This window comes from Vibrio olivae (assembly GCF_042428525.1).
GTDB lineage: Bacteria > Pseudomonadota > Gammaproteobacteria > Enterobacterales > Vibrionaceae > Vibrio > Vibrio olivae.
In genome coordinates this window covers 1-57671 of the sequence record NZ_JBHMEP010000013.1, presented here as the reverse complement: position 1 = coordinate 57671, position 57671 = coordinate 1, and the positions used below count along the sequence as shown (strand labels likewise).

The window sequence follows — 57671 nt, the reverse complement described above, 5'->3', positions numbered from 1 at the left end:
CCAGAATATGGTCCGTATTTTGCCATTGCTGTCGGTTCTCACCGTCAAATATAAAGGCTAATTTCTCAGGCTCAGCAAAACTTACCATTTTTTTTCTCTCTATTCGTGTGTACATACCCAAGCAAATTCAAAGAGTGAAACTCAGGTCTTGAAGTCACTTGGGTCTTTATAATCAATACGGAATTACCCCGGCGTCCCAAGGCTCGGCTGGAAAATCGAATGTACTAAAAACCTCCGGTCCCGAATGTTTCAGCATGTATGTGTTCCTCTTTTACGCCAAGTCCGCGCAGTTCTTCAAAATACCGCTTCATAAACCCTCGAGGGCCACAGATGTAATAATCCATTCGAGTTGGATCCTCAGGCAATAAGTCGTCTAACTTAAACGGCCCTGGTTGTATATCACTTTGAAAATTAGCACTTTCATCGTAAAAATAATTCACTTTCATGCCTCGGCTTGCAAAGTCATCCGTCACATCTTTAAATGCGTGTACGCGTGAATTTTTTGCACTATGTATAAAGTGCGCCTGAGATAGGGCGTTGATTCGATCAAGATGTTCGCTCATCGACATCATCGGGGTGATCCCCACTCCGCCACTGATCATTACAATGGGACGAGGTAACTGCTCTGCCAAGAAAAAGTCCCCAAATGGTGCAGAGACATCAATGACATCGCCAACTTCAACCTGTGTATGCATCAGGTTAGAAATCACACCTTGAGGCTTATCAGCAGTGTCGGATTCTCTTTTTATCGAGATTCGTAGCGTCTGTTTCCCTGGCGCCTGAGATAAACTGTATTGGCGAGGTTGATATATGCCCTTATCCTCTACATATAATCGCACGGAGACATATTGACCAGGCTTAAAATGAGGAAGGGAACCTTGATCATTGGGCTCCAGATAGAAGGAAGAAATTTCGCTACTTTCTTGTGTTTTTTTCGTTACTTTAAAAGGTCGCCAGCCTGACCAGCCAGCATTATTCGCTACGGAGTTTTGGTAGAGACCTGACTCTACGCTGATAAAAATATCGGCTAATTGTTGATATGCGGCAGCCCATGCATCAATGAGTTCATCGCTGGCAGCATCGCCTAACACTTCCTTGATCGAACCTAACAGGTGTTTACCAACAATACTATATTGTTCAGCACGGATACCAAGACTCGTGTGTTTATGTGCGATACGTTCAACTACGGGGAGCAACACAGAAGGGTTGTTAATATTGTCAGCGTATGCAAGTACAGCCATCGCTAATGCTTGTTGCTGCGCTCCCTGCGCCTGATTTGCTTGATTGAAAATGTGTTTTAGTTCGGGATTATGTGTGAGCATGCGATGGTAAAAATGCGAAGTTAAGGCAACCCCACTTTCACGTAAAACGGGAACCGTATTCGAAACTAGTGCCTTTTGCAGGTCGTTCATAATATCTCTCTTTTGATAATTGAAATTACGATCAAAAAGTAATTTCTGACTGACTAAGTCCAGTTCATTATCTGTACCCTTTTCGGATAACAGATAATTTCTATGATTATTAGAGCCGTTCATCCGCGCCTAGTAGCTTGTATGACGACGGATACTACATAGCATTAGTTATGCCATGGGATTAACTTATTGATTTATAAACAATTAGTCATCAATAAGAATTTCTAATTATCAAAAAGAGCATATTTCAAATACTCATTATGACAATATTATTGTCATAATGAGTATTTGAAAAAAGGGCTGACAACTTTTGGAGAATCCAATTCTCTTGTTGCTATTTCAGGTTCAGGCGTTTCATCAATCGATGTAAGTTGGGAGAATTAACTTTTAACTGCTTGGCTGCGGCACTAAGATTTTTATCGTTTTCCAGATAGGCTCTTTGTACAAATTGGGTCTGAAAACGCTCGACAGCCTCTTTTAGTCCCAATTCTCGGTATTCGGTCATACCACTTTCTGTCTGTGTGTCTGGTTCATAGTCAATTGGCTGTGGAGACGTTGCTTCCCCAGATAAGTAAAAATACTGTGGCAGTAATAATATTTGCTCTGACTGACTGTCAGACTTTGCTATTACAGAAGCCCTGTTTATCGCATGTTCCAGTTCACGTACATTACCAGGCCAGGTGTAAGTCTGGAGAAGACTCAATGTTGCTCCACTCAGGCTGACATTTGTGACACCGAACTTATGTGCGCATCTCTCGGCAAAAAAACCAGCGAGCAGAGTGATATCTTTATCTCGTTCTCTTAATGGCGGAACAAATATGGGGAAGACACTCAAACGGTGATACAGGTCGGCTCTGAAGTTCCCTTTTTTTACTTCTTCGTGCATTACTCGGTTGGTCGCAGCAATAATGCGCACGTTTACCTTAATATTTTTATCATCACCTACTCGTTGTATATCGCCATACTGGAGAGCCCTCAGCAATTTAGCTTGCAACGGCAGTGACAGTTCACCAATTTCATCCAGAAAAAGCGTTCCCTTATCTGCCAGCTCAAACTTACCTTTACGATGACTAATGGCTCCGGTAAAGGCCCCTTTGACATGTCCGAATAATTCACTTTCAGCAACAGACTCCGGAAGCGCAGCACAATTCAGATAAACGAGTGTATTCTCAGAACGTTTGGATTGAGCATGAAGTGCGTTGGCCACAAGTTCTTTTCCCACACCTGTTTCTCCCATAATAAGTACGGAAAGATCGGTATCGGCAACGGCATCAATTTGTGATTTTAAATCCAGCATGGCCGGAGACTGGCCAATGATTTCTCCAAGCTGAATAAATTTTCCCGACGGCCTCGTCTGATTAACATTCACACCTGAAGTTCTTTCCAATTGCTCCATCAACAGTGCGGTATTCAGGCTACTGGCGGCCAATGCACTGATAATACGCAGATCATCATCTTCAAAATTATCAAATTGAGTCGAATCAAATGCATCGATGGTCACTGCGCCGAGTAGGCGATCATCAAATAAAAGCGGCAGACCTATACAGGAGTGCACTTTGAGTTCTTCTGCATGATTAGGAATAAGGCCATCATAAGGGTCAGGCAAATCGCTATCCGAAGGAAAACGAACTATATCACCAGCCCGTGCTATGGCTTCAAGTCTTGGGTGTTGCTCGATGTTAAAGCGACGCCCAAGTACATCAACACTCAATCCGTTTATCGCCAAAGGTACAAACTGTTGATCGCGAAAGAGCAGCAAAGCAGAAGCGTCGCATCTCAATGTATTCCTAATCGTAGAAAGCAACCGATCAAATCTGTCCTGATGAGAAATACCGGAAGTAATATCCAGAGCTACCTGAACCCACTCTTTTCCTACCTGGTCCATAACCATCACTCATTGCACCCCATAACAACTATCTAAGTAAAACTCCAATTTACCATAATGATAATTTATTTGTCAGAATGACAAAAACAAAAGCAGTATCAAAATGATAACCATAGGTAGAAAAAAGTCCTATCTAACTGTTATTTAAGGAATAAATAATGTTGGCACGCCTCATGCTCTTTGAAGACAAACATCACATTTAATTTGAGGTAAGAAAGAATGACGATACATGTAAAAAATAACATTCATTGGGTTGGTCAACGTGATTGGGAAGTTCAGGACTTTCACGGTACCGAATACAAAATAACAAAAGGCACCAGTTACAATAGTTACCTTATCCGCGAAGAGAAAACCGTATTGATCGATACTGTGGATCATCGGTTCAGTCAGCAATTTATTCAAAACCTAGAAATGGAAATCGACCTTAAGTCGATAGATTTCATTGTGATTAACCACGCAGAAGAAGACCATTCTGGGGCGTTGTCAGCGTTAATGGCGAAAATCCCAAATACCCCAATCTATTGTACCGAAGCGGCAATCGATTCGATTGTTGGTCACCACCATCATCCGGAATGGAATTTCAACACGGTAAAAACAGGTGACAAGATTGATATTGGTAACGGCAAGCAACTGGTCTTTGTGGAAGCGCCAATGCTTCACTGGCCAGACAGTATGATGACTTATCTGACAGGTGATGCCGTGTTATTTAGTAATGACGCATTTGGTCAGCATTACTGCGATGAACGTTTATTTAACGATGAAGTGGACCAAAACGAGTTAATGGAACAATGCTTACGTTACTACTCAAACATCCTGACACCATTCAGTAGCCTAGTGACTGCGAAAATTAAAGAGGTTCTGAGCTTCAATCTTCCTGTCGATATGATTGCGACGTCTCACGGCATTGTTTGGCGTGATAACCCGGTGCAAATCATTGATCAGTACCTGGAGTGGGCGGGTGACTATCAAGAAGATCGTATCACCATTTTCTACGATTCTATGTCGAATAATACGCGTATGATGGCGGATGCGATTGCACAGGGTATTCATGATGTGGACCCGGGTGTTGCAGTGAAAGTCTTTAATGTTTCTAAACATGATAAGAATGAAATACTGGCCAATGTATTCCGCTCAAAAGGTATTTTGGTTGGTTCTTCGACTATGAATAATGTGATGATGCCAAAAATTGCAGGCATGCTGGAAGAAATCACCGGTCTTCGCTTCAAAGCTAAGAAAGCCGCTGCTTTTGGCAGCTACGGTTGGAACGGTGGTGCAGTAGACCGTATTCATGCGCGTTTAACTGATGCAGGATTTGAAACCGCTGTGAGTCTGAAAGCCAAATGGCGACCAGATGGTAAGGCTATGCGCGAATGCCGTGAGCATGGTCAGAATATAGCTAAGTTATGGGCAAAGAAAACACTGTTAAATTCGGTTGTTGCGCCTGTCGTTGAACAGCCTCAAGTATTTCAACCGGTTGAACAAGTAGTACCAGACGCGGTAGTCAACGATCAGCCCGGCACTCAAAGCGCACAAGCACACTCTGCTGATTGCCAATGCATGGTATGTACTGTGTGTAACTGGGTATATGATCCTGCGAAAGGTGAGCCAAATCAAGACATTGAGCCAGGAACTGTTTGGAGTGACGTTCCGGACTATTTCCTGTGCCCGGAATGTCACTTGGGTAAAGACGTATTTGTTGAATACAAGGGTTAAGGAGACTGCGATGCAAGCACCAATCGTCATTATTGGTAGTGGTTTTGCTGCTTACCAGTTAGTTAAAACTGTGCGTCGAATGGACGCACATATCCCGATTCAAGTATTTACTGCCGATGACGGAGCGGAATACAACAAACCAGACTTGAGTCATGTGTTCAGTAAAAAACAAACAGCTCTTGATTTAGTCGTGAAATACGGTGAAGAGTTCGCCCAAGAGCAGAATATTGAGCTGTTTGCCAACACTTTAATCGAAAATGTGGATACACGGGCGCAGCAAGTGATGGCAAATGGTCGTTCTTATGAGTATTCAAAATTAGTGTTTGCGACAGGAGCAAAAGCGTTTGTACCCCCTATGTCGGGTAATGCAAGTAATGAAGTTATTACGCTGAATTCATTACAAGAGTATCAATTAGCACAAGTAAAACTTAGCAGCGCGAAACGCGTATTAGTTGTAGGAGGTGGTTTGATCGGTGTTGAGATTGCCATGGATCTGGCAAGTGCGGGTAAAGCAGTGACGGTTGTTGAACCAAACCCGCACCTGTTAGCTAATCTCATCCCCGAATTCATTGCGTTACCACTAGAAAATCAGCTTAAACAGCAAGGCATTCAACTGGCGCTGGGTAATAGTGTCGCCGAGTTGAACTGTTCAGAGAACTCGTACGTTGCTACATTGACTAGTGGTCAAGTGATTGAATCAGACGTAGTGATATCTGCTGCCGGCTTACGTACAAATACCCAGTTAGCTATAGAGTCGGGAATTGAAGTAAACAAGGGCATCGCTGTTGATGCTCATCTACAGACTTCAGTTGCCAATATTTACGCACTGGGCGATTGCGCTGAAATTCAGGGACGCCTGATGCCTTATCTTCAGCCGATCGTGTTAAGCGCCAATGTTCTGGGCAAGCAGCTATTAGGGCAAGATGCACAATTAGCACTTCCGCCTACGATGATAAAAGTGAAAACACCAAGTTATCCCATTCAGCTTGCGGGCAACTTTGACAATATTGTACTGTGGAATGTGCAGTTTTCTCAGTCTGGCATTGTGGCAAAAGCGGAAAATGAACGTAATCAAATGGCGGGTTTTATCGTAGCTGGCGAACAAATCACTCAAGCATTTTCACTGCTTCGTGAGTTGTCTCAAACGAAATAAAGCCCAGATGCTATAAGTATTAAACTGAATACGATTTAAATCAGAGAGGATATAACTATGTCACATCTACGTATTCCAAAAAATTGGACGATTCAACGCTCAACCCCTTTTTTCACTAAAGAGAATGTCCCTCAGGCACTACTTAATCATCACAATACAGCTAAAGGTGTATTTGGTCAGTTATGTGTGATGGAAGGTCAGGTGACTTACTACGGCTTTGCTGATGAAAACACCACTGAACCAGAAGCGGTCGTGGTTATTAACGCAGGACAATTTGCGACCAGCCCACCACAATATTGGCATCGAATTGAACTCAGTGATGATGCGCAGTTCAACATCAATTTCTGGTCAGAATCGAGTCAAAAACATCAACCCATGTATCACTCAAAATCTTAGTGATTATTGCCGGTTGAGCCTGACAACTAACATAACCCTATCTGTGTTTTGAAAATTACGACAACATGTTGATTACGCAATGTTGTGCTTGGAATCAGTCTCGCTCTGACAAAAACAGAGTGATTTATTTCTACTTTAGGAACAGAGCAATTTTGATCATTTAATTAATCGAATGTGTATAAGGAAAATGGCTAAAAGCATATTTATTCATTTTGAAAAATATGCTTTATCCTGTTCTAAAAGTTTGACACTGGTTGGCTGAATGATTTTTGGGAAAAAACTTGCTAAGAGAGCGGTTAGTCTCATGACCGCTCTCGCTTCCTCATCGCATCCACCTTCAGATATATGTTATCTAGAAAAACGCAAATAACGGGATAATAGCGGTTTATTAGATTGAGCCTACAAATCGCATTATTACATCAATCGAATTCCCTTCTAGCAGCATCAACTGCTAGCGAGTCCGCTATCTCATTCCCTCTGACACCAGAATGCGCTCTAACCTTTTTGACTTCGACATCCTTGTCTGCGCGAAGCGCATCGACTGTCTGCCACAGGCGACTATTCTTAATCTGCTTTTTATCTGCTCTACGCCAGCCTTTCTTTTTCCAGCTATCACACTGTTTAAAGGCTGTGAAGCCATCACAGAAAAGTAATACCACCATTCTTTTTTTTGTATCAATACACCAGTTTGAAGGTATATGTTATCTGTTAAAAAGCGACTTAACTCTTAAAGCAAGGCAAGCCCTGCGACAAGCGCCATTCTTTGACGATTCTAACGATATTCTCTGGCGTTCCATCTTCAGGATTCTCTGGGTAATAAATCAGATCAGAGCCGTCTGGATGTCCTGTCATTTCTTCGAAATGTAAAACTGCATCGATATGTTCTTGTTCAGTAGCGTAATCTTCAACACAAATTCTATTAACCAATTGAAAAAACTCTGATTGACTGTAATCTGAGATATCATCTTATGAGTACCTCTATTGTTTAAAAATAGATGTAAGAGTTAAATGCTAAGTCATAGTTAACTTGTTCCAAGTTGATAGTCGCATTGGGCGCTATAAAAACTCTCACCAATTATTGTCTCAATTGCCTTAACTTGATCAATCGAGATATCAAATCCACCGGCACCAGCTAAAAGAAACCGGAGATCATCGTCACTTAAATCTAGTACTTTTGAGACCTGATCAACATATGTACTTTGCACTTCGATTTCCGATACCAAAAGCTCACTTTTTTTGTCAAACGCTTCAACTACAACTTTCATTACTTTTCTACCTTTCGTGAAGGATCTGCATCCTTTGTCTGTTCCCCTGTAATATGGTCAAACTCACCTAAGTGTTTTCCATTTTTTGTATATACCTCGACTTTTCCATGCTGAGAGTCCCATTCGTATATACGCCCCTTCCTGTCTTTCCATCGCTCTCTTAGCTTGCCACCACCTTGCACTGCTGTTTTTTTCTTTGCTTTTATAGCATCTGGAAATGCAGGTAGTGGTGGATTGCCTCTAGGCGCAGGAATGTATTTAATATCACCACTAGGCTTATTAAATACTAAGTACAAGGGGGACACGCCAGAATCCGCGGGGAAAGTCACAATATACTCAGCAAGCTCTTCCTCGGGATAGAGCGCTGTACCTATCTCTTGTTCATGATCTTCAATCGGGCGCACCCAAATGTTGTGTACATCGAGCTCATCATTTTCGGGCAATACAGTATCAGGTGTTAGTACATCCGTTGAACCATCCGGTGTCCATGTAATGGTAATCCCATTCTCTAGCTCAGCAACAAAGTGCTGTCCTTGCTGCACAGCTTCACGCTTCGCAACTCGCTCACCATAGGCGCTACCGTCTCCCGTTTTGATGCCGACTACTTGCTGTTTACCATTCTCGTCCGTGTACATTTTGAAACGTACACGCATCGTCGTAGTGTCACCAGTCGCAAAATCTGGATTTCCGTCTAAGGTACCATCTGCAAGCTGAGACGGCCATAAAGCGGCCACTAGAAAGCCCCCCATTCGCGCAAAGCCTGCTAACGCTTCTCCTGAAATCGACCATGTGCCTATCGTATTTGTCGTACTGGAGCTAAGAATGCCAAGGTTCGTTGCTGCGCCATTTGCGGGGATCGCAAGGAGTGCCGTTTTACCATAATCGGTGGCTTTAGAAGCCGTGGTGATGGTGGTTAAGTTCGTGACGGGCAATTCTTTCTCAAACAGACTATCGCTGTTTATCGCCTTAAACTGGGTTCCTGAGATAAGCGAGTCAGAGTGATCATAATACGTGTTCGCCAAGCAGCTATAGGTGCAAGGGGAAAGCGGAGGTAAATCGGTCGCTTTTTCTGGCGTGCTCTGGTTTTCTTCGACGGCCTTAACGGTCAGCGTATCCCCGACTTTCAATGACATCGGGTCAGCGTTGTACTACGGATTCAAATCCAGTAATTGTTTCGCCGACAAGCCATATTGCTCTGCAATGGCTCCCCATGATTCTCGTTGGTTGGTTTTAGAATCCGTCCCAACAGTATGCGTTTCTGGTTTACTCTCTGCTTTCTCTGTGTCTGAGGGTTGAGTAGTTTGTCTTTCCGTGACAGGTTGGTTGGGCGCAGCAAGCAATTCGTTGATATCGAGCTTAATACCATGTTGAGCCAACCAGTCATCATTGAGGTTGTCGAGCTCTTCTCGGGCAATTTGCTGTTCAAGATAAATCAGATGTTGGTTTTCAACGTCTTTACCTTCGAGCTTCCAGTAGACCAGAATGGCACTTTGATAGATGTTGTAGCCTTGCTCATCATTGAGCTGCTCGTGAGTGGAACGTGTCGCATAGAAGGCCCACTTGCCATTGCCATTGCCAAGCAGCTTGTACTCTTGAACTAAACGGCCATTGTAAAAATGGTAGTAGTAGCCTACTGTTGGTAGCCCCAAACGCTCACCAATCTGCACTGAAGGGACAACTGGGATAAATGCCTCTCGCACTACACCAGAGCCTATTGGCTTCACCTGCACATTGTCGGGAACGCTAATACCCAAAGCATTGGAAGCCACTTTAGCGACTAATTTTTTCGGTTCATCAAAGGCGGTATGAGCCGTATATTTTGTACCGTGCTCGGTTGCCTCCGTCTGCCAGCGGCCAATCAGGGCTTCTTGTTGGGTTTTCGCCAGTTCAAACGCATACCCCACGCTTTTTCTAAACGTCTCATCCGAGCACGCCACTTCAAAGCAATATTCGTATTGCAGTTTTGGGGGTGCATCTGAGGTATCAGGTTTTACGGGCTCAGGAACATAGGTCTCTTCAATGTTAGGCGCATAGCCCGCGGCGCTTTGAGTGGGCGTAGCACTGCCAGCCGCACCGCCTGACATTCTCGTTCTGGACAGGTAGGCATTCTTCGCTTCTGGCGATAACGCCTCTTGCCCTTCCGCCGACAAGCTCCATGATTTGCTCATGCCATCTCGGAGCATCACAGGCTTAGAAGGGGAGTCCGTCAATAATGCTAACTCACCACTTTTCAACTTCTCCATAAAACTCGAATAGCTCATCCCCTGAGGGAGTGCTGAGCCTAACGCTCTTTCGTCCAGCCGACCAATGTCACCTTCAACCTGACCAAACTCATATGCCATCAGTTCGGTTAACCGTACCACTCGATAACCCACAGTTAAATCCATCCGCTACTTTCAATGGGTGTATTCTACCTAAGCTGCGGGAGTTGCAGGATTGATAACCATAAGTTCGGTCTACCAATTGCAGACATTGTGATTTTCACCCACTGGAACCAAACCTATTGATAATGACTTCATCATTAACCAACTTAGCCCAAACAAAAAATAGGGCATAGCTTGAGAGGAGTTACCCTCCCAAACTATGAATTCTTGTATTAGTCGGCTTCCGCCGCTTCAACCGCCAACAGGTCAGCTCTTTCATTCCCTTCAATGCCCGAATGTGCTTTGACCTTAAATACCTCGACATACTTCCTAGAACTCAATTCGTCCACTTGTTGCCAAAGCTGGCGGTTTTTAACCGGTTTCTTATCCGCTCGACGCCAGCCTCGGTCTTTCCAATCATCCATATGTTGAAACCTTTCACACAATAATCGCTGTCCGAATAGATAACGTCCCCATCTTCTGCGTATTCCAATGCTTCAATTAAGGCCAGTAGTTCCAGCTCAGCATTGTCGGTTTTTCGATTGATGCTAAAACTCTCTTCATGAACAATCTCATTGTCTTCATCCATAACCACCAGCCCGATACCACCTCGTGTACATCCGTGTTGGTTGTTTGGTGCAGCGCCGTCTACGTAAATTGAATAGCTCATTTTTTATCTCTCTCTAATTGTAAAAAGGGCGCATGACTTTGCTTAGCCAGCGCCCCGTTGCTGATGTGATTTGATGTTTGTGTTACTGAAAGGATTCTTGGTTGTCTCGCATGCTCAGACGCGATTCCATCCATTCCTCTATTTCGCTTTCGACCCAAGCTACCGCTCGTCCGCCGAGTGGGACACTCTTAGGGAAGTCGGTTTCATCTGCCATGAACTTGTAGATAGTTGAACGGCCTAGTCCTGTTAGTGACATAACTTCTTTAAGTCGTAGAAATCTCATGGGAATTGTCTCCTCTTGTATATACCCATGGGATAAGCCGCAACTGTAAAAAAATGCAGTCGGTCTATTCCAAGCTAGAGCCAAAGAAGTAACGCTCTTCTTTCCATGCTTCAGCAAGGTTGCTCATCCGTTTAAAGACACTGTTCTTTATGTTAGTGTCAGTGCTCTTACAGCGTGTACCCAGGCTATAGTTCCCTCGGTCATTCAGTTGGACCATGGAGCGCTCATTACCTTGGTAGTGCTTTTTAATCGCTTCTCCCCAAGCTGTTTTCAGATGCCCCACAATTTCATTACTTTTCTCCATGTAAATGGCATCACCAAAATTCTGCTTATAATCAGTAAACAAAACCACTCGATATTGGTGCGAACGGTTATCCTCTCGCTTACGCCACACGTAGTGCAACGAATCGGCGTTCAGCTTCTCTTTCAGGATTTCAAAGTAATCGTTCAGGATGCAAAACTTTGCATCTTGATGATCTTTAGGCAGATATAAGTCAAAACGTGTAACGAGAGCGACTTCAAACTGACTGAGAGCCAGTTCAAAGACATCAACCATCGAAGTCAGTGCTGACTCGTACAACCCCTTGTCGCTGTAATACAGAGGGTAATCTTCAAAAGTTCTATCAAGGGTAATACTTGGGAGGTGGGTTCTATTCGCCATGAGTAATGCCTTTTGTGTGTGAATGACATAGGCATTACTCGCGCTGTATTTTTTAAGGTGAGTAGCGACAGCAACCAAAACTCATACTGCGATTATCGGCGTCTTTGGTGATGGTTAGGTGATTAGGCGCTTCTGAGCGACTGTGGACTACATTGAGTTGATTAAGCATTCTAGTTCCTATGGTTTGCTGTTCATCCCACAGGGACTGTGGCCGTTACTTTTAAGCTGACTAACTGCTAGTGCCAAAGTTTCTCGCGTTTCCCTGGTAAACCTTTGAGTAAGGTTTAGCGAAATAGCAAACTCTTTTGAATAACTCATTCTTCGAGCTCTGAACATCAGATGAGTTAAGATTCAAGTAGTACACACCATTCTTGCAGAAATGGACTAGTGCAGGTTTATCCTGTTTGATAGCACTGCACCAAGATTGCTTCATTAGAGCAGCTAGACACCCTTCTGATGCACCTACGTCACCGAGTCGATGATAGATGTCTTTATTCAGGAATAGTGCAACGTGGTAGTGATACTGCTTAGAGGTATTCTTCTCTTTGGCCCATACGTAACTGGTCTTGTTACTTAAGCTCCTTCCCCAGCTTTTCTCTTTGCGTTTGATATCCACATCCAGTTTGGCATTTAGAGATTTGAAGAATCGAGTAATGACCTTTGAATCTGCATCATCGAAATCTTCGGGTAAGTGTAGGTCTATCCGAAATACGGATAGCCTAGAGTGATACTTCAAAGCTTTCTCTATCAATTGAGAAATCTTGTAGAGGTAAAACTTACGGTAGAAGAATCGTTGCTTTCGTTTTGTTGGTTGAGGTAGGTCGTAGTTGTTGAATTTGTCTTCAGATGTGTCTGGTGATTCATGGTGTTATCCCTATGTGTGTGTCTCATACACACAGGGAGTAACGTTAATTTTAATAGTTGGTAGTTATGTATATTACCTATACCAACACGCTTCATATCAGTGTGATTAGATAACAGCGTCACAAACCACACCTCCACCAATCATTTCCCTTTTTTATCGTTACTAACCTGTATTTTCTCATTCAATTAGAGTGTCATTCGAACAACTTGAACACTCGAACTTTATGCCGCTAGTAAAAACAGGTAAAATCAGTAGAAAAAAGAGCTACGTCATGTGTTTAATACAAGCTATTGCTAGAAACAACGAATGACACAAACAAAAATACAGGAACTTTTTTACTACATAAATCAATCATAAAGCACTCAATATAGACATAGTGAAAGATACTCTATTTCATCACTTATTCGTACGGAAAAACATCGTGAGCAAGAAGAGCATATACGAAGAAAAATTAGCTGAGAGAGGACTCTTTCGAGTCAATAACGTGCGGTATTTGAAGTACTACCTGTTCTTTATTTCTCAAAACACCGACATCTCATACAGCGTAGAGAGCGAAGATAAAGAAGAGTTACAACGAAAGATCAACATGGCAATTAACAACGTCCATACGGGTATTGATAGCCAGATAGAAGAGATGAACGAGCAAGCAATAAAGCACTTATTGCCCAACCGTTCCTTTCGTTGGGTCGAAAAAAATGAAGATAGAATGGTCTACTTCGTCTGGTCAATGCTGAGGTTTGTTTCAACAAGAACCTACGAGTTAGATGATCAAAAGCGAGCTTTTAGTTACGAATTTTCTGTACGTTACTGCTTACGGCACTTAGATGATGAAGAAAGAAACCCATACCATATTTCAGGATTAAATAAGTTACCGCTCAACAGTGCTGAAGCGTTGGAACTTGTCTATGACTTTTTTGACCAATGGGATGCAAAAGCCTCTGCGAAAGAAAAGCTCATGGGCATTTTAAAAGAGAAATGGCGCTACATAAGTCATCACTTGAATCCAAACTACAGTTGGATAGAACCCAAAAATAAAGCACAAAACATATGGATTTATAACTACATCAAATCCAAGCTGGAGTTTCTACCGCACTTGATACAACCAGTGTCAGCAGCACAGTATTACAATAGCAACATTGCCATACTCGACACTTTGTTTACATGTCACCAAGATGAAATACTGAACCCAAATAGACGGAGAAATAAAAGGAAAAGTTCATCGAGTACTGAAGATTCATCTCGTAACGAAGAACGGTACATAACCAGTAATGACGTAATGTATAAGATGATGAAGGCTTGGAAACAAAAGCGGTTTCGAGAAAAAACCGGACGCACATCAGCTAAATCTAAACCACGCGATACACAATCCGAACAGACACCTCTCCATGACGAACGGTTAATCTGATCGTAAAGCAAAGACTAAATTAGGTAAGTTAGGCCATCTTAGCTGAAGGTAACGGGTGGACGTTCGCTTCCATTAGCGATTGCAACTTGTTACCCCATGCTTCCAGAACCTTCAATTGCTCATCGATATAATCATGATGGTTATAGACTCTGAGCATGCCTGGGAGCTGGTGGCCGACTGTCTTTTCAATCGCTACGATATCTAACCCCATTTCACTACAACGACTGATAAAGGTACGGCGCAAGTCGTGAGGTGAAAAGCGTTCAAAATCAGTAGGTAGATTACGTTTGATCAATGCCCGTACTGCCGCAGGTTCTTGCACTTTATCGACCGTTAGCTGAGGCCATACCAACTTCCACTTACTTGGCACACTGTCACGCTGCTCTTTTAGAAGTGCAAGCAAGTAGCCACTTAAAGGTACTTTACGTGCGTCTTGGCTTTTAGTGTGCCGCTCTTCTGAGCTGGCTGGTAATAGCCAAATTCCCTCATCAAAATCTAACTCACTCCAACGCATTTCCAGTACGGCACTAATACGCTGTCCACAACCAAGTAAGAACTGCATTAAACGGATGTTCGAGGGATCTGTACGCCATGACGGCATACTCGTTAACAGAATCTTTAACTCTGAAAAGCTTAAATTACGTTTTGTGACTTTAGAGCCGCCACCAACGTCTTTTGCTTTCAGTTGGGGGGCTGGATGAGTATCGAGCATATTTAGCGCTAGGGCATGGTTAATCACTTGGTTGATGATTTTATGGCAAACTCCAATGGCCCCCGCCATACGCTTACCGTCTTTATCAACCTTAGCATCAAAGACCCTATTGAGGTCATATATGCTTAAATCTGCCAATTTGATGCTACCGAGAATCGGCTTGATATCTCGATAGTAAATGGTCCTCGACTGGTCACCACGAAGCTGTTTTGAAAGACGTTTTTCATCGAAACTAATAAACGCATCGTCAAAGGTCTTCGCCTCATCTTGTGCTCGTTTCTCGATATCCAACTCAACCTTTGGGTTCTTACCATTCTCCAGCCAACTACGATAACGACCCGCTTCCTTTCGCGCCTGATCCAATGTCATCCCGCGCTCTGGTTTGATCTTAATGTATCGACCCATAGAGATTTTTTCGTGTTTCTTCCCTACTTGAAAACGAAAGATCCAAGTCATTGTGCCTGTTGGACGAACTCGAATGTTCAATCCTTCGACCTTCTTATCGGGGATCGAGTATTCCTTATCCTGTGGCTTCAATGCTTGCAACGTTGCATTGGTACTGATTCGTTTCGTCATCGTTGGAAAACCTCTGCATTTCTGGGTACGGCTCTGGGTACGGCGTGGGGTACGGCAAGCGTCGAGTTTCTATTGTACGGCTTTGGACTTCACCGGACAACACGATCACAAAAAACAAATAAAATCAGGTGGTTAACTTTAAAAAATATAACTCTATAGACTTTGGCGGATTAAAGATTCGATTTACCCACCACATGGAAGCGGGTGTGATGCTAGAGCGTAAATAATCTTACGCGATAAAGATAAAAAAACGAGCCAAATGGCTCGTTTTTGTTTTTACTCTTCTTTACGGCCGATGTAACCCATTCGATGGCCGATCCATAGCAGCAATAATAATGCGATGACAATGGAGAAGAAGTTCGACCCGGCTTCGGGATATTGCGCTTTAAGAAACGCCGAGTGCCCAAATGCCCCAACAAAGAAACACGCCAATCCCACCAGAGGGATATCTTCAGACACCGGATGGCGCAGATACTCTTGATACAGCGCTTGTACAGAAAGCACGAGAGCAATAACTGGAAAAATGGAAAACGAAACTTCACTCATTGTTAACCATGACAATAGTGCATCGCCACACATCCCTGCAATCAAAGCCAGCAATAGCGTCTTTTTCTCTGACCCCTGCTCGATTTGAATATTTTCATTCGACATTAATCTAATCCACCTTTTATTATTCGAGTTTGATGACGTTCACGTTCCTTTCGGTACCAATGTGCCCCTTTGGCCACCATTCGCAATTGAATAATCAACCTTTCTGCTAACGCATCTCGTTCACAACTCTCTAAATCCAATACTTCGGCTCCAGAACTGAAAACCAAGGTCACTGAAGCTTCCGCCTGAGCATATGCTTCTTCTCGTGTGACCCCTGTCGTGATCAAATATTCACTTAATTCTGCAACAAAATGTTGAATTTCACGCGCGACAGCAGCACGGAAGTCCGCTGATGTGCCTGAGCGTTCACGTAGTAACAGACGAAAGACGTTGGGGCTGCTTTCAATAAACTCCATAAACGTTTCCACTGAAGTTCGAATTACACTGCCTTCTTTAACGATACGTTGCCGAGCTTGACGCATGAGTTGACGCAGCAGCAAACCGCCTTCATCAACCATGGTTAAGCCTAGCTCATCCATATCTTTAAAATGGCGATAAAACGACGTTGGGGCGATCCCCGCTTCTCGAGCGACTTCGCGTAGGCTTAAATTTGAAAAGCTTCGATCAGCACTCAGCTGGCTAAAAGCGGCATCAATCAGCGAACGGCGAGTTTTTTCTTTCTGTTGAGCACGGATTCCCATGGAGTTTATTCATTGTTGTCTTTGGATTTATTGCTAATATACCGCGATTCCTTGCCAGACATAAGCGTAAAACCGTCAGCATCTAATCCGACTCTCAATTAAATCGAGTTTGCGCACTTTTTCAATCTTCCCGACGCGCGGTCAATAATAATCGTCGCAATTTTTCAACTTCGCTACAAACTCCGTGATCCCCCCCACTCTCTGCTATGCAATTCATTTACCACTACAGCATATGAGTTAAAATCTCGCTAAAGCAATGTTACAGCATATAACAAGGATTAGATTATGGCGCAGACCAACCACTTTGATGTCATCGTTATCGGTAGTGGTCCTGGCGGTGAAGGGGCCGCAATGGGATTAACCAAGGCCGGGCTCAATGTTGCGGTGATCGAAAAAGAAAGCAGTATCGGTGGTGGTTGTACCCACTGGGGGACGATCCCCTCCAAATCCCTGCGCCATGCAGTCAGCCGCATCATTGAATTTAATAGCAACCCACTGTTTAGCCGTAATCAACCCAATGTTCATGCCACCTTTTCTGATATTTTAGGTCATGCTAAGTCGGTTATCGACAAACAAACTCGGCTTCGCCAAGGTTTTTATGATCGCAACCACTGCAGCTTGATTTTCGGCACCGCACAATTTACAGACAACAATACCGTTTCGGTCACGAAAGCGGATAACACCATTGAGCACTATACGGCGAATAAGTTTGTTATCGCGACAGGCTCACGCCCCTATCACCCTGCGGATGTCGATTTCGCTCATGACCGTATCTACGACAGTGACTCCATCCTCAATCTAAAACACGACCCTCGACACATTATTATTTATGGTGCGGGTGTGATTGGCTGTGAGTATGCCTCTATCTTCCGTGGCTTAGGTGTCAAAACGGATCTGATCAACACCCGTGATCGTTTGCTGTCTTTCCTTGATAACGAAGTCTCAGACGCGCTTTCCTATCACTTCTGGAACAATGGGGTGGTGATTCGTAATGATGAAACTTACGAAAAAGTCGAAGGTACTGATGATGGCGTGATTGTGCATTTGCAATCGGGTAAGAAAATGAAAGCCGATTGCTTGCTCTACGCCAATGGACGCACCGGTAATACCGATAAGCTCAATTTAGAAGCGGTGGGATTAGCTTCTGACTCGCGCGGACAAGTCAAAGTCAACACCAACTATCAAACCGAAGTCGACCATATTTATGCGATCGGCGATGTGATTGGCTATCCAAGCCTTGCCAGCGCCGCTTACGACCAAGGGCGCTTTGTCGCTCAGGCAATTACTCAAGGCGAAGCACAAGGTTACTTGATTGAAGATATTCCAACGGGCATTTATACCATTCCTGAAATCAGCTCGGTCGGAAAAACAGAGCAAGAGCTGACCGCGGCCAAAGTGCCTTATGAAGTGGGTCGATCATCATTTAAACATCTCGCAAGAGCGCAAATTGCCGGCAAAGATGTCGGCAGCTTAAAAATCCTCTTCCACCGAGAAACCAAAGAGATTTTAGGTATCCATTGTTTTGGTGAACGCGCGGCAGAAATTATTCACATTGGCCAGGCCATTATGGAGCAGAAAGGTACTGCCAATACCATCGAGTACTTCGTGAATACCACCTTCAATTACCCCACCATGGCGGAAGCCTACCGTGTCGCAGCTTTAAACGGCTTGAACCGATTATTTTAATGCAGACAACGCTCATCAAAAAGCCGCTCATATGAGCGGCTTTTCGTTTGCCTATTCGAGAAGTTACAAAAACGTCTGCTGCCGCCACTGACGGCCGAAGATCCACGCTAAACTCACTCCGCGCATCGCCATAAAGGTCAACATTGCCGCCCATAAAGCATGATTACCCCATGCCGAGAACAGCCAAAATACAAGAAAAAAACTGCTGGTCGCGACCACCATACCATTACGCATCTCGCTCCCCTTCGTGGCCCCAATAAATACACCATCAAGCAAAAAACACCACATCGAAATAAGCGGCATCGCAATTAACCAAGGAAGATAAACGTTAGCTTGCTGTTGAACAGCTGGGATATCAGTAATCATCGCAATCAATTGAGCTCCCCACACGCCAAATACTAGGGTTAGTAGCAAACAGATCACGATACCCCAAAAGCTCGTCCCCACCATCGATGCACTTAGCTCAGTGCGATCTTTGGCACCAACCGCCTTACCCACCAGCGCTTCCATTGCATAAGCAAAACCATCCATCCCGTAGGAAATGATCATTAAAAAGCTCATAAGCACCGCATTAGCGGCAACGACTTGATCACCAAAGCTCGCCCCTTGAAACGTCATAAAACTGAAGGCGGCTTGTAAGCACAATGAGCGTAAGAAAATATCGCGGTTGAGTTTAATAAAGCGTCCAATGCCTGAGCCAACTTGAGCCAGTAATTCAGTCCACTTCACCAGCGACTGACTTTGCCAAGTTCGGTACACACACCACAAGGCAAAACTCATCGCGGTGTAGTCGGAAATCACCGATGCGAGTGCGGCGCCTTGTACTTTCCAATCTAATCCAATGACAAACCATACATCTAAAACGATGTTGGTAACGTTGGAGATAATGACCATCCACATCGGCGCACGGCTATTTTGAGTGCCCAGTAACCACCCTAGCAGGACAAAATTACTCAGCGCCGCCGGAGCACTCCAGGCACGAATAGCAAAATATTGCTGACCGTAAAACTTTACGTCTTGGCTGGCATCACTCCAAGAAAAGACCCAGTCAGATAACCAAGGTTTGAGCAGCAAAAATAGAGCAGCGAACGCCAATGCCATCGTCAGCCCCTGAACCAGTATTAGAGCAAGTTGATGAGGATTTTTTGCCCCATAAGCTTGTGCGGTTAATCCGGTAGTCGACATTCGAAGAAAACCAAGTAACCAAAAAGTCACACTCAGCATGGTGCTCCCTAAAGCAACACCACCTAAGTAATAGGCATGCTCCAAATGACCAATGACCGCCGCATCCACCAAGCCCAATAGCGGAACGGTAATATTGGACAGCACCATAGGAATGGCCAGCAGCAGCACACTTTTGTGCATCGCACGATCGGACAGGATTTTAAAGATTTGCACGGACACACTCTTGCGGAGAAAAACAACCCGAGAGTGTACCGTGATCACCAGCGAAGCTGAACCAAAACTGGGGTTAAACGATGTTTTAGGTAGGGGAAACGCTTAAGGCAACGTTGCCAAAACTTCCAACGCTGGCACTGACGTTCTAATGGTGAGAAAGTTTGACTCCAACGTACCCAAGGCAAGGAATTCACCAGGGCTTCAGAAGGTTGACTGAAGCCATGAGCATAAGATTCAGAGCCTAACTTTTGCCCCCAGCGCGATACGGTTAAGTCACCCGCGACCACTAAACAAGCACACGCATTTTCAAACTGACGACCTAATGTCTGAACAAATTGTGCAACTTGAGGCGCACAACAATCAAGCAATGCATACTCGCAAACAATAAGCAGCGGGGTATTATCAGGAACCGTGACTGAGGTCATCCACTCAAGCTCTTCCACACTTCCCGACATATGCTTGTAACGCTCACTGCGATGAAACAGTTTTTGACGCCACAACAAATTCTCAGTGACGTCTAACTCTATCCAATGACAACGTCCATTATCGACACGATAAAAGCGCGTATCGAGTCCGGCACCGACGTTAATCACCCAGGCATCAGGGTGACGATGGATAAATTCCGTGATCTTTTCGTCGCACAAGCGCGTCAGTGTCATGTGCAGTAATTGCGATTGATCGACATCACCAGACAAACACTCAGGAGCAAGGTGACAACGCTGACAAGCGCTAGCAGCAATCGGATCATAAATCAGACCATTGTCGACCAAGCTTTCGCGGCTACGCAGCCACATTGGCTTGAGTAAATTGGCTGGGATTTGGTAACGGTGAGAGTGAGAACTCTGAGAAGTGACCATTATCATCTTCCTCCATCGAATATGGATAGATGATAATGGTTATCGTTTAAACTGGCAAGTTATTGAGAATTAGTATCAACAACTTTTTTGACTTACATCCAGTCTGTGTTGCGAATGATGCCAACTGCCAACCCTTCAATTTCCATGTGCTGGCTGGTCAGGTCGACTTTAATCGGCGCAAATTCTTCGTTTTCAGCATGCAATAAAATCATTGCCCCTTTGCGCTCTAAACGTTTTACCGTTACGTCATCATCCACCCGGGCAACCACAACTTGGCCATCGCGTACATCTTGGGTTTTATGCACAGCCAGTAAGTCACCATCCATAATACCGATGTCTTTCATACTCTCACCTTGTACGCGGAGAAGAAAATCAGCTTGTGGCTTGAACATCGCGGGATCCACCTGATAGTGCGTCTCGACATGTTCTTGAGCCAAAATCGGCTCACCGGCTGCAACTTGACCAATCAAAGGCAGACCGGACTCTTCGTTGGCTGCGCTATCAAGCAGTACACGAATGCCGCGTGATGCGCCGGGAATAATCTCAATTACTTGTTTTCTAGCCAGCGCTTTAAGATGCTCTTCCGCTGCATTCGCGGAACGGAAACCAAGCTCTCTCGCGATTTCTGCACGAGTGGGTGGCATACCGGTTTCATCAATTTTACTTTTGATCAGGTCGAACACTTGTTGCTGGCGGGGCGTTAAAGGCTTCATAGTTTACCTGTCTTTTTATACAGTCAACTGTGAGTATATCCAGTAATTCGGGAATTGCAACGCCAATTGGTTGTTTTTTGGCATGTTATAAGTTTAAAGCGTAACGCCGAATGCTCAGCTCACCCTTGGAACCAAAGCCGTTACCACTCAAAGGTTCAATTTTGACATAGATAAGCTTAGAGAGAATTCAGTAACTTAGCGTCGCTTGTCGTGAAATGGTACAAATTTGCTGACTTCCTCCACAAATAAGAGGTAAAAGGTTGGACCTGTTTCTGGTATTCTTGCTCGCTTAAAATGTCGGCTTGAGACTTTGTCTTTGGGAGCTGAACACTCTCCCCCCACTCACTCAAGCATCTTAACCAAATTTTGAGGCTAAAAAGCTTTATGTCTTCAGGACACGCATTTTCTCGCTCGCTATTGAAACAACCTGTTTCGCTGTTAGTGAAGGGCACCACCATTCCATCGAATCCAATTGAAGATCATCAAGTCGATGTCAGTAAACCGATTGTTTACGCCATGCCTTTCCGTTCTAACGTCGATCTTCTTGCCTTACAGCAACAGGTGATCAAGCTGGGGCTACCCGATCCGCTTACGCCATTGGAAATCAACGGTAAACAATATCCACGCTACGTGTTTACATCCTCTCGTCCAACCGTCGTTGGTAATGATAACGATGTTCCCGTGGAGTCCATTCATCAATTTTCCGAGCTGCTCGAACTGCATAAGTTTGACCCTGAGCTCGACATCCAAATGATGCCAGCCACGGTATTGTGGGGGCGTAAACCAGGTAAAGAGTCTGAACAAAAACCATATCTCAAACCGCTCAACGGCCCACAAAAGGCTAAAGCTGTATTGTTTTCTGGGCGTGATTGTTTAGTTCGCTTGAGTTCTGTGGTCTCTTTACGCTACATGGCAGATTCTCACGGCACCGACCACGCCATCGCTCACAAACTGGCGCGTGTTGCACGTATCCACTTTTCACGTCAAAAACTTGCGGCATCAGGGCCAAATTTACCAAGCCGCCAAGCGCTGTTTAATCGCCTGATTAAATCCAAAGCGATTGAAAAGGTGATTGCTGATGAAGCCAAAGCGCGCAATGTCGATATCAGTAAAGTAACGAAAGAAGCGCATGACATCATGGATGAAATCGCCGCTGATTTTTCTTACTCACTGGTGAAAAAAGGTGACCGTATACTAGGCTGGCTGTGGAACCGTATCTATCACGGCTTGCACATCAACAATGCCACAGCAGTTCGTAAACTGGCTCAGGACGGTCACGAAATCGTCTATGTACCTTGTCATCGCAGCCATATGGATTACTTGCTGCTTTCTTATGTTCTGTATCATGAAGGCATGGTGCCGCCGCATATTGCCGCAGGCATTAACTTGAACTTCTTCCCAGCAGGGCCGATTTTCCGCCGCGGTGGGGCGTTCTTTATTCGTCGTAGCTTCAAAGGCAATAAGCTGTACTCAACCATCTTTCGTGAATACCTCGCTGAGCTATTTGCTAAAGGGTATTCCGTCGAATACTTCAGTGAAGGCGGTCGTTCACGAACCGGGCGTCTACTGAATGCCAAAACGGGCATGTTAGCCATGACCATCCAAGCAATGTTGCGTGGCTTGAACCGCCCTGTAACGTTGGTACCGGTGTACATTGGCTATGAACATGTTATGGAAGTCAGCACCTACGCCAAGGAATTACGGGGTAAACGTAAAGAGAAAGAGAACGCAGGCCTAGTCCTGCGCACGATACGTAAACTGCGCAACTTTGGTTTAGGTTATGTGAACTTTGGCGAGCCAATTCCACTCAACCATTACCTTAATGAGCATGCGCCTCAATGGACGCAAGATATCGACCCAATGGGGGCAAGCAAACCGCAATGGTTAACACCAGTCGTCAATGGGCTAGCAAACAAAATGATGACGCACATTAACGATGCAGCGGCAGCCAATGCGTTAACTCTATGTGCAACGGCACTATTGGCATCACGTCAACGTGCTTTGTCTCGTGATAGCTTAATTAGACAGATTGATAGCTACTTATCGCTATTGCGCAACGTCCCTTATTCCTCGACCTATACGGTGCCAGATCAAAGTGCCCAAGAACTGGTCGATCACGCGATTTCCTTGGATAAATTCGTGGTGGAATCTGACGTGATGGGTGACATTATTTCGCTTGATCGCAATCAGTCGATTTTGATGACCTATTATCGTAATAACATTATTCATCTGTTTGCGATCCCATCGCTTATTGCCCAGATCCTCATTCGCGAGCAATCGACAACGCTGGAAAATATTCAACAATGTGTAGCGAAGTTGTTCCCATTCTTCAAACAAGAGCTATTTTTAGGGCTCGATGAAACTCAACTCAATGAAACGGTTGAAGCGTACCTTGAAGAGTTGGCGTTGCAAGGCATTATTGCCATTGATGCTGAGCATGTTTCAATTAACCAATCAAATACTCAAGTGTTGATGCTGCTTGGCCGTACAATCTCAGAAACATTGCAGCGCTATGCGATTACTCTCAACCTGCTGGCTTCAAGTGCCGAAGTAGGAAAAGCTGACTTAGAAAAAGTAAGCCAAGATATCGCCCAGCGTCTAGGACGCTTGCATGGTATCAATGCGCCAGAGTTCTTTGATAAAGGTGTTTTCTCATCAATGTTTACCACATTGAAACAGCAAGGCTATCTCGATAGTGATGGCCAGGTCGATCAAGAGAAAAGCCGTCACTTTGCTGAGCTGCTCTATAGCTTGCTTGACTCACAAATTCGTCTGACGATTCAAGAAAGTATTTGCCGCGCCAACAGCAATGAACAGGATGTCGACCAAGTGTAGTTTCGAGAGAACCCACAATACAAAAAGGCGTCCATTAGGACGCCTTTTTCATTTACGATGGCCAATTTACCAGAAAGCCAAAAGTAGCCCACCCGCTATCGCCATGCCAACATAGTTGTTATTGAGAAAAGCTTGAAAACACAGATTGCGTTCACGATGACGAATGAGATGCTGTTGAAAGACAAACAGCGCACCTGCAATCAATAAACACCAATAGTAGCTAGCACCGAGTTGATAAAAGTAACCTAGTGCCATCAGCATCAATAAGGTGATCAACTGTAAGGCACCAATGATCATTTTGTCATAGCGGCCAAATAGGATCGCTGTCGACTTGATCCCGATCTTTAAATCATCATCGCGATCAACCATGGCATATTGCGTATCATAAGCAATGGTCCAGATTGCATTAATAATGAACACAAACCAGACCACCGCAGGCACTTCATTCGCTTGCGCAGCCCACGCCATAGGGATCGACCAGCTAAAAGCGAGCCCTAAGAAAAGTTGAGGCAAATGAGTATACCGCTTCATAAACGGATAGATAAATGCCAAAACAATCCCAGCAAAGGAGAGCTTGATTGTCAGCGGGTTCATGGTTAATACCAACAAAAATGACACAATGCCTAACACCAGAAATAAACTGAAGGCTTCTTTACTGGTGACAAGCCCAGCAGGTAAAGGGCGCTGATTGGTTCGTTTGACAAAACCATCCACTTTGCGATCAGCAAAATCGTTAATCACACATCCGGCGGCTCGCATCAGCACAACACCAGCAACAAACACCAGCAATACTTTGATATCTGGCATTCCCTGAGCTGCCAAAATTAACGCCCACAACGTCGGCCAAAGTAACAAAAGAGTCCCGATCGGTCGGTTCATTCGGGTTAACTGCCAATACGCTTTTGCTTTTTCCGCTATCATTGTGATGGGTTCTCCTTGGTATAAATTGGCGCCTCAGGCAGGAAAAGCTCTGCCACCAGCATAGGTTTGTGGTTCATCCATAAACGTGAGCGACGGGCAAGTAAGCGACCATGGGATGTTTCGCCCCATCCCACTTGCAACGCATCGCGTCTAACATTATCGGCTTTAAACACGGTTAAGCCGAGAGGGGTCTCACCTTGCTGCGTTAAATCAACGCCTTGTTCCACAAGTGAAGATTGAGGAATTAATGTACGACCTAACACCCAGGTTTGGTCATCGCCTTGCAACACAACATTTCTTAATAAACACGCTTCTTCACTGAGCAAATCGCGCTCGTGTTCAAGCAGTTGAGACTTAGGAATGAATTGGTTTTGCAGCAACTTGACCGACAAGTGCTGGCACTGTTTGGCTAATAATCGTGATAAAGAGCCATTTTCCAACATCCATTCCTGAGCAATTGATGAAGGAAAGTTAAACTTATCAGGTAATTGCCAATCAATAGTTCGTAAGGCTTGAAGATAATGAGTTATTGATTGATTCATACTATTATTCAATTAGTGGCTTTATCACTTAAGCTAAAGTGTCGCAGTTTGGTTTTAGCACTACACCAATGGTTGGTGCATTAGGATGCTTATCTAGTGCGCTATTGTAACAAGACTCGAGTAATTCGAATATCGCGAATAGAAGAAAGAAAAGACAGAAATATGCTGAAACGCTACCTAGCCCAAATAATGATCATCGTCAGTACCTGTATCGCGTTCCCTTCGATAGCGTCAGAAGAAGGGCAAGATAAACTGGCTTACTTTACCCTTGAACCTGATTTAACCACTAATTTCTACACCAAAGGCAAACAGCTCGGTTATATTCAGGTACGGATTGACATTATGGTCGCACGCGAGGCAGATCTTGCTCTTATCGAGCAGCATCAACCTTTAATCCGTGATGCCATAGTCGAGTTACTCGGTAAGCAGAGTGAAGACACGATAAAATCGCTTGCTGGACGTGAAGACCTCAGGAAAAACCTTGTTGAACACCTCAACAATATTTTGTTGCCTGAAGTGGGTCGAACCATTATTGCCGATTTACTGTTTACCAAGTACTTATATCAGTAATCGCTCTTAGAGTGGGGAGTTTGCTCTCCCTATTCTCCTGATTTCCTCTAAGCATTTCGCCAACGTTCGGCATCAACCAGCCCTAGCACCACACCCGCGATCAGCCCCACTAAATGAGCAGTATTCGCGATCGCCATGTAAGGTTGTACAAAACCAAGAACTAACCACACCAGCATAAAGGCAATCAATGTTCTAGGCATCACTAAACCAACATTGGGAGCCCGGACACCAAGCATCCAAACGTACCCGACCAAACCGTAGACTACACCAGACAATCCGCCGAAGTTAGCGCCTTCCACCCAGTACTGTCCAGCCCCAGATAAGGCGGAAGAAACTAGAAAGACTTTTATAAGGCTAAGCGAACCCAACTTCTTCTCGACGTCCCCGCCAAATTGCCACCACCACAGTAAGTTGAAGATAATGTGTAGAGCAGAAAAGTGCAGCAGGGCATGAGTCACCCAGCGCCATAGTTGCCATTTTTGCCATTCAAATGCTGGGAAATGCAATAGGTCGAAAATGACGTTGCCGCCGCCAATCAGGCTAGCCCCAAAAATCGCAGCACACACGAGCATAATCAACAGCGTAAACGGACCTGCTTTGGATTTGACCATCCCCAGCATGCTCGGTGAACCATAGCTGAACTTCGCTTTACGCGATTCCGCCATGCTCCATGATGCTTCTTGATAGCGAGGGTGAGTCGGGTCATTAAGAAATTGGCGAAGTTCAGCTTCGACCTCAACCTGATGCTCTGCCTCTTTTAACCATAATGAAAACTCACCGCTTCCTTCAGCCAGCATCTGAATGTCAATCTGGCGCGAGGCCATGTAATCAATAAAAGCTTGCCCCATTCGAGGGTTATTGAGAGCGATCAGTCTAATCATAATGGTCTCTACTGGTTAGCTTCGATAGGCAGATTGGCACGTTGCCAAGCTTCAAACCCACCATCAACACTATACACCTGCTCAAAGCCTTGGTTAACCAGATATTGGGCAGCCCCTTGGCTGCTAATTCCGTGATAACACATCACTAAAATAGGCTGCTCAAACTCGACATCATCCATAAACGTTACCATGGTATCGTTCGTCAAATGGAATGCGGAGGCAGCGTGAGCCACGGTAAAAGATTGCGGGTCGCGAATATCAACTAAACGCGCTTCCCCTTGTTCTAACAACGCCTGAGCACCGGCGACATCGATATGTTTAAACTGGTCCATTTTACTTTCTCTTATCTCTTTTTTTGAATAACTCATTGTAACCTATCCCAAGGTGCACATGTAGAGACCAAGTGTAGGGTTATCCACCACAGACTATTTTTTATTCATTTGTGGATAAAGCTGTGGATTACGTTGATAAGGTGGTTTGATTTCAAATGATCCACTATATGTAGTGTTGATCCTGATTTTTATGTGGGTAAAAGAAAAACTATCCCCATGAAAATACGCCGCTTCAGCCCTTTATTCACCCTGCTTTCTTACAGTTGACAAAGAAATTTATCACAGACTTATACACAGGCTGCTTAAGTAAATTTGATCAGCCATTATGCTCAGATATAAAAAAACCGAGATCATTTGATCTCGGTTTTTAGCAACGTGGCTGTCTAAGTTAAAACTCGTTAGATGTCGCCGACTGCGGATTTCAATTTCTTCATGGCGTTTTTCTCTAGCTGGCGAATACGTTCAGCCGACACACCGTAAGTTTCCGCCAAATCCTGTAACGTGGATTTTTGATCATCCAACCAGCGAGAACGCACAATGTGCTGGCTGCGATCATCCAAACTGGCTAACGCTAGGTTAAGGCGATTATTGGTGTGAGCTTCCCAGTTTTCAGCTTCAAGGTTTTCCGCCACATCAGAGGCTTTATCTTGTAAATACAGCATCGGGGCTGAATACGAGCTACTTGAATCTTCGTCATCACTATTGGACATATCAAATGCTGCATCTTGCGCCGCGAGTCGAGATTCCATTTCACGCACTTCTGAAGGCTCAACCCCCAGTTCGCGAGCAACCGTTTCGATCTCACCGTTGTTAAACCAACCTAAACGCTTTTTAGACTTACGCAAATTGAAGAACAGCTTGCGCTGCGCTTTTGTGGTCGCAATTTTGACAATGCGCCAGTTACGAAGCACGTACTCATGGATTTCTGCTTTGATCCAATGCACAGCAAACGACACCAAACGCACCCCGACTTCAGGGTTGAAGCGTTTGACGGCTTTCATTAGACCAATGTTGCCTTCTTGAATTAAATCGGCCATCGGCAGACCATAACCAGAATAACCTCGAGCGACATGCACAACAAAGCGTAGGTGCGATAGAATCAAACCTTTCGCTGCCTCGATTTCGCCATCGTAGTAGAGTCTCTCCGCCAGTTCACGCTCTTCATCCGCCGACAGCATAGAATAGCTGTTGACTGAACGAATATAACCATCAAGGCTATCTTTGGTGACTACGGCCATTGGATACGCTTGGTTAGTCATTCAATTCCTCATCAAATCTGATATGGAGTACTTTTTAACTGATCCATCTTGAACCTAAAATGAACAAGTTTCAAGCAAGGGCGGCTATTATCCATAACTCGTCCCTCAATACAACCTATCAAAGTATACGGTTGTGGTAGTGATTTTCAATAGTATGACCTTGAGCCATTAAACAGGTTCAATTTCTTTTAAATGGCGTTTCGCTGAAACCTTCGCCGCCAAGCAACCAATAAAGGTCCCCAGCATCAGTAACAACAAAGTTTCATCCCAGCCAAGACCAATCAAACGGAATTGACTGTCGTACAACTCTGCTAACGTCGCCACGCTGTGATTGAGTAATACGGTAATAATGGCCGTTAGTATCCAAGCCGCCAATGCACCTAATAACCCAAACCACATTCCTGAATACAGATAGGGGCGCAAAATATAGGTATCCGTCGCTCCAATCAGCTTCATGGTCTGAATCGCTTCTTTATCAGCCAGCACGTTAAAACGCAACGTATTGCCGACGATCAAGAATACCGAACACAGCATCAAGAACGATAAGATAGAGACAATCGCGCTGACCAGCGTGCGAATCGCATCCAGACGAGTTAACCAATCTTCATCCATCCGCACATCGGTAATACTTTCATCTTTACGCAGTTGACTGGCGATCGAGGTCATCACGGCTTGGTCATCTACTCGTGGTGTCACCACCAGTACCGGAGGTAAGGCGTAGTTATCAAGTAGTGAAATCGCTTGATCAAATCCAGAATATTCGCTCAGTTCCGCGAGTCCTTGCTGCGACGAAATATACTCGACGGTTTTGACGTCATCACTGGCTTCAAGCTGATCTTTCAGCACCATAATCTTCGCTTCGGGCGTCCGCTCTTGGATATACGCGCTAATTTGCGAAGGTGTTGCGACATCATTCGATACCGCCGCCACATTTTTGCCCATCAGATACAAACAAGCGGGCAAGGCAAGCGCCATTGAAATTACCGCCAAAGTCAATATGTTGCCCAAAGGTCGTTGCCATAATTCGCCAAATGAGGCTTTAGCTTGCTTATAGTGGATAGCAAAGAAACCATCGGTTTTTTTGACTCGTGTGGTCGCTGTCTGTTTGCCTTTCTTGGCTTTAGTGCGGGTATTAACGGCCATAATCTTGCACCTCGCTCAGAAAGCCTTGGTTCAGTTCCAAGTGACGATATTGAGGGCGAGTGTTAACCAGTTCAATATCATGCGTCGCAAGAATAATGCTGACGCCTGCGCGGTTAAACTCTTCAAATAGTTTCAATACCAAATTCGATAAATCGGGGTCGAGATTACCTGTCGGCTCATCAGCCAATAGCAACGTCGGTCGATTGACTACCGCCCGTGCAATACCCACCCGCTGCTGTTCACCACCAGAAAGCTGGCTTGGATAGCTGCGCGCTTTGTCCAGCAGCCCCGTTTTATCGAGTGCTGCACTTACCCGCCGCTTAATATCATTCTCTGAGATCGACTCAATACGCATAGGCAGTGCGACGTTTTCATACACGGTGCGATCCATCAATAAGCGATGATCTTGAAAAACGATGCCAATATTGCGGCGTAGAAATGGAATGTCTTTGGTTGGGATACGAGTAATATCGTAATCATTGAAACTGATTTTGCCGTCAGTAGGACGTTCAATCGCACAAATAAGCTTAAGTAAGGTACTTTTTCCGGCTCCTGAGTGGCCGCCTAAAAACGCCATTTCTCCACGACGAAGATGAAAATCGACTTTCTGCAGAGCCTGACGTCCACCTCGATAAGCTTTACTGACTTGCTGAAACTTTATCACCCGTCAATCCCTCTTTTATGAGCGTTATTATTGTAGAGGGGCGACTTTGCGCCCCTAATGATTAGTCTTCTCGGCTAAATAGCGCATCGATAAATTCTTGAGTCTCAAATGGACGCAAATCTTCAATTCCCTCACCCACACCGATAAACCGAATCGGGATTTGGAATTGATCCGCGATCGCGAAAATCACCCCACCTTTCGCTGTACCATCCAGCTTGGTTAGTGTAATACCGGTGATCGGAGCAACTTCACTGAATAATTTGGCTTGGCTAATGGCATTTTGCCCTGTGCCGGCATCCAGCGTCAGCATGATTTCGTGAGGCGCAGAGTCATCAATTTTCTTCATTACACGGACAATCTTACGCAGCTCTTCCATCAAGTTGGCTTTATTTTGTAAACGACCAGCCGTGTCCGCTATCACAACATCAACTCCACGCGCTTTCGCCGCTTCTATGGCATCGTAAATTACGGAAGCACTGTCTGCGCCAGTGTGCTGCGCAATGACAGGAACTTGATTGCGTTCCCCCCAAACCTGCAACTGCTCAACCGCCGCCGCGCGGAATGTATCCCCAGCCGCCAACATCACTTTTTTCCCTTGAGATTGGAACTGTTTTGCCAATTTACCGATCGTGGTGGTTTTGCCCACCCCATTAACCCCAACCATCAAAATGACGTAAGGCGTTTTAGTGCTATCGACCTCTAGAGGTTGCTCAACTTGCTTAAGGATGTCTGACATTTCGTCTTTCAGCAGGCCGTAAAGCGCTTCACCATCTTTTAAGGCTTGATGCGACGCTTTTTCCGTCAGGTTATCGATAATTTTGACCGTTGTGTCCATTCCCACATCGGCGATAAGTAGCTGCTCTTCGAGATCTTCAAACAGCTCATCATCGATTTTTTTGCCCTTAAATAACCCGAAGAAACCAGCACCGATGTTTGATTTGGTGCGTGCCAAGCTGCGTTTAAGGCGAGCAAAAAAGCTCTCTGTCGGTTTCTCTTGCTCTTGAACTCGAGGCGTCTCTGGTGCTTGAGGTTCTACCTCTTGCTCGGCTTCATGTTGCTGGGCTGAAACATCATGATCTGCCTCAGTGTCGCCCTCAACGCTGGCTTCTTCCGTAACCGATTTAGCTTCAAGTTCTTGTTCTTCGGGCGTTGTTTGTTCTTCAGCGACTGATTTGGCCTGCTCTTCATCGCCAAAACCTAGCCAGGAAAGTAAACCGCGCTTCTTTTTTTCCGTCATCAGGGAATATCCTAGATCTACTGAATTAATGCTTCTGGCTCTTTATCACAAGGATTATCCCTTTTGTGAAAAGAGGAATGACAAAGTCGTGAAAAGTTTTCTCTAAACTGGGTGATTGACTCACTACGGCATTGCCGTGAAAGATGCATCATCTCACCGTTAAGGGTACACTCTGTCACCAATCCATATCTGAACTGCTCCGGTGACGCTCATGAGCGATCACTGGGTAACGGATTATAGTATCACTTAATTTGCGGTCAAAAAATCTATGGCAAGACGTCCACAGCAAAAAGCCTCACAAAAACGTGCTTCAAGCGGCTTTATTCGCATTATTAGCGGATTATGGCGCGGCAGAAAACTTCCCGTTCACGATGCGCAGGGACTTCGTCCCACCACAGATCGCGTCAAAGAGACACTCTTTAACTGGCTTGCTCAAGATATACCAGGCGCAATCTGTTTGGATGTTTTTGCCGGTTCTGGTGGTTTAGGGTTTGAATCCGCATCACGCCAAGCACAAAAAGTGACGTTGGTTGAACTCAATCCAGCCGCATTTTCCGTATTGAAGAAAAATGCACAAGCACTCAACGCCGACAATATTGACGTGGTCAACAGCGATGCATTGCAATACTTAAAAACCTCACCCACTCCACAAGATGTGGTGTTTATCGATCCTCCATTTCGTCAGGGCTTGCTTGCCGAAACCATGCATTTGCTCGAAACACAGGGGTGGCTGGCCGAAGGGGCTCTGATTTATATTGAAACAGAAAAAGAATTGACTTTAGACGGCGTTCCGCAAAACTGGCGACTGCATCGAGAAAAGTTCGCTGGCCAAGTCAGCTATCGTTTATTTGAAAGGACCCCAGTATGAAAGCGTTATTAATTGCAGCCAAAGCCGCAATCGGTTTTGTGTGGTTGGTTCTGCTGCTGAATATTGTAATGCCATTTCCAGGCAAAGCGGCGGTCGCCTTGTATATCATGACCGCGTTCCTATTTATTATGCACGGCCTACAAATGCTGATTTTTGTTGGAGCCTTTGGCGATAAGATCACCATGAGCCGCTGGGAAAAATGGTCAATTTTAGTGTTTGGTATTTTTGCTTTACTTGATATTCGCCGTAAGCATATGACCTAACAACGAAAAAGCCGCGAATGCGGCTTTTTTATGGTGACGGTTTCGAGGCAACGCCTTCATCTTGGGGCAACTCAACACGAGACAGTTCCGCCCGAGTTTTCGGCAAGCACTGTGGATAATGCTCCTGTACAAAACGAATCATCTCTTCACGAACGTAACAGCGTAAATCCCAGGCCACCGGCGAGTTTTTTGCGGTCATCAGTAAACGAATCGTCATAATATGATCGGTACAATCACTGACTTGAAATGCCTTAGCTTGCCCATCCCACATCTCTGTATTGTCCAACACTTTGTCAAAATGCTCACGTAAAGGCTCAAGTGGCATGGTGTAGTCTGTATAGATAAATACGGAACCAAGAATTTGTGCGGTATTTCGCGTCCAGTTCTGAAAAGAGTTCTCTGTGAAATAAGTGATGGGCAGAATTAAACGGCGCATATCCCAAATTCGAACCACCACATAAGTGAGGTTAATTTCTTCAATCCAGCCCCACTCACCTTCGACGACGACGGCATCATCGATTTTGATTGGCTGAGTAAAAGCAATTTGGATTCCCGCAAACAAATTGGATAAGGTTTTCTGCAACGCGAAACCAACGATAATACCTGCAACACCCGCACCGGTTAGAATGGTCGTGCCATACTGACGAACACTATCAAAGCTCAATAAAATAATACCCGTCGCTATAAAGGCGATAACAACGATGGCAATTTTTTTGACGTAAATAATCTGCGTGCGTGCTTTACGAGCTTTGAGGTTATCCGCCATCGAGATGTCATAACGCTTAAACAACACATCTTCAACCACTCTCACCAAACGAATCAAAATCATCGCCAGCGAAATCACAATCAGCATTTGAAGAACCTGCCGCAATAAGTCAATGCGTTCCGCGCTCAGAGGCAACCAACCGGCCCAAACATGAATGATGATACAAGGAATAAACAGTAGAATACTGCCTTTTAAATGCCGCTGAAGGGACTCAAACAGAAAGCGATCACCCCGTCGTGCATTGAATTTAAGCACACTAAACATCACTGCTCGGCATAGAATGCCGATCAGGAAGGCAATCGCCACCAGTGAAATGGTGGCAATCAGGGGATAAGTCGTAAAATAGTATTCGGGATGAAGTTGCATATTTTCATCCTAACCAGCGATCAAAAAACGATCAACCTTGCATATAGCTTTTTAATCCATCGAGGAACATTTGCGTCGAGATCATCACCAATAACAAGCCCATCAAACGCTCTATCGCTTTCAGGCCTCGCTCACCCAAAATGCGGTGGAAGAATCCATAAAACATCAAAATAATGAAGGTACCAACCCAAGCTAAAATAACGGCAATCGACAACTCAACCATTTGTGTTGGATATTGGTTTGATAACAGTAACAACGCAGCAATCACCGAAGGCCCGGCGATCATCGGAATGGCCAACGGGACGATAAAAGGTTCTTCACCAGCGGCTAGCCCAGTAATACTTCCTGCACTAGGGAAGATCATCCGAATCGCAATAATAAACAGAATGACACCACCCGATATACTTAAGGTCTCAGGTTGCACATGTAAGAAGTTAAGGATGATCCGTCCCGCATATAGGAATAACAACAAAATAGCCAAAGCACACAGCAGTTCACGCACGAGAACTTTACGTCGACGCTTAGGATCCAGATGTTTCAGAATGGATAATACAATGGGCAGGTTGCCTAGAGGATCCATAATCAAAAACAACATCGTCGCAGCAGAAAAGATTTCCATAACTAAAATACGCCTCCATCGGCAAACAAATATTCGCGTTTTATATCGATATCCTCAATCGACGACTTCCACCATTTTGGTTATTTCTAGCGAGGTTCAAGAAGCCCGCCCTGACTCCTTGGGCAAACGAGCTACACAAGACCACAGAATGAGAACTGATTCAACTATTGGCTGATAAGCTGCTTCAAATTTAATAAAATCACAAGGTTAAGAATAGAACAAAGCCGACCAAATACATTTGGTCGGCTTTGTTATTTTCGGCTTTTAACGCGAAACAGATAGATTAGTGGCTGCACACTCGTGTTTCGTTCATCGTCCATTTATCATCGACTTGAACGATTTTCTGATTGCGCTTAAAAAAACGCCATTAAGCTATCGAAGTCAAACCCGTCTAGTTTGCATGTACGAAAGCGTACGTCAGCGCCAAATTGTTGTTCTACCACCGTTTGTAATTCACTTTCACTCATCGGCGTTGCTTTCAATAGGTTCAGCACTTTATGTGCGTGGATTTCTTGAGACATAGAGCCCTCTGTCACTGACATTGTGTAATGAGAAGCCCAAGCATACGCAACAAGTAGAAAAAAACTTTGATTTTAGATAATCAAGGAGGCGGTAATCAGTGAGTGTGCCAATAAATAACTGCCTGATATCCAGTACTGGCCAGCTTTAAATGTACGTCGGTGATCGTGTACCGCAAGTAAGCCAGCGGAAATGGCCAACACCATCGTCCCGAGCATACCCATCGCCGTCGCTATCGTCGGCGTGATTAACCACACTTGCCCGGCCGCCCAATTCAGCTGTAAGAGCATCATTCCCATGATGGCAACCGGAAAAATCAAACGATCTATTTTAGGTAGGAAAAGGAAAAACACCACAATACCACCAGCAAAGAGCATTGAGGGAACCCACCAGACAATGTCCCCAGAGAGCTGTAACCAAAAAGATTTACTGTAACTCAACTGAGCCAAGAGAAAAGCCACAAAACTCAGCTTTAAATGACGCTTCAAAATATACAGGGAATCAGCGATCACCGAGATCAACAGCCCAACAGCAATCCACAATGCTGGCGCATCCAGCTCATGACGAAATGCCACCATGGTCAATAGCAGAACAAAGCTAAATGCTTGGAATATGGCCGCCTGAATTTTTTGATTACGTTGATTCGCTGAAATGCTGATAAAACCCGATAGCGCGACGGACAACCAACTCCACATGCAAACACCTCTTGTTATTTCCGCCGCCAGTGTAGGCTGCCGCAATGATAAGTCCAGAGAGCAAAGTAAAAACTTCGATCTTGATTAGGCTTATTTAACCCTTAAATTCCCTTATCAAGCAAGGGGTATTCCTAACCCATTAAATATTTATATTTAAAATCCCCACTCTAAAAGAGCTACAAACTCTCATATATGGCACATCAGAGAGCGGTATTGATAAAAGTCTTAAGTTAACGAACACAAAAAACGAAAGCAAACGATTGCAAAGTGATAGTTAAAATCAAAAACAAATATTAATATTGTTATTTAACAAATAGTTAATTAGATAAAATCAATAAAACCATATCATGCTTATCCTCTTTTAATTTCCCTCTCAATGAGGGTAGATGACCAAATCAAAAAGACTTAGTTGCTAGGATCTGGCTCTGCGTATGATAAACATTTTCTATCGTTACCAATAATTTTTAAGATTAAAGCAACAAAATAAGCTTCAAGACCGAAAATACATAAAACAGACAAAAACAATTATGTACACTTTAAAATACAATAATAAACAAATTAAAAACAATAAGTTACATCAAAATATAAACCTTAAAACTAGAAAAGAACAATATATAGACACTTCAATTATCCACCTTTAATTGCTATAAAAATGTCAAAAAACCCAGAGTAAAGTTAGACTTTTGAAGGCTAGAAAATAAAACTTGATCAAAACCACATAAAACTGATATTCTAAAAATAATGAAGTGGAACATCACCAAATAAAGGAGCAGTGTCATGATTACATCTTCACAAAAACAAGGACTTGTAATGATTGCGGTAGTGGTTGGCCTTATGGCACTGCCATTGATGTACTAGCAAGAATACAATTAACAAAAAGGGACGCATTTGCGTCCCTTTTTGTTAATTGCTGATTTAAGCACCACTTTGTCGTAAAATCGCTGCATTTAGCACCAATATAGGCAATGGGTGATTTTTTGAAAAACGACAATTAGAAATGTTCAGACAACATATCCCAATGCATGTAATAGAAAGCCAACGCTGCCAAGGTAATCATCGTCATTAATGATAGAGCGACTCTCCAAATAAAACGGCTACTGCGTGGGGTTAGCTCTTTTTCACACTCATCACAAGCCGAAAGAAAGCCGGCACGATCATCAAGCTTATAATCGTCTTCATGGACGATTTTATTTCTGATCGTCGCGACGTAACGTAACTTGGCAACAATCTTATGCGGCAAGCGCTCTTCACAGCTGGTGACCAGTTGATGAAGTCCCTTGCCTTCTGCATGATATTGAACTCGCAATAACTGCTCGAGTTTTCGCGTCCTCAATACCACTTTTTCAATATCAGACATACTCTCCCTCCATCACTGTTTGAGTTTAGGGGGTAATCGTGGATTTCTCTATATCTATCCTGAATTAATTGCCGCAAGCAAGTCAATTTATACAAAATAATCAACCACTAAGATAAGGGTCACAAATTAAGCGCCCCCAGGTGATATGACTCGAAGTTTGAAGCAATTCATCCACTCGTATGTTTAAAACGCCAAACGATTAACACACTATTTGCGTCAGATCTGATTACAATAAACCGTTAATAAGGAGGGGCCTATGCCGTTACTCATGTTTATCGCAATATCACTATTGATGGTAGTGGCAGGGCTTGGTTGCTATCGCTTGTACTTGCAACATAGCCAAGGTCATCATGCCGTTGAGAAAACCATTGAAGTGACCGTACTCGATAAGCAGATGCTGGAAAACCAGCAGCATGACTCGTTTATAAGTAACGCCAATAGCTACTGGATTTGGGTGCAGAAGGGGCGCTTTGGCCCCAAGCGCGAGTTCGAGGTCACTTTTGATTATTTTCAAGTGTTAAACCCTGGAGATAAAGGGCAGCTCACTTACCACGGCGACCAATTCATCCACTTTGCTCTGCAACGTTAGGGCAATAACCAACGCGTTTTTGATGAACGTCCGAGTACCCAACTGACCAACAAGGCTCCTGCACCGCTCAGAACCACCCATAAAGGAATAACCCATACTGGGTGACCTTGATACCAGCCGTAGGCTTTCATTGGCCACAAAAAGATGGGGTGTAAAAGATAAATCCCTAAGCTGTACTTACTGATAAAGCTGATAACCCGCTGCGTGCGAGCAGAGAAAATATTGCCCACGTATTTACAACACATAAAAATCATACTGGCGGCGAGTACAACGTTAATGGTTTTATAAGATAACCAACGCCCAACCGTATAATGATCAGCTTCAATACTGTTCATAACGACCATAAAGACCGTCCACACTAAGGCAGCACTACCCAATAAAATAAATAGCGTGATAATCCAGCCTCGCAACGGAACCTTTTTATACAGCAAATAGCCAAGAGGAAGATACCCAGTATACAGCCACAACTGGTGGCTCCAAGGGCCATCAATTCGCAATAAATAGCATACCGTCGTCACCAGCCAAATAAGGGTAAAGGCAACAATCGCGCTCGTATCTAAGCGCTGAACCATTAACTGCAAAAAAGGAATCACAAAATAGAGCGGAATAAAGTAGTAAAAAAAGCCAAGGTGATAATACGTCGCGTGCTCCGGGCTGTGCTCTAGTACCTGCTTAGAAACCTCAGCATCATAGCCATCAGCGCTCCAGCCAGAAAGATAAGCATAAAACAGAGACCAAATGAGAAAAGGAATTAAGACTTTACCTAAACGGCGTCGCACATAATAACTGGCGTTGAACGGCCGTTCATCACTCAGCATCAAAGCACCAGTAATCAAAATAAATACCGGTACTGCCCAGCGTGAAATACTGTTAACACTCACCGCAGTCAACCAGTGGTCAAATGGAATTTCACCGAGCTCTGTTCGATAAGGTGCTAATACATGAATAGCGATCACCGCGATCGCCGCGACGCAGCGCATCAAGTCAAAAAACAGTACCCGTTCTCTCATATCACCTTACTCTGAATCAAAATTCGCTTGACTATAGCATGCGCAAAAATCGCCTCTGTTAATTTTTAACAAGTTGTTTTACAAGCTAACGTTAGCTTAGCGCTTCAAGAAGATCTTAAGTCCAAAACCGCCAAAGATAGCTGATAGTGATATCAACTTCTCTGTATTGAGACAGCGTACTGAATGCAATTCGTTCTAGAATAGGTCTCCCTTCTCTGTGAGATGGGTTCGCCTTAATGTCCAGCAAGTCTATCGTTAAGCGAAAGTTTTTCCCTTTTCACTTTCGCCCGGCTACACAGACTTTTGCTGATCAATTTGTTGCTTCGTTTTCCTTACTTTTAGGAGCAACAAAAAAGGCTGGCTGCAAAACGCAGTCAGCCTATCTTTTTAGAACTCGGCGATTAGTCTGTAAACTGATGGCTCCACATTTGAGCGTCCATCAACGCATTCAAGACTCGCTGTGGGTCAACCCCCAGTACCGCACATAAACGTTCTACTTCTTCCCAATCACCCTGTTCAAATGACGCTTCAATGGTCAACAACTGACCTAAAGGCCCCTCACGTTCTAAGAGTGCCCGTTTGATTTCATCACTAAGCGGTAACTGCTCCACCAGCTGTGGAAGCGACAGATCAAGCAGCGCATCCAAAATAGAAAATAAACCAATCAAAAAGGCTTGATCACGGTACTGCTCAAAAGGAGCCTGACGCGACATCAGCAGGCAAAACTGCGCTCTTTGCAGCGCCAAATGGTAAAGCGCACGCGGCTTTTTTGCCGAAATGAACGAGGCAACCGCGAGCGAGACAAATGTTTTAAGTTTATCTTGCCCTAGGTAGACTAAGGCTTGGCGAAAAGAAGAGATCGGCACTTCCAATCGATCAGACATTGCATTGACGAATTTCAGCAGCTGATAGGAAACCGCAACATCTTTCGCGACAATATTTTCAACTTTTTCGAAGTCCACCATCGGTTTGCACACTTCTTGAAACAGCTCCATCACAATCAAATGCTCTGGGCTAAAGTACCGTTGCTTGAGTAATTGCGGCTGGCTAAAGAAAAAGCCCTGAAAAAAATGAAAGCCCGCAGAGCGAGCAAGCAAAAACTCCTGCTCGGTTTCTACTTTCTCAGCCAGATACTTTCGTTTACATCCATGCTCTAAACGCCGACGGACAAAATCACATGCGGCTTCAATGCCTAGCTCTTGTAAGTCAATCTTAATGATCTGCACAAAAGGCAGAAAACGCTCCCATTGCGGGCCATAAACAAAATCATCAAGTGCCACCATATAACCTTGGTGGTACAACTCTTGTAACGCATCGTAAAGCTCATCTGTTGGTGGACAGTTTTCTAATACTTCCACCACCAATTCTTGGCGTGGCAAGCTCAGAGGCAAGCGATTGATCAAACTTTGATATGGAAAGTTGATAAAACAGCGCGAACCCCTTATCGCCGCATTGATACCAAGAGAGAGAAAGTTTTCTGCCACCAAACGGTATGTTGCACGGTTTGAGTCGATATGATTTGGAAAGGCGTTATTTTCGCCATTGCGAAATAAAATCTCATACCCTAGCGTTTGACGACGAGCATTGAAAATCGGTTGCCGCGCCACATAGGTATCATGCATAACCTGATGCCAGCCTCATTGTTCATTCTCTTGATGATCTTGTTGGCGTCGTTCGTGTGCCCTGCACAGCCAAACAACCGACTCTTTCAGTTCGAGATGAATGACGCCTAAATTTGGGCGAATACCTATTAACTAGGCGACCATTTTCCTATGGCATTTAGGCTCATTGACTCACTATGCTACAAGGCACAAAAAATAAACCAAAGAACCAGTTAAACCGTAACTTGCGACCGGGTTAAATTTATAAAGTTCCCGTAATGTGCCACGATGAGTCATAAATTAACTCACCGTCACGTCACCGATATTCACTTCACTAAATCACGGCTTTTTTCTCGACTCTGAGATTCAAAGCCCACATAATCTAATTTGTCATAGGTTTATCCAATTCAAAATGAAGTATGTCTGATATCGAATCGACACCTAAGCACCGTTACACGCAAGAACAACAATTTGCCCAAGCTAGCTCGAGCCATATTGCTCAATTATGGCAACAGCGAGTCGAAGGGACGATTACCTCATTCGATAGAACTAGTTTATATTGGGTAAAATTGACGCACCCACAACACACCAAAGCCATTGTGGTGATTAATGGTCGAATTGAAAGTACGTGGAAGTATCAAGAGCTGTTTTACGATCTCTATCAACAAGGCTATGATATCTTCTCATATGACCACCGTGGTCAAGGGTTGTCTGGTCGTCTCACTGACGACCCACAAATTGGTCACATCGATGAATTCAATGATTATCTCTTGGATATGGATAAGATGGTCGATACCTTTGATTTATCGGGGTATCAAACACGCCATTTATTAGCTCACTCGATGGGTGGGACCATCGCGACTCGCTATATTCAAACACATCCTCAGCATCAATTTGATGCCATGGCCTTGAGTGCTCCGATGTTTGGCATTCACTTACCATGGTATTTAAAACCCATTGCCTCGCTGATCAGTCAACTTCTGACCGCCTGCAACCCTAAACCTGTCTATGCTCCGGGTCATCAAGCTTATTATCCTAAGCCGTTTGACAGTAATCCACTGAACCAATGTTTACCTCGTTATGAATGGTTTCGTCAGCTCTATGAGGATAAACCGGAACTGCAAGTCGGTGGCCCGAGTACTCGCTGGGTATGGCAATCGATGATGGCGGCCAAACAATCCATTCAGTTGACTCGGCAAATTAAAATACCTTTACTACTGATGCAGGCCGGCGATGACACCATTGTTGCTAACGCATCACATATTAAATTCATCAAAAAATTGGCACGTACCAATACTCGCTGTGGATTTAAGATCATCCATGGTGCAAGGCATGAACTGCTGTTTGAACAAGACCAATATCGTAACCAAGTGCTCGATACCTTACTGAGTTTTTTCGCTCAATACCCGCGACACCAAGCGTAAAATAGGAAATGTCTTGGTTTGGTTTTTACCCTCTTTTTCCGCTTTCAATTGCAGTAAACTAGTTACCTCGCTGGTTTTCGACTTTCGAGCCCAAGGGCTCACTTAAAGAGGATAATATGACAGAAGTACGCAAAGAGAGCCCTTTCCGCATTGTGGCATCGGATTTAGACGGTACCTTACTGGCACCCAACCACCAATTGAGTGACTTTACCAAACAGACACTTAAAGAGCTGCATAACCAAGGCTATACCTTTATCTTTGCGACAGGCCGTCATCATGTCGATGTTTCCGGGATTCGTGAAATCGTTGGCATTCCTGCGTACATGATCACCTCCAACGGTGCCCGTGTTCATGATCAGCACGACACCTTGATGTATAGCCAAAATGTACCGAGCGAACTGGTGCAATCCGTGATCGATGTGGTTCGTGAAGATGAAGAAATTTACATTCATATGTACCGCAATGAAAACTGGCTGATCAGTCACGAAAACCAAGAGCTGCGTGAATTCCATAACGCATCAGGATTTAGCTACCAACTCTTTGACCCAAGCCAAGCGCCATCAGATGGCATTGCCAAAGTGTTCTTTACTCACCCAGGCAAAGATCATGAGCGGTTAGCTCGCCTGGAAACAGTGCTAAATGCTCGCTTTCAAGGTCAGCTCAATGTGGCATTTTCCACACCTTGGTGCCTTGAAGTCATGGCCGCCAACGTCTCAAAGGGCGAAGCACTCAATGCCGTTGCTCAGTCACTCGGTTATTCTCTGTCTGACTGTATTGCTTTTGGTGACGGTATGAATGATAAAGAGATGCTGGACATGGCGGGTAAAGGGCTCATCATGGGAACCGCTCACGACAAAGTGTTTAAAGCACTGCCTAATAACGAAGTCATTGGCAGCAACGCGGATGATGCCGTCGCCCATTATTTGCGAACGCATCTACTGTAACGGTGTTTCTCACTGAGTTACTTCACTAACAACAAAGGCAGCCGACGCTGCCTTTGTGTTATACGCCGCGTAAGATTAGCTACTGCTGTCTTTACCAAGAATAGCCTGCCACTCATGTTCACTGACGGGCATAATCGATAAACGGTTGCCTCGTTTCACCAATGGCATCGCCTCAAGCTCTGGCATCGCTTTCATTTCGGCGAGGGTAATAATGCGACTGGTGGTTGAAACATATTCAATATCGACCATCACCCAGCGAGGATTATCCGGCGTTGATTTCGCGTCGTAATAATCACTTTCTACATCAAACGCAAAGTGATCAGCATACGCCTCGCGTACCACGCGCGCGACACCAGCAACCCCGACCTTCTTGCAAGAAGAGTGATAAATAAGGACTAAGTCGCCCTTTTTTACCTCATCTCTCAACATATTTCGCGCTTGATAGTTACGTACGCCTTCCCAGCATGCTGTACCACGAACGCGAAGCGTATCAATTGAGAACTCATCCGGTTCGGTTTTAAACAACCAATATGCCATAATGTCTTCCAATTCAATTTGATGGCCAAGGTATACCATGAAGGCGTTAAGAAACCCAGTCGCAATCCTGTTTACTACGTTACTAGCCGCGTGCAGCCACTCACCGTCATCGCAAAAAGCCACTCCTGTAGCGACTCTCGATGATCCCGCGTCAATTCAAGTCCCAACCTTTGTGATGCGTGGGCAAATTGTCTTGGGTCGCGAAGCGCAATCCTTTATGCCATGTGAGAGTCAACATCAGTTCTGGCTAGATGCTTCTGATGACAAACTCGCTCAGCTAAAACCGCTATTAAGCGCGCCTTATGAACCCTTATATGCTGAGTTAGTTGGCCACTTAGCGCCACCCTCTCGAACTGGGCTGGATGCTGATTTTACCTCGCGTTTTGTGGTCGATCACTTCAACTTCATTAGCGCCGATAACCCAGAGCTGTGTCGTCAACCTAATAAACCAACTCGCGCGCTTGGCACCGAGCCATTTTGGTCGGTAGAATTTGACCAACAAAAGCTCATACAGCGCCAAGTCGACGCGGCGCCGCAACCTCTCGTTGTTACGTCACGCCGTATTCGCCGCGACCAACGGTTCTACCAATTAGAAAATGGCTTTTTGCAATTAGACAAACGCAGCTGCTCAGATGGGATGAGTGATAATCTTTACGGCTGGCAAGCCGAGTTCCGTCATGACGGACACGAATACCAAGGTTGTGGCGCGATCTCAAACCTGGATGTCACCCAGAAGTGGAGCGCGACCTATCAAGCACAAGCTAACGATGCGAGTAATTTTACGGTGACAATGACTCTCAATGATGATCACTCCGCAACCACCGTCTATGGTTATCAAAATGGCGACGCTGATTCTGTTGAGAATGGCTATTGGCAGCAGCTCAATGACAACCAAGTACAAGTCGTCATGACTCGCCACCAGCGACAATATTTGGTCTCAAAACGGATTTTCACTGTTGACGGCAATACGCTCAAAGCAGAAAAAGAGCAAGTCGGAGACGTTATTTATACCATCGCCAACGGTGGATTAACGCTCTACAAAGCTCAGCAATAAGAGGAACTGTGTATGTCGTGTCCGCAATGTGGTTTTGAGCATCAATGTATTTGCTCGCATATCCCTGATTTAAGTGAAGTCGCCATCCATTTAGCGCTGCTGACTCATGAGCGAGAGTGGGAGCGAGAAACTAACACTGGCCACTTATTAGCGCGTTGTTTGCCCCAGTGTCGCCGCTATCCTTGGCAGCGTTTACAAGCGGCTCCCGAACTGGTGGCAAAGATGAGCAGCCAAGCGGTTACTCCTTTTATCTTATACCCGAGTGATGAGAGCATTAGCGTTGATAAAGCACAAAAAATTGCTCGCCGAGCTGACCGAGAGCCCTTGTTTATTGTGTTGGATGGAACATGGCAAGAAGCGCAGAAAATGCAGCGTAAAACGCCGTGGCTTAGTGAGGTTCAGCATGTGCACCTCAATGTCGACCAAGCATCAAAGTATACGCTTCGTAGCAATCAGCAGCCGGGACATTTATGCACGTTAGAAGTGGGAGCAATGCTACTCAATGAACTTGGTTTTGCACCACAAAGCGAAGAGCTGATTGAGTTTTTAGATTACTACTTGCGTGTATATCAGGCAGAAAAGAGCGGTCATGCGCTCCAACCGTCGCCACTAAACCAACTCAAGTAACTCACTCAGTTCAACAATTTCAATGTCTGGCAGGACACGAGCTTTCGTCGCATGACGCAAAGTCCGGCCTTGGTCATTGAACCAGCACGCCATAAATCCGTTATTTCGCGCCCCAGACACGTCAGTACGTAAATGATCGCCGACATGTAAGATGTTTTGTGGTGGTAGATTTAATACCTGCTGAGCTTGCTGAAACAAATCAGAGTATGGTTTGGCACGGCCATCTGGCCCTGCACGGAAAACCTGTTGAAAATACGGAGAAAGTCCTATTCTTTTTGCATCAACATTGCCATTAGTAATCCCAATTAATGGCACTTTTTTAGCTAGACTGGCCATCACCTGATGCGTGGTGCTCGGCACCTCGAAATCGCTACGCATGTCTAACACGAGAGATAATGCCTGTTCGGCAGCTTGCTTTGCTTTTAGATCATCATAACCCAAAAGCTTCAGCCCCTGAAAAATCTGCTGATAACGCCATTCACTGACATCATGTTTAACTTCAGGTGTCGCATCTGCCACGGAGAGTTTCAGCGCCTGCCACCACTCTGGTGATTGAGTGGCAGTAACAGGATGCTGCTGATGTAACCATGCTACAACACCCTGCTCGACCTGACGAATGATAGGACGGTTGTCATACAGTGTGTCATCGAGATCGAAGCTCATAGCATAGATGGGTTTTAGCTGGCGATAATAGCGCATTAGTCGTTCCGTTTTTTCTTGGCTCGCGGATGGGCCTCATCGTATGCCGTCGCAAGGTGTTGAAAATCTAAGTGAGTATAGATCTGAGTCGTGGAAATATTTTCATGGCCCAACAATTCCTGCACCGCACGCAAGTTGTTACTTGATTCGAGCATATGCGTGGCAAACGAGTGACGCAGTTTATGCGGGCTAATATGACTAGAGACCGCTTGCTTTTGCCCCCACTCTGCCATGCGTTTTTGAACATTGCGATGAGAAATTCGCACGCCTAATTTAGAAACAAACAGTGCCTTCTCACTTGGTTGCGCTAGATTTGAACGCACTTTCATCCATTTGGCCACCCACTCTTTAGCTTGACCAGCAAACGGCACTTTACGTTCTTTATCACCTTTACCGACAACGCGAATCTCACCTGAAGATAAGCTAATATCACGCACATCGATACTGACCATCTCAGCTAAACGCAGCCCCGCCCCATACAACAATTCCATCATCGCCCGATCTCGAATCGACAAGGGATCATCATCGTTCACCTCAAGCAGTTGATTGACTTCATCGACATCCAGATTTTTGGGCAGAGGCCGCTTCTTGCGAGGCGCAGACACTCCTTTCGCAGGGTTCGCGCTCATCTCACCGCGTAAGATCAGAAAGTCGAAAAAACTGCGCAGTGATGACAAACGAGTGGCGATACTGCTGGCTTTCATGCCTTCACGCATGCCTTTACTGGCTAATTGACGCACCCAAGAAGCATCGACTTGTGACCACTCTTTCAGCCCCAACGTCATTAATTGCAGCGCCATGGTTTCAAGCTGCTGTTTATAATTACGTTGCGTATGCAAACTAAGCCCTTTCTCGCTACGCAAATATTCATAAAAGCGCTCGAGTGGACGTTGTAAACTACGAGAAAGAGTGGGTAGAGCGTCGTTCATCAGTCACTTGCCAAGGTAATGTAACCATCAAATGCGAAAGCACTAACGCTAGATGGCGTAAAAACAGTGTGTCCATATGCGGCTGAAAATGCCCGCCATCCTCACTGGAAAAAGCCAACAAGCCAAGTGTTGCCCCTTTGTGTAAAGGTAACACAACATAGGACCCCATTTCCGGCGCGTCACTGTCTTCTCCAAATAGTGCGTGACGATCCGCTTTACGTAACCGCCCAAGATACGCACTTTTGCCATTTAAGTGATTGGTCGTAAAACGTTGGTACACATCAGAGCTTAATTGATACTCGCTGTGTGGTGTTTCAAGCAAGCGAATGTACGCGGTTAGATTGAGGTCACGCGCCATCGCCTGTACCGCCTCAAAAGCAGGTAACAAAGCTTCACACTTGAGAACTTGCTCTTGCAATGACATAAACTCATGAAAGGTTTTGTCATTGTTGGCAGCCAGCGACATTAAAGCAGTAATGTCTTCTTCTAACTCTTCAATTCGGCGACGCTGACGATTCATTTGTACCAGAGCTAATGGCACGGCCCCTTGCTCTTGATGAGGAAGAGATAAACGATCCACCAGCTCTCGGCGGTGAAGAAAGAAGTCTGGGTTTTCAGCTAAATATTCGGCGACAATTTCCGCCGTTAATGCGTCTGCTTCAATCTGCGACACTCGATTTTCCTATGTTGTTATATATTGTTATCAGCAGTTCAATTGACCATCAAACACATGCGTAGCCGGCCCTGTCATATACAAAGGATGTCCTGGACCTTTCCATTGAATTTCCAAATCGCCACCAGGCAGGTGCACTTTCACTTTGTTATCTAGCGCCCCTTGAACAATACCTACAGCCACGGCCGCACAAGCACCGCTACCACACGCTTGTGTTTCTCCTGCTCCACGTTCATAAACGCGCAAATTAACCTCATCACGGCTAATGACTTGCATAAAACCTGCGTTTACGCGCTCAGGAAAACGCTCATGAGATTCCAATAATGGCCCTAAGGTTTCGACATTGGCAGTGGTAACATCATCCACAATGGTCACAACATGAGGGTTACCCATACTGACCGCACCACAGAAAAGCGTCTGCTCTTCCACCCGCATAATGTAGGTTTTCTCAGTTTGCTTGGCGCGAAATGGAATCTTGCTGGGCTCAAATTCAGGTTGCCCCATATTGACTGTCACTTGCCCATCATCTTCAATATTGAGCACCATTTTGCCTTTTTTGGTACTGACTGAGATGTTGTACTTGTTGGTCAACCCTTTCATACGGACAAAACGCGCAAAACAACGGGCACCGTTGCCACATTGCTCGACTTCGCTGCCATCGGCATTAAAAATGCGGTAATGAAAGTCACTTTCAGGATCATAAGGCGCCTCAACCACCAAAAGCTGGTCAAAGCCCACGCCTGTATGACGATCCGCCAAACGGCGGATCAAATCTGGTGAGAAAAAGATGTTCTGAGTAATGCAGTCCACGACCATAAAATCATTACCCAGACCATGCATTTTTGAAAAATGGAAATGCATAAGACGCTCGTTACTCCGGCAGAATTTGTTCAAGTTCCCACAGGCTGGTTAACGCTTCACGACGACGCACCAAATGGCTTTGATCACCATCAACCATCACTTCTGCAACACGTGGGCGTGTATTGTAGTTCGATGACATGACGAAGCCATAGGCCCCCGCAGAACGAACAGCTAGCAAATCACCTTCTTCAATACACAGAGTTCGGTCTTTACCAAGAAAGTCGCCAGTTTCACAAATCGGCCCAACAAGGTCGTAAGTTACTGCTTCACCTTGGCGCGGTTTCACAGGAACAATATCTTGCCAAGCTTGATACAGAGCGGGACGCATTAAATCATTCATCGCCGCATCAATGATCGCGAAGTTTTTGTGCTCAGTGTGTTTTAGGAATTCTACTGTGGTAAGCAATACGCCAGCATTCGCTGCGATAGCACGTCCAGGCTCAAACACCAGTTCTAAGTCCTGATGGTTCTCCAAACGAGCCAACAACGCTTTCGCATATTCAGATGGTTGGGGTGGCATTTCATCTCGATAAATCACCCCTAAACCACCACCAACATCAAGATGGCGAATATGCACACCTTGCTGCTTCAAATCATCGATCAGTTTAAGCAGGCGATCGGTCGCATCAATAAACGGGGCAATTTCTGTGAGCTGAGAACCGATATGGCAATCAACTCCGTGAATCTCCAGGTGCGCTAAGCCTTGTGCAAATTGATACACTTCTGGTGCGCGTTCAAAGGCAATACCAAACTTATTATCCCGCAGTCCAGTCGAAATATAAGGGTGAGTGTGGGCGTCGACATCAGGGTTGATACGCAAAGATATAGGCGCTTTAACTCCCATTTCACCAGCCACTTGGTTAAGACGAACCAATTCAGGCTCTGACTCAACGTTAAAGCATTTGATACCCAATTCCAGTGCACGGCGCATTTCAGCGGGTGTTTTTCCCACACCAGAGAACACGACTTTGCTCGGCTCTCCGCCAGCCGCGATAACACGCTCAAGCTCACCGCCGGAAACAATATCAAACCCCGATCCCAAGCGAGCCAATGTATTTAACACGCCTAGATTAGAGTTGGCTTTAACCGCATAGCAAACAAGGTGCGGATGCTCACCGACCGACTTATCAAAGGCATGCCAATGGCGCTCAAGCGTTGCACGCGAGTAAACGTAAAGTGGCGAGCCATACTGCTCGGCCAAGCTGGTCAATGTGACGCCTTCAGCCCATAGCTGACCATCGTCCTGATAGTTAAAGTAATCCAAAATACGTTCCCTTAATAACTAATCGGTATTTGAGCTGTCAGTTTGCTCATTTTGTTGAGAATCTGTGGGCATGTAAAGGGCTCCAGTTTGTCCACAACCGGATAACCCTACTACAGAGAAGATAAATAGCGCTAATAAAGTCTTTTTCATTGGCCAATTCGTGATTATTCTTTCAATGCCCCCTATAATCGCACCACACTCAGGAAAAGCAATAGGACAGACAAGATGAACGAGACTGAATTTCATCAACTTGCCGATATACAAATGGAAAAAATCGAAGAGATGGTCGATGACTCAGGCGCAGACATCGATTATGAGGTTTCTGGCAACGTCATGACGCTCGAATTTGAAGACCGTAGCCAAGTGATTATTAATCGTCAGGAGCCAATGCGTGAAATTTGGTTAGCGTCAAAATCTGGTGGTTATCACTTCCAATATGATTCCAAACATTGGATCTGTTCTAAAACTGGTATTGAGCTAATAGAGATGGTCAAACAAGAGTGTGAAAAACACGCTGGAGAAACCATCGATTGGACATAAAAAAGAGCACGTAAGTGCTCTTTTTTATTTTAGGCATTTGCCGCTCGATTGAGTTTATCGTAAGTCGTGGCATCACTTCGGTAAGGCACCACGTAATCTTCGCCCTCTTTCGGATGCACAATCTGATAGTACTGTGGCAAGTTAAAGTTGATAAAACTGTCCACCACACCATCACTGCCGCGCATCGAGGTATAAAAGCTGTTCACGCTGGCGATCATTTCATCTTTTTCACCGCTAAACTGGTGATAGACCTCAACCTGATTGTTCTCGTCCAAAACATAGATATTGAACCCTTGATCGGAATCCTCGAAGAAGAATTGGATCAAGCCTTCACTGGCAAAGCCATCAACAACATCTGGTAAAGAGAAATCTTGCTCTTTATCCAGCATCAGCAAAGGTGAGCCTTTCAGTTTATTGGTGGAGATGCTGCGGTAAAAATCGACCGAGTTCTCCAACTTCTGAACCGACACTCCTCGACGCTCAAAGAATAAGCCAAACATCTGCTGACCCATACGCATCGCTTTGAAGCGGCGACGTTTGGTTTGTTCGACAGGTTTTAGGCGCAGCTCAATACACTCTGCTAATAGTTGGTAAACCATATTACGCATAACACCGCGCAAGTTTTTGCTATAGCAGAAAACATCGACAGACTCCGGCGGCAACGCATCTTGGTGCATTTTACCTAATACCGTTTTTAGCGCATCCAGCATGGCGGTTTCGCCGCGGAAGTGTAAGGTACGAACCTCATGCCACGAATTGCGATACACCAAATCCACACTGCCAACCAAACATCTTTGTTCTGGCCCAAAGCTAAAGATATCGATATTTTTTAAATCAACTTTATGGGATTTCCCATTGAGCTCGTCCGTTGGGTCATTCTCAAAGTTAATGTACATCGCTAACTGGCTGATCTCACACGGGCTAGCTAATGCTTGCATCGAAGGACGACGTTTACGTAATGAAAACGTATTACGCAGATCACTCACCATCTGGTAGAACTTATCAATGTCCATATGCGCATCACGCACGACTGAATGCAGATGAGTAGATTCGGTAATTAACCCATTAAAAAACGCCCAGGCCACCAACTTACTGAGATATTCGTTGTGCTCAAGAGGCTTCTGACCCATTAAACGCTGAGGCTCAAGTGGCTGCTTATATAAATACCAACCCGGTTTGTTGGTTCGTCCAGGTTGTACCTGAATAAAGCTCAAATCAGATTCATGTAAATCTGGCGAAATCTGCGGGTTCAGTAACGTCACTTTGCCCGGAAGGACTTCAAATGCTGCATAGAGTTTACGCGCAAGAATACTGATATCTTGTGGACTAATCGCTGAGGTAATATCATTACGGCGCGCGAACTGAATTAAGTTGCGGTAGCTAAGCATCAACGCATCGAGCAAATCGTGATGAACAATTTTAACTTGTTCAACCTTCCAGTTACGGCGGTCGTCAAGCTGCTGAAGCATCTCGGTATTCCAATCCCACGACTTAATCATGTCAGACATGGCGGTTCGCCGCCACGCGACAGAGCCGACACCGGGCTCACGAGATAATTTCTCATGAGTTTTGAGGTAAAAGCAGCGGCGGACGAGATCCAAGCGCGTATGATCGCCAATACGCACTAAATAGCGCGTCACTTTTTCGAGCATCAGATAATAGGTATCCATGCCGTACAAGTCTGGCTCATGGGCAAAGAAACGTCGCTTAGTATCGATGCTTAATAATTGGGTATGTGGATACTCCCAAGAGTATGCTTCGAGAAGGATAGCTTTAAGCACCGACTTATACGGAGAGTCGATACTTTTATACAGTTGCCACAAGTTCGCACCGAAGTACTCTTCAGCAGGAATACGGTTAAGCTTGCCAAAATCAATCCACTCCGCGCAGTTGATATGACCGTCACGGCACATTTTACCAATGTACTCGTCGTAACACTCTTCCATTTCTGGTGGCACAATTTGCCACAACAGACGTTTACCAGCCAAGCGCACCGCTGAACGATAAAATTCATCGAGTAATAACAGGTGTTGAGAAGAGCCGCAGTTGTCACCCGTCATTTCTTCTGAGTGATTAGTACGAAAACGCTCCTCATCCATCAAGAAAAAGTTGGCTTCAACACCTTGGCTTTGTGCCCAATCAGTGATCAATAAACACTTATTCGTCAATAAGCTACGCTCTTCAGCTTTCATTTCAGCCGAGACGCACACCCAAATATCTAAATCACTTGAGGTACTTTGACCGATCGATGAGGTACTTCCCATCGTATAAAGACCGAGTATATTAGCTTGGCGACTAGTGGTAAGGGGTTTACCAATGATAAGTTCAGTGTCTTCAACAAACTGCTTTTGCACCGTATTCGGTTCAAAACCGCAAATACCATGGGGAACCGACTCGTCATAAAAGCCAGGAATAACTGGATGGTTGAAATGCAACAGAGCGGGAATAAGATGGAATACACGCTGACTTTGCAGATCCATCAACGCCAGCGCGCGCTCTATACGCTGCTGGTTGAGCTTGTCGAGTCTCTGAATAATTGTCTTAGTGTAAGCCTGCAAGGTACAGTCCTTGAATAAATCTTGTCTCTGCGTTCTAACGATTTTGTTCACAACGCGCCTGAAAACGTGATCAATCTAACACTTTTATTTGGATTGGTAAAGATTTGAACGATCCGATTCAAAATTACGCGCCTAATATTATTTCTCTTTGATTTGCGGCATAGTTTGGTACCTAACCATCAATTCTAATAATAGACCATATTGTAAACGAGAACCTAATCACACAATTTTCGTTCAATAAACGAAACCCTACATCGATCCCTCCTGCACACCATCAATCACTAATACTTTCATGCTCGACAATGTTAGGATGAGAGTAAGATTTTTCAGAAAAGACACGACTGACACCATGACACAATCTACACCAATTCGAATCGCCACGCGCAAAAGTCCACTTGCTTTATGGCAAGCCCACTATGTCAAAGATGCGTTGCAAGCCGCACACCCAGGACTCGAAGTGGAATTGGTCACAATGGTGACCAAAGGGGATATCATCCTCGATACACCTTTAGCAAAAGTGGGTGGAAAAGGCTTGTTTGTAAAAGAGTTAGAAGTGGCCATGCTCGAAGGCAGAGCCGATTTAGCCGTCCATTCGATGAAAGATGTTCCCGTCGATTTTCCCGAAGGTCTAGGCTTAGTCACTATCTGTGAACGTGGCGACCCGCGAGATGCTTTCGTATCTAACCAATACCAGTCGATCGATGATCTCCCACAAGGTGCCGTCGTCGGAACATGCAGTTTACGTCGCCAAAGCCAGCTCCAAGCCTATCGTCCCGATCTTATTATTAAAGAACTACGTGGCAACGTTGGGACTCGCTTATCTAAGCTCGATGCAGGGGATTATGACGCCATCATTCTCGCCGCTGCAGGATTAAAACGCCTTGAATTAGAAAAAAGAATTCGCAGCTTTATCGAACCAGAGCAATCTTTGCCTGCCGTTGGTCAAGGTGCCGTAGGTATTGAGTGCCGCTTGGACGATGAACGTCTGATTAAGTTACTTGAACCTTTAGCTCATGCGGATACCGCTGATCGCGTTACCTGTGAACGAGCAATGAACATCACTCTACAAGGTGGATGCCAAGTACCGATCGGCAGCTACGCCATACTGGAAGGTGATGAACTTTGGCTGCGTGCTCTCGTAGGGGAACCGGATGGCACCCAAATTGTTCGTGGCGAAATTCGTGGCCCGCGCAAAGACGCTGAAACCATGGGCGTGCAGTTGGCACACCAACTATTAAACGATGGTGCCAAAGAAATTTTAGACAAGCTTTATCACGAACACGAGTAATCACCGATGGCCGTGTTAGTTACCCGCCCCGGTGCACAAGGTTACTCGCTATGCCAACAATTGATGGAAGCCGGTATTGCCAGCTTCCATCACTCTCTCTTAACCTTCACTCCCGGCTCACAACTGTCACAACTTTCTGATGATATTGAACAAATCGATATCATGGTCGCGATCAGCCAGCATTCAGTCGCTTTTACTGATGAATACTTTACTCAACATAATATAAGCTGGCCGCAAGACTGCCACTACCTTGCCATAGGTCATAAAACCGCACTTGAATTGAGCAGAGTGTGCGGACAAAAAGTAAACTATCCCCAACAGAGTGATAGTGAACATTTTCTTGAACTCGATGACTTACAAGATATCAATAAAAAACAAATCGTTATTCTGCGCGGAAATGGTGGGCGAGAGCTCATTTTTGACACACTCGTCGAGCGTGGTGCAATAGTAGAATACAGAGAAGTGTATCAAAGAGAATATCGAGATTTTGATGCAGAGGTATTGGTCGCACAGTGGCAACAAGCACATATCGATACCGTTGTAATCACCAGTAGCGGTCAACTCAATTTCTTTGCTTCAAAGATCGCAGAGGTTGACTTACATTGGCTCTACTCTCTCAAACTGATTGTACCGAGTGATCGCATCGCAAAGGAAGCGAACGCCATGGGTTTTCACATCGTCTCGAATACGGGCAGTGCAGCAAATTCAGATTTATTGGCCACTCTCCAGCCAAATATAGGACAGTAATCAATGACAGATAAGAAAAACAACGACTCAGAACAATCTCCGCAATCAACCAATAAAACGGTTGTTAAAGCGCAAGAGCCAAAGTCTGCGGTAAAAAAAGACAAGGCGGATTCACCTTCTTCTTCCTCGACAGAGAAAAAAAGCGAGACACCACAAACCGCGCCCTCAACACCCAAAACAGCTTCTTCGACCATTGCCCCTGAACAAAAAAAATCTCAAGGCAGAAAAATGGCCGCGTTGGCGCTGATCATTTCAATTGTTTTTGCCGGTGGTGGTAGCTATTTTGCTATGCAAAAAGAGAGTGAATACCAAGCTCGCATCGCGGATTTAGAATCTAAATTGAGCACAATGCAGAACAACCTAGACTCTCAGCTTGATAATGCTAAACAACAAGCAATACAAAAAGCGACGGAAGTCACCAATCGTACAGAGACGGTTCTCAATCAACAGCAGCAAACCATTAAAAGCCTACAACTCGCGGTTGCCGATGTGAAAGGGCGTCGTCCCAATGATTGGCTGTTGGCGGAAGCGGATTACCTTGTCAAACTGGCTGGTCGCAAACTGTTCCTAGAGCATGATGCTTTTAGCGCCACCAAACTAATGGAAAGCGCAGATGTTCGAATTGCGGCTTTAAATGACCCTTCTCTGGTTCCACTTCGCCAAGCTATGGCTAACGATATTACCGAGCTGAAAAATGTGCCGCTCGTTGATCGTGATGGACTGGTTCTGCGTTTGGTCTCCATGCAGCAACAAGTGGATGAACTACCATTAGCCAACGCCATTTTGCCTGAAGCGGCAGAAGTTCAAACCGAGCAAGTCAGCGAAAATATTGCTAACTGGCAAAATAATCTATTAACTTCTTTAAAAGACTTCTCTGAAAACTTTATTACTTTCCGCACTCGCGATGGGAATGTCACACCGTTATTGTCCCCTGAGCAACATTTCTATTTACGCGAGAATCTAAAAGCCCAGCTACAAACGGCGATTAAAGGCGTGTATGACGAACAACAAGCACTTTATGATATTGCGCTAAAAACAGCTAAGCAGTGGTCAGCTAGCTACCTCAATCAGGATGACAATAAAGTTGCTGAGTTCAATAAAACACTCACCCAACTCAGTAAAGTAAACGTTGCCGTAGAGTACCCGACAAAACTTGAAACTCAGAAGCAGCTGAGCGATGTGATTAACGAACGGTTACGTAGAGAAGTCACCACTCTGACTACGGAGGAAGAATAATGTTTCGTCTTATTTTTCTTTTCGTGATTCTGGGTGCAGGCCTATTCGTTGGGACACAGTTTGCTGGTCAACAAGGTTATGTACTTATCTCTATTGCCAATAAAACCATCGAAATGAGCGTGACCACCTTAGTTATTTTTGTCATTGCGATTTTAGCGGCCTTATTTGGTTTAGAGTACTTGTTGAAAAAAGCGTTGAACGCGAGTTCAAGGACATGGAATTGGTTTGGGGTACGTAAACTAAAACGTTCACGTCGTTACACCAATGAAGGCATTATTAAGCTGATGGAAGGTGACTATAAGCAAGCCGAAAAACGAGTAACGCGTTGGTCTAATCACCATGATATGCCTTTGCTTTGCTATCTCGTGGCCTCGGAAGCGGCAGACAATCAGGGAAAAATTGAACAGCGCGATCACTACTTACAGTTAGCGGCAGATCAGCCTGATTCTTATTTGGTCGTTGAGTTAACTCGAGCGAGACAGCATGTCCGCCAAAAACAATTTGAGAAGGCGTTAGTGACGCTTGATGAATTGCATCGAGAATACCCAAACAACTCAATGGTTCTGTCTTTATTGAAGACTACCTATGTCGAATTAAAACGCTGGGAAGCATTGCTAAGCTTGTTACCAAGACTGCTCAAAGAGAAATGCATCTCGGAACAACAATATGAACAATTGATGATTCAAGCACAATGTGGGGCTTTAATCGACGTAGCAGAAAAGCGAGGTAGTGAAGGGCTTATCGAGCATTGGGATCACCTGCCTAAAAAGCTTAAAACTCACCAGACACTGACCCAATGTTTTGCTCAGCAGTTAATTGCACGCCAAGCAGATAATGAGGCGTTTACCGTCATTAAAGAAACCCTCAAAAAACACCCAGGCCATACTGACTTATATGAGCTTGTCGCTAAACTTAACTTGTCGGATAACCACCCTGCAGTCACTTTTCTCAATGACGCGTTGAAAAAAGACGGACAAAACGCAGAAGCGCATAGTGCGCTCGCCCAGCTGCATATGAAAGAAAAAAATTGGCCTCAAGCTCAGCAACATTTAGAGAGCGCTTTAAAAATTCGCTCTAAAGTCACTGACTATGCTCTCCTTGCGGATGCTTTGGGTAAACAGAATATGACCCTAGCTGCAAATGAAGTCTCGCGCAAAGCCCTGACTTTAGTCAGCAATTAATAGGACAACTCAATCAGCTATAAGAACAAGCCGGTATCATACCGGCTTTTTTCATGCCTAAAATACGTGTTCAAAATGGTTGCAGGAAAAGTTGAAATGAAGACTCAAGTCCGTTGATGTCAAGAACACACTCACCCGATACTGACCTTGATTCTTTTCATCAAACCTAAAGGCTATGAACCGAGGCGTTAAGTAGACGTAGAGAAAGGATTTGATACCGTCTAATCAGTAATAAAAAGGAAAGCCCCAGTCTGTTCGGTCGCTTGTTTCAGGGTAAGGTCCCGAACCACGTTACCTAGCGTTCCTTTCTATGTATATCCCCAGTATAGCTAATCGGAGGGCCAATCCGTAATGACGGTCAAACTGACACGACCACCGCTCTAATCCAGACAATCACCTAAAATGGTCGAGATTAAGCTCAATACACTCACCTTATGAAGGCAAACTTTGTAGCAAGAGATATTTCTATAGGTGTAAAAAGCTCCAACATTTCGATGGGGATGCCTAGTCTGCGGGCTGAATAAATGGCGGAGCAGTCTACCTGCGGAACCCGAACCCACGAAATGCCTATCAGTGTGATAGACCGCTTTCTGGAGAACCTATTGAACAACCGCTCAGCACTGTTCCCTTTTCTTTAGACGTAAAAAAGCCCCGTCATTTCTGACGAGGCTTAATATAAGTGGCGGAGCGGTTGGACTGGCAACCCAGCGGGACTCGAACCCGCGAATGCCTGCGGCAGCGTGGCAGGCTGCTTCTTTCAAGGTCAA

At 44.9% G+C, this 57671-nt stretch carries 55 protein-coding genes and 4 pseudogenes (1 of these 59 running past the window's edge); 19 read left to right on the top strand and 40 right to left on the bottom strand.

All coding sequences use genetic code 11. The features are described 5' to 3' along the window. From ACFFUV_RS21305 to norR, 3 genes are all read right to left on the bottom strand, one after another. On the bottom strand, window positions 1–88 hold the 5' portion of the coding sequence (locus ACFFUV_RS21305) for a class I SAM-dependent methyltransferase (RefSeq protein ID WP_199287054.1). Its footprint begins 461 nt before the window's first position; only the first 88 of its 549 coding nucleotides appear in the window; it begins with the start codon at window positions 86–88; its stop codon lies beyond the left edge, outside the window. Window positions 89–224: 136 nt separating this feature from the next. Next, window positions 225–1535, bottom strand: a complete 1311-nt coding sequence (hmpA, locus tag ACFFUV_RS21300) for an NO-inducible flavohemoprotein (RefSeq protein WP_390197220.1) — start codon at window positions 1533–1535, stop codon at window positions 225–227. Window positions 1536–1746: 211 nt separating this feature from the next. After that, a complete protein-coding gene (norR, locus tag ACFFUV_RS21295) occupies window positions 1747–3297 on the bottom strand; it encodes a nitric oxide reductase transcriptional regulator NorR (protein ID WP_164711868.1) in 1551 nt (516 codons plus the stop codon). A gap of 219 nt (window positions 3298–3516) precedes the next feature. Between norR and norV the strand changes: the two genes are divergently transcribed. From norV to ACFFUV_RS21280, 3 genes are read left to right on the top strand one after another with little or no spacing between them, the layout of a single operon-like run. Then, a complete protein-coding gene (gene norV, locus ACFFUV_RS21290; protein WP_390197216.1) occupies window positions 3517–5010 on the top strand; it encodes an anaerobic nitric oxide reductase flavorubredoxin in 1494 nt (497 codons plus the stop codon). Window positions 5011–5020: 10 nt separating this feature from the next. Further along, on the top strand, window positions 5021–6163 hold the full coding sequence (gene norW / locus ACFFUV_RS21285; RefSeq protein ID WP_390197214.1) for an NADH:flavorubredoxin reductase NorW: 1143 nt from the start codon (window positions 5021–5023) through the stop codon (window positions 6161–6163). Between the two features lie 57 nt (window positions 6164–6220). Then, complete coding sequence (locus ACFFUV_RS21280; RefSeq protein WP_123016460.1) at window positions 6221–6559, top strand: TehB family protein; 339 nt, start codon at window positions 6221–6223, stop codon at window positions 6557–6559. 419 nt (window positions 6560–6978) lie between these two features. Here the strand turns inward: ACFFUV_RS21280 and ACFFUV_RS21275 are convergent. The 8 genes and pseudogenes from ACFFUV_RS21275 to ACFFUV_RS21240 all read right to left on the bottom strand — a co-directional run. Next, window positions 6979–7173 (bottom strand): annotated as a pseudogene (locus tag ACFFUV_RS21275) (RNase H family protein); the annotation flags it as partial. Between the two features lie 106 nt (window positions 7174–7279). Beyond that, entirely contained in the window at window positions 7280–7519 is a 240-nt protein-coding gene (locus ACFFUV_RS21270) for a bacteriocin immunity protein (protein WP_390197269.1), read from the bottom strand. Between the two features lie 62 nt (window positions 7520–7581). Beyond that, a complete protein-coding gene (locus tag ACFFUV_RS21265) occupies window positions 7582–7824 on the bottom strand; it encodes a DUF7683 domain-containing protein (RefSeq protein ID WP_019827560.1) in 243 nt (80 codons plus the stop codon). Further along, a pseudogene (locus ACFFUV_RS21260) lies at window positions 7824–10211 on the bottom strand (T6SS effector antibacterial DNase). Before ACFFUV_RS21260 ends, ACFFUV_RS21265 begins: the two are co-directional and overlap by 1 nt. A 209-nt stretch (window positions 10212–10420) precedes the next feature. After that, window positions 10421–10857, bottom strand: a pseudogene (locus tag ACFFUV_RS21255) (RNase H family protein). Between the two features lie 82 nt (window positions 10858–10939). Then, complete coding sequence (locus ACFFUV_RS21250; protein ID WP_001211744.1) at window positions 10940–11140, bottom strand: AlpA family transcriptional regulator; 201 nt, start codon at window positions 11138–11140, stop codon at window positions 10940–10942. 64 nt (window positions 11141–11204) lie between these two features. Beyond that, window positions 11205–11801, bottom strand: a complete 597-nt coding sequence (locus tag ACFFUV_RS21245) for a YagK/YfjJ domain-containing protein (protein WP_390197209.1) — start codon at window positions 11799–11801, stop codon at window positions 11205–11207. A gap of 229 nt (window positions 11802–12030) precedes the next feature. Next, window positions 12031–12665, bottom strand: a pseudogene (locus ACFFUV_RS21240) (inovirus Gp2 family protein). Between the two features lie 422 nt (window positions 12666–13087). Here ACFFUV_RS21240 and ACFFUV_RS21235 point away from each other — a divergent pair. Next, window positions 13088–14071, top strand: coding sequence for a hypothetical protein (locus ACFFUV_RS21235; protein WP_230855340.1), 984 nt, complete (start codon window positions 13088–13090; stop codon window positions 14069–14071). A gap of 28 nt (window positions 14072–14099) precedes the next feature. On the opposite strand, the gene ACFFUV_RS21230 is transcribed toward ACFFUV_RS21235, so the two are convergent. From ACFFUV_RS21230 to fabR, 3 genes are all read right to left on the bottom strand, one after another. Further along, a complete protein-coding gene (locus tag ACFFUV_RS21230) occupies window positions 14100–15359 on the bottom strand; it encodes a tyrosine-type recombinase/integrase (RefSeq protein WP_390197206.1) in 1260 nt (419 codons plus the stop codon). Window positions 15360–15635: 276 nt separating this feature from the next. Then, window positions 15636–16010: a YijD family membrane protein gene (locus ACFFUV_RS21225; RefSeq protein WP_390197204.1), complete on the bottom strand. Its 375-nt coding sequence runs from the start codon at window positions 16008–16010 to the stop codon at window positions 15636–15638. Beyond that, window positions 16010–16651 (bottom strand): HTH-type transcriptional repressor FabR, encoded by a 642-nt coding sequence (gene fabR, locus ACFFUV_RS21220; protein WP_390197201.1) that lies wholly within the window; start codon window positions 16649–16651, stop codon window positions 16010–16012. The genes ACFFUV_RS21225 and fabR overlap by 1 nt, the downstream gene beginning before the upstream one ends. Window positions 16652–16936: 285 nt before the next feature. Here fabR and sthA point away from each other — a divergent pair, with 285 nt between their 5' ends. Then, entirely contained in the window at window positions 16937–18337 is a 1401-nt protein-coding gene (gene sthA, locus ACFFUV_RS21215) for a Si-specific NAD(P)(+) transhydrogenase (protein WP_390197199.1), read from the top strand. A gap of 63 nt (window positions 18338–18400) precedes the next feature. On the opposite strand, the gene dinF is transcribed toward sthA, so the two are convergent. The 3 genes from dinF to lexA all read right to left on the bottom strand — a co-directional run bounded on the left by dinF (window position 18401) and on the right by lexA (window position 21305). Continuing rightward, window positions 18401–19735, bottom strand: a complete 1335-nt coding sequence (gene dinF, locus ACFFUV_RS21210; protein ID WP_390197196.1) for an MATE family efflux transporter DinF — start codon at window positions 19733–19735, stop codon at window positions 18401–18403. Window positions 19736–19779: 44 nt separating this feature from the next. Beyond that, window positions 19780–20598, bottom strand: coding sequence for a class I SAM-dependent methyltransferase (locus tag ACFFUV_RS21205; RefSeq protein ID WP_390197194.1), 819 nt, complete (start codon window positions 20596–20598; stop codon window positions 19780–19782). A gap of 86 nt (window positions 20599–20684) precedes the next feature. Further along, on the bottom strand, window positions 20685–21305 hold the full coding sequence (gene lexA, locus ACFFUV_RS21200; protein WP_390197192.1) for a transcriptional repressor LexA: 621 nt from the start codon (window positions 21303–21305) through the stop codon (window positions 20685–20687). Window positions 21306–21689: 384 nt separating this feature from the next. On the opposite strand from lexA, the gene plsB reads away from it, so the two are divergent. Further along, window positions 21690–24140, top strand: coding sequence for a glycerol-3-phosphate 1-O-acyltransferase PlsB (gene plsB / locus ACFFUV_RS21195; protein WP_390197189.1), 2451 nt, complete (start codon window positions 21690–21692; stop codon window positions 24138–24140). Between the two features lie 66 nt (window positions 24141–24206). Here plsB and ubiA read toward each other — a convergent pair whose 3' ends face one another. Next, window positions 24207–25061 carry a 4-hydroxybenzoate octaprenyltransferase gene (gene ubiA, locus ACFFUV_RS21190; RefSeq protein ID WP_390197186.1) on the bottom strand — a complete coding sequence of 285 codons (855 nt, stop codon included), beginning with the start codon at window positions 25059–25061 and terminating at the stop codon, window positions 24207–24209. Further along, the gene (locus ACFFUV_RS21185) at window positions 25058–25615 is read right to left on the bottom strand and encodes a chorismate lyase (RefSeq protein WP_390197184.1); all 558 of its coding nucleotides are present in this window, start codon (window positions 25613–25615) and stop codon (window positions 25058–25060) included. Before ACFFUV_RS21185 ends, ubiA begins: the two co-directional genes overlap by 4 nt. A gap of 150 nt (window positions 25616–25765) precedes the next feature. On the opposite strand from ACFFUV_RS21185, the gene ACFFUV_RS21180 reads away from it, so the two are divergent. Continuing rightward, on the top strand, window positions 25766–26173 hold the full coding sequence (locus ACFFUV_RS21180; protein ID WP_390197181.1) for a flagellar basal body-associated protein FliL: 408 nt from the start codon (window positions 25766–25768) through the stop codon (window positions 26171–26173). Window positions 26174–26220: 47 nt separating this feature from the next. Here the strand turns inward: ACFFUV_RS21180 and glpG are convergent, their stop codons facing one another. The 6 genes from glpG to ftsY all read right to left on the bottom strand — a co-directional run bounded on the left by glpG (window position 26221) and on the right by ftsY (window position 31689). Then, entirely contained in the window at window positions 26221–27054 is an 834-nt protein-coding gene (gene glpG, locus ACFFUV_RS21175) for a rhomboid family intramembrane serine protease GlpG (RefSeq protein WP_390197178.1), read from the bottom strand. 8 nt (window positions 27055–27062) lie between these two features. Next, entirely contained in the window at window positions 27063–27386 is a 324-nt protein-coding gene (gene glpE / locus ACFFUV_RS21170; RefSeq protein ID WP_390197266.1) for a thiosulfate sulfurtransferase GlpE, read from the bottom strand. Between the two features lie 398 nt (window positions 27387–27784). Further along, window positions 27785–28645: an RNA polymerase sigma factor RpoH gene (gene rpoH / locus ACFFUV_RS21165; protein WP_390197175.1), complete on the bottom strand. Its 861-nt coding sequence runs from the start codon at window positions 28643–28645 to the stop codon at window positions 27785–27787. A gap of 168 nt (window positions 28646–28813) precedes the next feature. Then, a complete protein-coding gene (gene ftsX / locus ACFFUV_RS21160; protein ID WP_390197171.1) occupies window positions 28814–29788 on the bottom strand; it encodes a permease-like cell division protein FtsX in 975 nt (324 codons plus the stop codon). Next, window positions 29778–30452, bottom strand: coding sequence for a cell division ATP-binding protein FtsE (ftsE, locus tag ACFFUV_RS21155; RefSeq protein WP_390197168.1), 675 nt, complete (start codon window positions 30450–30452; stop codon window positions 29778–29780). Before ftsE ends, ftsX begins: the two co-directional genes overlap by 11 nt. A gap of 61 nt (window positions 30453–30513) precedes the next feature. Beyond that, on the bottom strand, window positions 30514–31689 hold the full coding sequence (ftsY, locus tag ACFFUV_RS21150) for a signal recognition particle-docking protein FtsY (protein WP_390197166.1): 1176 nt from the start codon (window positions 31687–31689) through the stop codon (window positions 30514–30516). 268 nt (window positions 31690–31957) lie between these two features. Between ftsY and rsmD the strand changes: the two genes are divergently transcribed. Beyond that, window positions 31958–32557: a 16S rRNA (guanine(966)-N(2))-methyltransferase RsmD gene (gene rsmD / locus ACFFUV_RS21145; RefSeq protein ID WP_390197164.1), complete on the top strand. Its 600-nt coding sequence runs from the start codon at window positions 31958–31960 to the stop codon at window positions 32555–32557. Continuing rightward, the gene (locus ACFFUV_RS21140) at window positions 32554–32820 is read left to right on the top strand and encodes a DUF1145 domain-containing protein (protein ID WP_390197161.1); all 267 of its coding nucleotides are present in this window, start codon (window positions 32554–32556) and stop codon (window positions 32818–32820) included. Before rsmD ends, ACFFUV_RS21140 begins: the two co-directional genes overlap by 4 nt. A gap of 28 nt (window positions 32821–32848) precedes the next feature. Here the strand turns inward: ACFFUV_RS21140 and ACFFUV_RS21135 are convergent, their stop codons facing one another. The 5 genes from ACFFUV_RS21135 to ACFFUV_RS21115 form a co-directional block, all read right to left on the bottom strand. Further along, window positions 32849–33952 carry a mechanosensitive ion channel family protein gene (locus ACFFUV_RS21135; RefSeq protein ID WP_390197159.1) on the bottom strand — a complete coding sequence of 368 codons (1104 nt, stop codon included), beginning with the start codon at window positions 33950–33952 and terminating at the stop codon, window positions 32849–32851. Between the two features lie 31 nt (window positions 33953–33983). Then, a complete protein-coding gene (locus ACFFUV_RS21130) occupies window positions 33984–34571 on the bottom strand; it encodes a YhgN family NAAT transporter (protein ID WP_390197156.1) in 588 nt (195 codons plus the stop codon). 353 nt (window positions 34572–34924) lie between these two features. Beyond that, entirely contained in the window at window positions 34925–35092 is a 168-nt protein-coding gene (locus tag ACFFUV_RS21125; RefSeq protein WP_390197153.1) for a DUF2492 family protein, read from the bottom strand. Between the two features lie 72 nt (window positions 35093–35164). After that, window positions 35165–35785 (bottom strand): lysoplasmalogenase, encoded by a 621-nt coding sequence (locus tag ACFFUV_RS21120; RefSeq protein WP_390197148.1) that lies wholly within the window; start codon window positions 35783–35785, stop codon window positions 35165–35167. A gap of 991 nt (window positions 35786–36776) precedes the next feature. Further along, on the bottom strand, window positions 36777–37142 hold the full coding sequence (locus ACFFUV_RS21115; protein ID WP_390197144.1) for a DUF4145 domain-containing protein: 366 nt from the start codon (window positions 37140–37142) through the stop codon (window positions 36777–36779). A 256-nt stretch (window positions 37143–37398) separates the two neighbouring features. Here ACFFUV_RS21115 and ACFFUV_RS21110 point away from each other — a divergent pair, with 256 nt between their 5' ends. Beyond that, window positions 37399–37731 (top strand): DUF2500 domain-containing protein, encoded by a 333-nt coding sequence (locus ACFFUV_RS21110; protein WP_390197141.1) that lies wholly within the window; start codon window positions 37399–37401, stop codon window positions 37729–37731. On the opposite strand, the gene ACFFUV_RS21105 is transcribed toward ACFFUV_RS21110, so the two are convergent. Both ACFFUV_RS21105 and ACFFUV_RS21100 read right to left on the bottom strand, forming a co-directional pair. Then, complete coding sequence (locus ACFFUV_RS21105; RefSeq protein WP_390197138.1) at window positions 37728–38741, bottom strand: acyltransferase; 1014 nt, start codon at window positions 38739–38741, stop codon at window positions 37728–37730. The genes ACFFUV_RS21110 and ACFFUV_RS21105 overlap by 4 nt on opposite strands. 401 nt (window positions 38742–39142) lie before the next feature. Then, window positions 39143–40363 (bottom strand): cyclic di-GMP phosphodiesterase CdgJ, encoded by a 1221-nt coding sequence (locus ACFFUV_RS21100; RefSeq protein ID WP_390197135.1) that lies wholly within the window; start codon window positions 40361–40363, stop codon window positions 39143–39145. Between the two features lie 398 nt (window positions 40364–40761). Here ACFFUV_RS21100 and ACFFUV_RS21095 point away from each other — a divergent pair, with 398 nt between their 5' ends. Then, the gene (locus tag ACFFUV_RS21095) at window positions 40762–41766 is read left to right on the top strand and encodes an alpha/beta fold hydrolase (protein WP_390197131.1); all 1005 of its coding nucleotides are present in this window, start codon (window positions 40762–40764) and stop codon (window positions 41764–41766) included. Between the two features lie 116 nt (window positions 41767–41882). Continuing rightward, entirely contained in the window at window positions 41883–42710 is an 828-nt protein-coding gene (locus ACFFUV_RS21090) for a Cof-type HAD-IIB family hydrolase (protein ID WP_390197128.1), read from the top strand. Between the two features lie 75 nt (window positions 42711–42785). Here ACFFUV_RS21090 and ACFFUV_RS21085 read toward each other — a convergent pair whose 3' ends face one another. After that, a complete protein-coding gene (locus ACFFUV_RS21085) occupies window positions 42786–43247 on the bottom strand; it encodes an EVE domain-containing protein (RefSeq protein WP_390197124.1) in 462 nt (153 codons plus the stop codon). A 37-nt stretch (window positions 43248–43284) separates the two neighbouring features. Here ACFFUV_RS21085 and ACFFUV_RS21080 point away from each other — a divergent pair, with 37 nt between their 5' ends. Beyond that, window positions 43285–44301 carry a COG3650 family protein gene (locus ACFFUV_RS21080; protein ID WP_390197121.1) on the top strand — a complete coding sequence of 339 codons (1017 nt, stop codon included), beginning with the start codon at window positions 43285–43287 and terminating at the stop codon, window positions 44299–44301. Window positions 44302–44313: 12 nt separating this feature from the next. After that, the gene (locus ACFFUV_RS21075) at window positions 44314–44928 is read left to right on the top strand and encodes a tRNA-uridine aminocarboxypropyltransferase (protein ID WP_390197119.1); all 615 of its coding nucleotides are present in this window, start codon (window positions 44314–44316) and stop codon (window positions 44926–44928) included. On the opposite strand, the gene yigB is transcribed toward ACFFUV_RS21075, so the two are convergent. Genes yigB through lptM form a run of 6 tightly spaced genes read right to left on the bottom strand, consistent with a single transcriptional unit; the run spans window position 44911 to window position 49504 of the window. After that, entirely contained in the window at window positions 44911–45627 is a 717-nt protein-coding gene (gene yigB / locus ACFFUV_RS21070; RefSeq protein WP_390197117.1) for a 5-amino-6-(5-phospho-D-ribitylamino)uracil phosphatase YigB, read from the bottom strand. The two genes, ACFFUV_RS21075 and yigB, sit on opposite strands and share 18 nt — an antisense overlap. Then, window positions 45627–46556, bottom strand: a complete 930-nt coding sequence (xerC, locus tag ACFFUV_RS21065) for a tyrosine recombinase XerC (protein ID WP_390197114.1) — start codon at window positions 46554–46556, stop codon at window positions 45627–45629. The genes yigB and xerC overlap by 1 nt, the downstream gene beginning before the upstream one ends. Next, on the bottom strand, window positions 46525–47229 hold the full coding sequence (locus ACFFUV_RS21060; protein ID WP_390197111.1) for a DUF484 family protein: 705 nt from the start codon (window positions 47227–47229) through the stop codon (window positions 46525–46527). The genes xerC and ACFFUV_RS21060 overlap by 32 nt, the downstream gene beginning before the upstream one ends. A gap of 30 nt (window positions 47230–47259) precedes the next feature. Then, the gene (dapF, locus tag ACFFUV_RS21055) at window positions 47260–48090 is read right to left on the bottom strand and encodes a diaminopimelate epimerase (RefSeq protein WP_390197109.1); all 831 of its coding nucleotides are present in this window, start codon (window positions 48088–48090) and stop codon (window positions 47260–47262) included. Between the two features lie 10 nt (window positions 48091–48100). Continuing rightward, the gene (gene lysA / locus ACFFUV_RS21050) at window positions 48101–49354 is read right to left on the bottom strand and encodes a diaminopimelate decarboxylase (RefSeq protein ID WP_390197106.1); all 1254 of its coding nucleotides are present in this window, start codon (window positions 49352–49354) and stop codon (window positions 48101–48103) included. A gap of 18 nt (window positions 49355–49372) precedes the next feature. Further along, on the bottom strand, window positions 49373–49504 hold the full coding sequence (lptM, locus tag ACFFUV_RS24075) for an LPS translocon maturation chaperone LptM (protein ID WP_446697919.1): 132 nt from the start codon (window positions 49502–49504) through the stop codon (window positions 49373–49375). A gap of 75 nt (window positions 49505–49579) precedes the next feature. Between lptM and cyaY the strand changes: the two genes are divergently transcribed. Then, on the top strand, window positions 49580–49894 hold the full coding sequence (gene cyaY / locus ACFFUV_RS21040) for an iron donor protein CyaY (RefSeq protein WP_390197100.1): 315 nt from the start codon (window positions 49580–49582) through the stop codon (window positions 49892–49894). Between the two features lie 29 nt (window positions 49895–49923). Here the strand turns inward: cyaY and ACFFUV_RS21035 are convergent, their stop codons facing one another. Continuing rightward, complete coding sequence (locus tag ACFFUV_RS21035) at window positions 49924–52452, bottom strand: class I adenylate cyclase (protein ID WP_390197096.1); 2529 nt, start codon at window positions 52450–52452, stop codon at window positions 49924–49926. 349 nt (window positions 52453–52801) lie between these two features. Between ACFFUV_RS21035 and hemC the strand changes: the two genes are divergently transcribed. The 4 genes from hemC to ACFFUV_RS21015 are packed head-to-tail and all read left to right on the top strand — an operon-like array spanning window position 52802 to window position 56904. Beyond that, the gene (hemC, locus tag ACFFUV_RS21030; protein WP_390197093.1) at window positions 52802–53740 is read left to right on the top strand and encodes a hydroxymethylbilane synthase; all 939 of its coding nucleotides are present in this window, start codon (window positions 52802–52804) and stop codon (window positions 53738–53740) included. Window positions 53741–53746: 6 nt separating this feature from the next. Continuing rightward, window positions 53747–54487: a uroporphyrinogen-III synthase gene (locus tag ACFFUV_RS21025; protein ID WP_390197088.1), complete on the top strand. Its 741-nt coding sequence runs from the start codon at window positions 53747–53749 to the stop codon at window positions 54485–54487. A 3-nt stretch (window positions 54488–54490) separates the two neighbouring features. Further along, window positions 54491–55723, top strand: coding sequence for a uroporphyrinogen-III C-methyltransferase (locus tag ACFFUV_RS21020; protein ID WP_390197086.1), 1233 nt, complete (start codon window positions 54491–54493; stop codon window positions 55721–55723). Next, complete coding sequence (locus ACFFUV_RS21015) at window positions 55723–56904, top strand: heme biosynthesis protein HemY (RefSeq protein ID WP_390197083.1); 1182 nt, start codon at window positions 55723–55725, stop codon at window positions 56902–56904. The genes ACFFUV_RS21020 and ACFFUV_RS21015 overlap by 1 nt, the downstream gene beginning before the upstream one ends. The last annotated feature ends 767 nt before the right edge of the window (window positions 56905–57671 follow it).

Bases quoted from the DNA above. Each gene is read 5' to 3' on its own strand.
- ACFFUV_RS21140 (WP_390197161.1), top strand. From the start codon at position 32,554: ATGAAAGCGTTATTAATTGCAGCCAAAGCCGCAATCGGTTTTGTGTGG.
- lptM (WP_446697919.1), bottom strand. From the start codon at position 49,504: ATGAAAAAGACTTTATTAGCGCTATTTATCTTCTCTGTAGTAGGGTTA.
- ftsX (WP_390197171.1), bottom strand. From the start codon at position 29,788: ATGGCCGTTAATACCCGCACTAAAGCCAAGAAAGGCAAACAGACAGCG.
- hemC (WP_390197093.1), top strand. From the start codon at position 52,802: ATGACACAATCTACACCAATTCGAATCGCCACGCGCAAAAGTCCACTT.
- ACFFUV_RS21265 (WP_019827560.1), bottom strand. From the start codon at position 7,824: ATGAAAGTTGTAGTTGAAGCGTTTGACAAAAAAAGTGAGCTTTTGGTA.
- sthA (WP_390197199.1), top strand. From the start codon at position 16,937: ATGGCGCAGACCAACCACTTTGATGTCATCGTTATCGGTAGTGGTCCT.
- yigB (WP_390197117.1), bottom strand. From the start codon at position 45,627: ATGCGCTATTATCGCCAGCTAAAACCCATCTATGCTATGAGCTTCGAT.
- ACFFUV_RS21100 (WP_390197135.1), bottom strand. From the start codon at position 40,363: ATGCATGATACCTATGTGGCGCGGCAACCGATTTTCAATGCTCGTCGT.
- ACFFUV_RS21205 (WP_390197194.1), bottom strand. From the start codon at position 20,598: ATGATAATGGTCACTTCTCAGAGTTCTCACTCTCACCGTTACCAAATC.
- glpE (WP_390197266.1), bottom strand. From the start codon at position 27,386: ATGGACCAGTTTAAACATATCGATGTCGCCGGTGCTCAGGCGTTGTTA.
- ACFFUV_RS21015 (WP_390197083.1), top strand. From the start codon at position 55,723: ATGTTTCGTCTTATTTTTCTTTTCGTGATTCTGGGTGCAGGCCTATTC.
- ACFFUV_RS21230 (WP_390197206.1), bottom strand. From the start codon at position 15,359: ATGACGAAACGAATCAGTACCAATGCAACGTTGCAAGCATTGAAGCCA.
- hmpA (WP_390197220.1), bottom strand. From the start codon at position 1,535: ATGAACGGCTCTAATAATCATAGAAATTATCTGTTATCCGAAAAGGGT.
- rsmD (WP_390197164.1), top strand. From the start codon at position 31,958: ATGGCAAGACGTCCACAGCAAAAAGCCTCACAAAAACGTGCTTCAAGC.
- ACFFUV_RS21075 (WP_390197119.1), top strand. From the start codon at position 44,314: ATGTCGTGTCCGCAATGTGGTTTTGAGCATCAATGTATTTGCTCGCAT.
- norW (WP_390197214.1), top strand. From the start codon at position 5,021: ATGCAAGCACCAATCGTCATTATTGGTAGTGGTTTTGCTGCTTACCAG.
- ACFFUV_RS21125 (WP_390197153.1), bottom strand. From the start codon at position 35,092: ATGTCTCAAGAAATCCACGCACATAAAGTGCTGAACCTATTGAAAGCA.
- norR (WP_164711868.1), bottom strand. From the start codon at position 3,297: ATGGACCAGGTAGGAAAAGAGTGGGTTCAGGTAGCTCTGGATATTACT.
- ACFFUV_RS21085 (WP_390197124.1), bottom strand. From the start codon at position 43,247: ATGGCATATTGGTTGTTTAAAACCGAACCGGATGAGTTCTCAATTGAT.
- ACFFUV_RS21090 (WP_390197128.1), top strand. From the start codon at position 41,883: ATGACAGAAGTACGCAAAGAGAGCCCTTTCCGCATTGTGGCATCGGAT.
- ACFFUV_RS21225 (WP_390197204.1), bottom strand. From the start codon at position 16,010: ATGTCGAATGAAAATATTCAAATCGAGCAGGGGTCAGAGAAAAAGACG.
- ACFFUV_RS21120 (WP_390197148.1), bottom strand. From the start codon at position 35,785: ATGTGGAGTTGGTTGTCCGTCGCGCTATCGGGTTTTATCAGCATTTCA.
- ACFFUV_RS21245 (WP_390197209.1), bottom strand. From the start codon at position 11,801: ATGGCGAATAGAACCCACCTCCCAAGTATTACCCTTGATAGAACTTTT.
- ACFFUV_RS21130 (WP_390197156.1), bottom strand. From the start codon at position 34,571: ATGGAAATCTTTTCTGCTGCGACGATGTTGTTTTTGATTATGGATCCT.
- lexA (WP_390197192.1), bottom strand. From the start codon at position 21,305: ATGAAGCCTTTAACGCCCCGCCAGCAACAAGTGTTCGACCTGATCAAA.
- ACFFUV_RS21105 (WP_390197138.1), bottom strand. From the start codon at position 38,741: ATGAGAGAACGGGTACTGTTTTTTGACTTGATGCGCTGCGTCGCGGCG.
- plsB (WP_390197189.1), top strand. From the start codon at position 21,690: ATGTCTTCAGGACACGCATTTTCTCGCTCGCTATTGAAACAACCTGTT.
- xerC (WP_390197114.1), bottom strand. From the start codon at position 46,556: ATGAACGACGCTCTACCCACTCTTTCTCGTAGTTTACAACGTCCACTC.
- ACFFUV_RS21250 (WP_001211744.1), bottom strand. From the start codon at position 11,140: ATGAGATTTCTACGACTTAAAGAAGTTATGTCACTAACAGGACTAGGC.
- fabR (WP_390197201.1), bottom strand. From the start codon at position 16,651: ATGGGAATCCGTGCTCAACAGAAAGAAAAAACTCGCCGTTCGCTGATT.
- ACFFUV_RS21280 (WP_123016460.1), top strand. From the start codon at position 6,221: ATGTCACATCTACGTATTCCAAAAAATTGGACGATTCAACGCTCAACC.
- ACFFUV_RS21115 (WP_390197144.1), bottom strand. From the start codon at position 37,142: ATGTCTGATATTGAAAAAGTGGTATTGAGGACGCGAAAACTCGAGCAG.
- ACFFUV_RS21020 (WP_390197086.1), top strand. From the start codon at position 54,491: ATGACAGATAAGAAAAACAACGACTCAGAACAATCTCCGCAATCAACC.
- ACFFUV_RS21135 (WP_390197159.1), bottom strand. From the start codon at position 33,952: ATGCAACTTCATCCCGAATACTATTTTACGACTTATCCCCTGATTGCC.
- ACFFUV_RS21025 (WP_390197088.1), top strand. From the start codon at position 53,747: ATGGCCGTGTTAGTTACCCGCCCCGGTGCACAAGGTTACTCGCTATGC.
- ACFFUV_RS21110 (WP_390197141.1), top strand. From the start codon at position 37,399: ATGCCGTTACTCATGTTTATCGCAATATCACTATTGATGGTAGTGGCA.
- ACFFUV_RS21080 (WP_390197121.1), top strand. From the start codon at position 43,285: ATGAAGGCGTTAAGAAACCCAGTCGCAATCCTGTTTACTACGTTACTA.
- cyaY (WP_390197100.1), top strand. From the start codon at position 49,580: ATGAACGAGACTGAATTTCATCAACTTGCCGATATACAAATGGAAAAA.
- glpG (WP_390197178.1), bottom strand. From the start codon at position 27,054: ATGATTAGACTGATCGCTCTCAATAACCCTCGAATGGGGCAAGCTTTT.
- ftsY (WP_390197166.1), bottom strand. From the start codon at position 31,689: ATGACGGAAAAAAAGAAGCGCGGTTTACTTTCCTGGCTAGGTTTTGGC.
- rpoH (WP_390197175.1), bottom strand. From the start codon at position 28,645: ATGACTAACCAAGCGTATCCAATGGCCGTAGTCACCAAAGATAGCCTT.
- dapF (WP_390197109.1), bottom strand. From the start codon at position 48,090: ATGCATTTCCATTTTTCAAAAATGCATGGTCTGGGTAATGATTTTATG.
- ACFFUV_RS21180 (WP_390197181.1), top strand. From the start codon at position 25,766: ATGCTGAAACGCTACCTAGCCCAAATAATGATCATCGTCAGTACCTGT.
- ACFFUV_RS21095 (WP_390197131.1), top strand. From the start codon at position 40,762: ATGTCTGATATCGAATCGACACCTAAGCACCGTTACACGCAAGAACAA.
- ubiA (WP_390197186.1), bottom strand. From the start codon at position 25,061: ATGATAGCGGAAAAAGCAAAAGCGTATTGGCAGTTAACCCGAATGAAC.
- norV (WP_390197216.1), top strand. From the start codon at position 3,517: ATGACGATACATGTAAAAAATAACATTCATTGGGTTGGTCAACGTGAT.